Origin of the sequence: Dermacoccus abyssi, from assembly GCF_003515945.1 — a bacterium.
GTDB classification, from domain to species: domain Bacteria; phylum Actinomycetota; class Actinomycetes; order Actinomycetales; family Dermatophilaceae; genus Dermacoccus; species Dermacoccus abyssi.
In genome coordinates this window covers 171,886-229,556 of the sequence record NZ_QWLM01000002.1, presented here as the reverse complement: position 1 = coordinate 229,556, position 57,671 = coordinate 171,886, and the positions used below count along the sequence as shown (strand labels likewise).

Below are 57,671 nucleotides of genomic sequence, written 5' to 3'. Positions count from 1 at the left end.
CGTCGTCGCGGATGCCCACGAGGGCGTTGTCGCCAGCACGACCACCTCTCGTGGACCCACCTGGCGGGCGACGACTCGTACCCGCTGGCTGTCGGCGAGTTCGCGGCCGACTCGCTCGCTCCCGTGCTCGGGATGCGCTCGGGCAGCGTTGCCTCCATGGCCGACGACGCCGCAACACTCCGGTCGCGTCACCCGTGGATGCTGGCCGAGTGCCTCGCCGGTCGAGCGCGCTTCGCGACGGCCACGGTCATCTCGGACGAACTCGACCACATCGTCGAACCGGAAGCCCTGGCCCGCGTCACTGACCTGGTGGAGGAGTCCGGTGCGCCCCGCATGGGCGGCAGTGCCGCGCGGCGGCACGGCGGAAGCTCCTGCGTGCACTGGGGCTCGCTCGGGAGGCTGACGAAGTGCTGGCCGACCGCGAGAAGGGTGTGTGGTTCGAACCGCACCTCGACGTCGACTCACTCACCGAGATGCGTGTCGTCCTCGACACGGGCGACGCGCTGGCGCTGCACGCCGTCATCGAGGCCCGCGCCGAACACCTGCGCGCCGGCTGGGGCGGAGGAGGGCTGCCGCCGTCGCGGGGTCGCTGTCGTGTCGATGCGCTGGTCGACCTGATGCTCGAGAGCAGTTCGGTGCATGCTGCTTTCACGCTGCAAGTGCCGTTGGCCGCTGACTCGCCGCCCACTCAGTCCCTCCGGCGCGAGCAGTGCTCCACCATGCGTTTCGTCAGAGCGCTGCGTTCCTCACCAGGGGAGAGCTCTGCCTTCGCTGACGTCGACGTGCCAGGAATGGGTGTCGTGACAGGTGAGGCGCTCGCTCGGCTAGCCGCATCGATCGGAACGACGTTCGCGGTTCGCCTCACCCGCGATCTGGCCAACGGTCGCGTCGTGACAACCGGCACGCTGTCGCAGACGTACCGACCGCACGCCACAATGGCGGCCCTCGTCACCGATCGCGACGAGGTGTGCCGCTTCCCGTACTGCACGCGGCCCGGGACATCTGCAGACCTCGACCACGTCATCCCGTTCGTCGAGGGCGGTGCAACGAGCGGGTCGAACCTCCAGAGCCTGTGCCGTCATCACCACCGCGCCAAGACGTTCGGCGGATACGCGGTGAGCATGGATGCCGAAGCCACATGCGAGTGGGAGTCGCCCTTCGGCCGCCGCTGGCTGACCCGCCCCGGCGGAGTCACGGTGCCGCTGGAACCGCGCGCGGGCCGCGTCGCCTGAGCGTCGCTGTGGCGCAGCTGACGCAGTTCGGTTCACCTGACGCGTTTTGCGCCTGCTCAGACTGCGTCACGTGAACTAAATCGCATCGTCTGCCCGCGTCGGCGCGGCGCCCTCACGCCCGCCCGGTGCCGCCAAGCACAGACGGGTTCTCGCTCCGGCGCGTGCGGTTGGCACAATGGCACCCATGACTTCGACGCCCCTGCCCACCGAGATCGCCCAGCGGCTCAAGCGCGACGACTCGGGTCTCGTGGCCGCCATCGTCCAGGATGAGGCGAGTGGCGAGGTGCTCATGCTGGGCTGGATGGACGACGAGGCGCTGCGGCGCACGCTGAACGACGGGCGCGTCACCTTCTGGTCGCGCAGCCGTGGTGAGTACTGGCGCAAGGGCGACACGTCGGGGCATGCGCAGTACGTGAAGTCCGTCGCGCTCGACTGCGACGGTGACGCACTCCTCGTCCGCGTGGAGCAGATCGGTGCCGCCTGCCACACCGGCGCGCGCACCTGCTTCTTCACCGATCTGGACGCCACCGTCGGAGCTCCGACACACGCCACTGGCCCCGCCGCGGATGCGATGTCGGAGATCGACCAGCACGACCTCAAGCCGACCCACGAGCAGCACCCAACGGAGGATCCCGCATGACGACGACGCCCAGCCTGGCCGCCGACCTCTCCTGGGGCGCCACGTGGCCGAGCGCCGACGTCTTCGCTCACCTCGCAACGGAACGCCGCGTCATTCCCGTCGTCCGACGCCTGCTCGCCGACGCCGAAACCCCGATCGGCGTCTACCGCAAGCTCGCGCGCGACGAGCCCGGCACGTTCCTCCTCGAATCCGCCGAGCACGGCGGCGTGTGGTCGCGCTACTCGTTCATCGGCGCCGCCAGCCGCGCCACACTCACCGAGCGTGACGGTGAAGTCGTCTGGCTCGGCGACGTGCCCACCGGCCTTCCGACGAGCGGCCTCGCCGTCGACGCCCTGCGCGAGAGCCTCGAACTGCTCCACACCGAACGCATCCCCGGCTTGCCGCCCCTGACGAGTGGCCTCGTGGGCGCCATCGGCTACGACGCCGTGCGCCGCTGGGAGAAAATCGGCGACGATGCCGAGGACGCGCTGGGCATCCCCGAGGTGACGATGCTGCTCGCCACCGACCTGGCCGTCATGGACCACCAGGACGGCTCGCTCCTGCTCATCGCCAACGCGGTCAACTTCGACGGCCTCGACACCGGCGTCGAGGGCGCCTACGCGGACGCCGTTGCGCGCCTCGACGCCATGCAGCAGCGCCTCGGCGACTCGGCACCCTCCACGGTCGCCGTGCCGCACACGCCCGAGCAGGACGTGCGCAGCACTCACACGCGCGAGCAGTTCCACGACATGGTCGAGGCCTGCAAGGAGGACATCCGCGCCGGCGAGGCGTTCCAGATCGTCGTCTCCCAGCGCTTCAGCGTCGACACCGACGCCGACGCACTCGACGTCTACCGCGCCCTGCGTGCGAGCAACCCCAGCCCGTACATGTACCTGCTGCGCCTGCCCCTGCCCGACGGCGGCGTCTACGACGTCGTCGGCTCATCGCCCGAGGCTCTCGTCAAGGTGACGGGCGAGCGGGTCATCACCCACCCCATCGCCGGCTCGCGCCCGCGCGGCAAGACGCCGGAACACGACCGGGAGCTGGGCGACGACCTGCTGAACGACCCGAAGGAACGCAGCGAGCACCTCATGCTCGTCGACCTCTCGCGCAACGACCTGCAACGCGTCTGCGGCGCCGGAACCGTGGAGACGGTCGAGTTCATGAACATCCGCAACTACAGCCACGTCATCCACCTCGAGTCCACCGTCGTCGGCACGAAGCGCGAGGACGCCAGCGCGTACGACGTGCTCGAGGCCACCTTCCCGGCCGGACGCTCTCGGGTGCCCCGAAGCCGCGCGCCATGCAGATCATCGAGTCGCGCGAAGGCTCACGCCGCGGCGTGTACGGGGGAGTGATCGGCTACTTCGACTTCGCCGGTGACGCGGACGCGGCCATCGCCATCCGCACGGCGGTGCTCAAGGACGGCGTGGCCCACGTTCAGGCGGGAGCCGGCGTCGTGGCCGACTCGGTGCCCGAGAGCGAATACCTAGAGACGATCAACAAGGCGGCGGCCGCCCTGCGAGCAGTTGCGACCGCCACCGGGATGGAGCCCATCCGATGAGGGACATCTCCTCGAAGCGCAGCGTCATCCTCCTGTCGCTCATCGCGGGCGTCCTCGCGCTCATCGCCTCCGGACGCGCGTGGATCAACGGCACCCTCAACGACGGCGTCCTCTCGACGAACGCGGTCGACGTGACGGGCAACCAGGCGATCCCGGGGTACTTCGGAATCGCCCTCGTCTCGTGCGCGGGCCTGCTGGCCGCCGCGACGGCCGGTCGCATTGCGCGCTGGCCCGCCGGCGTCATCTCCTTGCTCGGTTCGATTGCCATGGTCGCTCTGACGCTGCGGACACTGCTCGACCCTGCCTCGGCCGTGAAGAGCCGCATGTCCTCCGTCACCGGCCACACCGGTGAAGCGGTGGCCCGCGGCGAGTTCACCGTCTGGTTCTGGGTGGCCGTGTTCGCGGCGCTCCTCGCGCTGTTGTCCTCGGTGCTCGGCCTGCTCGGTCTGCGCCGCTGGCACGGTCTGTCGAGTCGTTACGAGGCGCCCGTCGACGGTGAGGCGCCCAAGCGCTCCGAGGAGAGCGACTGGGATCTCATGTCGCGCGGCGTCGACCCGACCGATCGCACCTGAGCGACACGCGCCACACCCCGGGCTCGCACGAGCCGTGTGAGCCTGACAGAATGACCTGGAACACCTCGCCGCGCCCGTCGGATCCGGTACGAATCGGAACGACTCAGCGCGCCCTCATCAAGGAGAAGCCTGACGATGTCCGGAGACAGCCCCTACCTCGACCACGGTCACAGCGTCGCCGCGTGGACGGGCGTCGCCATCTGCATGATCGCCTCGCTCATCATCGCAGCCGGTGTCTGGTTCGGTAACGACATGCTTGCCATCGTCGGTGGCATCGTCTTCATCGCCGGCGGCCTCGTCGGCTGGGCCATGGGCAAGGCGAACAAGGGCAAGAAGAAGGGCCAGGCGAGCCACGCCTGACTCGTCTTGTGGACAACCCGTGAGGCCGTGGGCCTCACGATGATTGGATAAGACAGTGACCACTGTTCTCGACTCGATCATCGCCGGGGTCCGCGAAGATCTCGCTGAGCGCGTCCGCGTCAGGTCCCTCGCCAGCGTCGAAGCCGACGCTCGTGCGCAGGCACCGGCACGTGACGCGCTCGCGGCTTTTCGCGCCTCCAGCGAGCAAGGCCGCATCGGCGTCATCTCCGAGGTGAAGCGCTCCAGCCCGAGCAAGGGCGCGCTCGCCGAGATCCCGGACCCGGCGCACCTCGCGAGCGCGTACGCCGACGGTGGCGCGACGGCCATCTCCGTTCTCACCGAGCAGCGGCGCTTCGGTGGGAGCCTCGCCGACCTCGACGCCGTTCGTGCGGCGGTCGACATCCCGGTTCTGCGCAAGGACTTCATGGTCGAGCCGTACCAGTTCTTCGAGGCCCGGGCGCACGGTGCCGACCTCGTCCTGCTCATCGTCGCCGCGCTCGACGACGCCCAGCTGCGCGACTTCCACGACATCACGCGCGAGCTCGGCATGACCGCCCTCGTCGAGGTCCACGACCCCGACGAGGCCGAGCGAGCTCTCGCGCTCGACGCGAAGCTCATCGGCGTCAACGCGCGCAACCTCAAGACGCTGGAGGTCCACCCCGAGGTCTTCGGCCCCATCGCGAAGACGCTGCCGTCGGACGTCGTCAAGGTCGCCGAATCCGGCATCTCCGGCCCGGACGACGCCCGCCGCTATGCCGAGGAGGGCGCCCAGGCGCTCCTCATCGGCGAGGCGCTCGTCAAGAACGGCGCCCCACGCGAGGGGCTGGCCGACATCATCCGCGCCTGCGAAGGAGCCCCGGCATGAGCGAGAAGCAGGTTCGCCCTTCGGGCGAAGGCCTGGCCCCGGCCGGGCTTGGTCGTTTCGGCGCCTACGGCGGCCGCTACGTTCCCGAAGCGCTCGTCGCCGCGCTCGAGGAACTCGACGAGCACCGCCTCGCCGCGATGGAGGATGAGGCGTTCACCACCGAACTCGCCGAGTTGCAGCGCAGCTACACGGGCCGTCCGAGCATCCTCACCGAGGTGCCGCGGTTCGCCGAGCACTGTGGCGGTGCGCGGATCTTCCTCAAGCGTGAGGACCTCAACCACACGGGTTCGCACAAGATCAACAACGTCCTCGGTCAGACGCTGCTCGCCAGGCGCATGGGCAAGACGCGCGTCATCGCCGAGACGGGGGCGGGCCAGCACGGCGTCGCGACCGCTACGGCCGCGGCTCTCATGGGGCTCGAGTGCGTCGTCTACATGGGCAAGGTCGACACGGAGCGCCAGGCGCTCAACGTCGCGCGCATGCAGTTGCTCGGCGCCAAGGTCGTGCCTGTCGAACACGGCAGTCAGACGCTCAAGGACGCCGTCAACGAGGCGTTCCGCGACTGGGTGGCGAACGTCGAGCACACCCACTACGTGCTCGGTACGGTGACGGGCCCGTACCCGTTCCCCGAGATGGTGCGTGACTTCCACAAGGTCATCGGCGAGGAAGCCCGTGAGCAGATCCTCGCGGAGACCGGACGCCTGCCCGACGCCATCTGCGCGTGCGTCGGCGGCGGCTCGAACGCCATGGGCATCTTCCACCGCTTCATCGGCGACGAGGACGTGCGCCTCATCGGCCTCGAGGGCGGCGGCGAGGGCGTCGAGACGGGCAAGCACGCCTCGCGTTTCACCGGCGAGGGGTCGCCCGGCGTGCTCCACGGCGCCTACACCTACGTCATCCAGGACGACGAGGGTCAGACCGTCGAGACGCACTCGGTCTCGGCCGGTCTCGACTACCCGAGCGTCGGCCCGGAGCACAGCTACCTCAAGGATTCCGGCCGGGCGGAGTACCACCCCATCACCGACGCCGAGGCGATGGAGGCCTTCAAGCTCCTGTCGCAGACCGAGGGCATCCTCCCGGCCATCGAGTCGGCGCACGCCCTCGCCGGCGCGATGAAGGTCGGTCGCGAACTCGGCCCGGACGGGCTCGTGCTCGTCAGCCTGTCCGGGCGCGGTGACAAGGACGTCCACACCGCCGGACGCTGGTTCGGCCTCATCGACGAGGACGAGGTCGTCGTCGCGGGCGACGAAGAGGAGACGCAGGTATGACGAAGCTGGACGAGGTCCTCGCGGCGACGCGCAGCGAGGGCCGTGCGGCCCTCGTGGGGTACTTGCCCGTAGGATTCCCGTCGCGCGAGGGCTGCCTGCGGGCCGTGCGCACGATGGTCGAGGCGGGCTGCGACATCGTCGAGGTCGGCCTTCCCTACACCGACCCGCTCATGGACGGTCCGGTCATCCAGACGGCTGCCACGCAAGCGCTCGAGCAGGGCGTGCACGTGTCCGACGTCTTCGCCGCGGTGCGCGAGGTCTCGGACGCCGGGGGAGCGGCCGTCGTCATGACGTACTGGAACCCCGTGCTGCGTCACGGCGTGCGCGAGTTCGCCCAGGACCTCGCCGCCGCAGGCGGTAGCGGTCTCATCACGCCCGACCTCGTGCCCGACGAGGGCGCCGACTGGATCGAGGTCGCCGACGAACTCGGCCTGGCCAAGATCTTCCTCGTGGCGCCGAGTTCGACGCCCGCTCGCATCGCAGCGACGACGAACGTCACCTCCGGCTTCGTGTACGCCGCGTCCGTCATGGGTGTGACAGGTGCTCGCACGTCGGTGGGCGAGGCCGCCAAGGGCCTCGTCGAGAAGGTGCGCGCCACCACCGATCTGCCCGTGTGCGTCGGCCTCGGTGTCGCCAGCGGCGAGCAGGCCCGCGAGATCGGCCAGTACGCGGACGGCGTCATCGTCGGCTCGGCCCTCGTCAAGTGCCTGCTCGACGTCGACCTCGACGAAGGTCTCGAGCGACTTGCGGAGAAAACGCGCGAACTCGCGGCGGGCGTCCGCGGATGACGGACAGGGCGCGTCTCGAGGGCACCCGCATGCCGTGGGTGTCGCTCGTGCTCCGCCTCGCACTGGCCGCGGTGTTCCTCTTCGCCGGTGTGCCGAAGCTGACGAACTTCCCCGCATCGCGCCGTTCGGTGCGCGCCTACGAACTGTTCTCCTACGACGTGTCGAACCTCATCGGCACCCTGTTGCCCATGGTCGAGGTCGCCCTCGGCGTGCTCCTGCTCATGGGGCTCTTCACCCGCTTCTCGGCGCTTTGCGCAGCGCTTCTTCTCGTCGTCTTCATCGCCGGAATCGCCTCCGCGTGGGCCCGGGGGCTCTCCATCGACTGCGGCTGCTTCAGCGAAGGCGGAGCAGTCTCCGAGAACGCCACGAAGTATCCGCTCGAGATCGCCCGCGACCTCGTTTTCCTCGTCATGGCGGGGGCACTCAGCCTGCGCCCACGCAGCCGGTTTAGTGTGGACCAGGCCCTCTGGGGCTGAACGACACACTAGGGTCTTCTTCGAAAGGTTCGTGCGCATGCGTCCCGACGCTTCCGACAAGTTGGCCTCCGTCGGCCCCAGGAAGGGGCCGAGCAAGGCCGTCATCGCGACGGTGGTGGGGCTCGTGGCCGTCCTCGCGATCGGCCTCGTCGCCTTCATGAGCCTTCGCAAGGACGAGACGCCCCAGGCGACAAGTGCCAAGTCGCTGCCACAGGGCGCCATGGCGGGCGGCAAGGGCATGCCGGTCTTCGCCGACAAGGCCAAGGACAGCGCGAAGACCGTGGACGTCTACCTCGACTTCCAGTGCCCGTTCTGCGGGAAGTTCGAAACGGCGCAGGGGGAGAAGCTCACCGAACTGGCCAAGTCCGGTGACATCAAGCTGAACTACCACGTCAAGACGTTCCTCGACGAGAACATCCCGGGTGACAACTCGGCCCGCGCCGCCAACGCCGCGTTCTGCTCGGCCAACGCCGGCAAGTTCGCCGAGTTCACGCGCGAGACGTTCGAGAACCAGCCGGAAGAGGGCAAGGGCTACACGCAGGACGACCTGCTCGTGTTCGGCAAGAACGTGGGCATCAGCGACGGTGCCGAGTCCGCCTTCGCCTCCTGCGTGAAGAACAACACGTACGGCTCCTACGTCGAGCAGACCGAGGAGCAGACGAACAAGGACGGCGTGAACTCCACCCCTGTCGTCAAGATCAACGGCAAGGACGTCGAGAACGCCGACATGGCCGGAATGATGAACATCGAGGGTTCCACCCCCACGACGATCGACAAGGTTCTGGCGAAGTCCTGATGCTCGCAACGATCCCTTCGCCCACCGAGGGCGTCCTGTGGCTGGGGCCGATCCCGCTGCGCGGTTACGCCCTGTGCATCCTCGCGGGCGTCGTTGTGGCCACGATCATCGCCGGTCGTCGCCTCGAGGCCCGCGGGTACGCGCGTGACGCCGCCGTAGGCGTCGTGCTGTGGATCGTTCCGTTCGGCATCGTCGGCGGCAGGCTGTATCACGTCATCACGACGCCGCAGCCGTACTTCGGCGAGAACGGCAACCCCGTAGACGCACTCAAGGTGTGGCAGGGCGGCCTCGGTATTTGGGGCGCGGTCGCCCTCGGTGCTCTGGGCGCCTGGATCGGCGCACGCCGTGAGGGCGTGCCCTTCGCCGTTCTGGCCGATGCCATCGCCCCCGGCCTGCCGCTCGCCCAGGCCATCGGCCGCTTCGGCAATTACTTCAACAACGAGCTCTACGGCCGCCGCACCGACGTGCCGTGGGCCTTGGAGATCCACCAGTGGGACAGTGGAGCCGGCAAGGCCGTCGTCGATTCCACGGGTCAGCCGGTCGTGCTCGGCACGTTCCACCCGACGTTCCTCTACGAGGCGCTGTGGTGCCTGCTCATCGCGTTCGTCATCTGGCGTATCTCGGACAGCGGATGTCTGCGTCGCGGACAGGCCTTTGGCCTCTACGTCATGCTCTACCCGATGGGCCGCATCATCGTGGAGCTCATGCGAAGCGACTTCGCCAACCGCATCCTCGGGCTGCGGGTGAACGTCTGGGTCTCGATCCTCGTCTTCCTCCTGGGCCTGGGAGTCTTCCTGGCGCGCAGGAAGGCCGATCCGGATGTGCGGCTGGCACGGGCTGACGACGACAGCGACCGGGGCGCCGACGACGGCGTGTCCACTGCGTCGTCGGACACGTCCGAGACCGCCACCTCCGACGAGGCGACCTCCACGACGAAGGACTCCACGGACTGAGACGCCGTTCGCACGATGACGCCCTCATTTCATTCAGTGAGATGAGGGTGTCCGCTTTCTGAGCGAAAACGCCCGTCAGGCGATAGTCTTCTCGGGCCCGCAGGCCAACGCCGTCCCGCGGTTTGTTCCGAACACTGCTCGACGCACGTGCCGTCTCACGACGATGCGTGCGTCCCGACGACGAACAGGACGGTGAGCCATGTCAGCGCATGCTTTCTCCGCCCACCCATCCGCCCAGGGGCTGTACGACCCCACCTTCGAGCACGACGCTTGCGGTGTCGCTCTCGTCGCGACGATGCGCGGCCACGGCGGCCACGACATCGTCGATGCGGCCCTTCTGGCCCTGACGAACCTCGATCACCGCGGCGCCACCGGCGCCGACCCGCTCGTCGGTGACGGCGCCGGCATCCTCACCCAGATTCCCGACGAGTTCCTGCGCGCCGTCGTCGACTTCGACCTGCCGGCCAAGGGCGAGTACGCCGTCGGTATCGCGTTCCTGCCGCAGGATGCGGACGGTCAGTGGGCCGTCGGCGAGAAGTTCGACGCCATCGCCGAGGAGGAGGGCCTCACGGTTCTCGGCTGGCGCGACGTTCCGGTCGACCCGAGCGTCGTCGGTGAGTCGGCCCGCGAGACGATGCCCGTCTTCCGCCAGGTCTTCCTCGCGGCTGCCGACGGGAGCCTCAGCGGCCTCGAACTCGATCGTCGTGCCTTCTGCGCCCGCAAGCGTGCCGAGCACGACCTCGACGTGTACTTCGCGTCCCTGTCGGCGCGCACCGTGGTCTACAAGGGCATGCTCACCACCGCGCAGCTGGAGCAGTTCTACCCGGACCTGTCCGACGAGCGTTTCGCGACGGCCCTCGCCCTCGTGCACAGCCGCTTCTCGACGAACACATTCCCGAGCTGGCCGCTGGCGCACCCGTTCCGCTTCATCGCGCACAACGGTGAGATCAACACCGTCCGCGGTAACCGCAACTGGATGAGCGCGCGTGAGTCGCAGCTCGAGAGCGACGTCCTGCCGGGCGACATCTCGCGTCTGCTGCCGATCTGCACGCCGGACGCCTCCGACTCGGCCACGTTCGACGAGACGCTCGAACTGCTCCACCTGTCGGGCCGCAGCCTGCCGCACGCCGTGCTCATGATGATCCCCGAGGCGTGGGAGAACCACGCCGAGATGGACGCCGCTCGCCGCGCGTTCTACGAGTATCACGGAGCGTTCATGGAGCCGTGGGACGGCCCTGCGTGTGTCACGTTCACCGACGGCAGCCTCATCGGTGCCGTTCTCGACCGCAACGGCCTTCGCCCCGGCCGCTACTCGGTGACCAAGGACGGCCTCGTCGTCCTCGCCTCCGAGGCCGGCGTGCTCGACCTGCCGCCCGAGGACGTCGTCGAACGCGGCCGCTTGCAGCCGGGCCGCATGTTCCTCATCGACACCGAGGCCGGGCGCATCATCCCGGACGAGGAGATCAAGGGCGAACTCGCCACGTCGAAGCCGTATCAGGAGTGGCTCGACTCGGGCATCGTCAAGGTCGGCGACCTGCCGGATCGTGAGCACATCACCCACTCGCTCAGCTCGGTCACGCGCCGTCAGCAGACGTTCGGCTACACGAACGAGGAGCTGAAGATCCTGCTGACGCCGATGGCGTCGACGGGCGCCGAGGCGCTCGGTTCGATGGGCACCGACACGCCCGTCGCCGTCCTCAGCTCGCGCCCGCGCCTGCTGTTCGACTACTTCACGCAGCTGTTCGCGCAGGTGACGAACCCGCCGCTCGACGCGATCCGCGAGGAGCTCGTCACGAGCCTCGGCACGACGATGGGTCCGGAGGGCAACCTGCTCACCGACGGCCCCGAGCACGTCAAGCAGGTCGAGTTCGGCTTCCCCGTCATCGACAACGACGAGCTCGCGAAGATCGTCCACATCAACGCCGACGGCGACCGCGCCGGCTTCGCGGCGTACGTCATCCGCGGCACGTACCGCGTCGACGGTGGTGCGAGCGCGCTCAAGGCGCGCCTGCAGGGCATCTTCGCCGAGGTCGACCAGGCGATCGCCGACGGCCACCGCTTCGTCGTCCTGTCCGATCGTGACTCGAACGCCGAGTTCGCGCCGATCCCGTCGCTGCTGCTGACGGCGGCGGTGCACCACCACCTCATCCGTCAGAAGACGCGTCTGCAGGTCGGGCTCGTCGTCGAGGCCGGCGATGTGCGCGAGGTCCACCACGTCGCGCTGCTCGTCGGCTACGGCGCGGCGCTCGTCAACCCGTACCTCGCGATGGAGTCCGTCGAGCAGCTCGCCCATGAGGGTGCGCTCGGTGACACGACGCCCGAGCAGGCCGTCAAGAACCTCATCAAGGCGCTCGGCAAGGGCCTGCTCAAGGTCATGTCGAAGATGGGCATCTCGACCGTCGCCTCCTACCGCGGCGCGCAGGTGTTCGAGGCGCTCGGCCTCAGCCAGGAGGTCGTCGACGAGTACTTCACCGCGACGACGTCGCGTCTCGGCGGCATCGGTCTCGACGTCATCGCGGCCGAGGTCGCGGCGCGTCACGCGAAGGCCTACCCGAGCGACGGTCAGGGCCCCGCGCACCGCGAGCTCGAGGTCGGTGGCGAGTACAAGTGGCGCCGCGAGGGTGCACCGCACCTGTTCAACCCGACGACGGTGTTCCGCCTGCAGCACTCGACGCGCGCGCGTCGTTACGACATCTTCAAGCAGTACACGCAGGCCGTCGACGACCAGTCGGCAGAGCTCATGACTCTGCGCGGGCTGTTCAAGTTCGCCTCCGACCGTCCGTCGATCTCGATCGACGAGGTGGAGCCGGCGAGCGCCATCGTCAAGCGCTTCTCGACGGGTGCGATGTCGTACGGCTCGATCTCGAAGGAGGCACACGAGACGCTCGCGATCGCGATGAACCGTCTCGGCGCGAAGTCGAACACCGGAGAGGGCGGCGAGGACGTCGATCGCCTGCTCGACCCGAAGCGTCGTTCGGCGATCAAGCAGGTCGCCTCGGGTCGCTTCGGCGTGACGTCGCTGTACCTCACGGAGGCCGACGACATCCAGATCAAGATGGCGCAGGGCGCGAAGCCCGGCGAGGGCGGTCAGCTGCCCGGGCCGAAGGTGTACCCGTGGGTGGCGCGCACGCGTCACGCGACGCCCGGCGTGGGTCTCATCTCGCCGCCGCCGCACCACGACATCTACTCGATCGAGGATCTCGCGCAGCTCATCCACGACCTGAAGAACGCGAACCCGAGCGCGCGCATCCACGTCAAGCTCGTCTCCGAGGTCGGCGTCGGCACCGTCGCCGCGGGTGTCTCGAAGGCCCACGCGGACGTCGTGCTCATCTCCGGCCACGACGGCGGCACGGGAGCCTCACCGCTGACCTCGCTCAAGCACGCCGGTGGGCCGTGGGAGCTCGGCCTCGCCGAAGCGCAGCAGACGCTGTTGCTCAACGGCCTGCGCGACCGCATCGTCGTGCAGACCGACGGCCAGCTCAAGACGGGCCGTGACGTCGTCATCGCCGCGCTGCTCGGCGCGGAGGAGTTCGGTTTCGCAACCGCGCCCCTCGTCGTCAGCGGCTGCATCATGATGCGCGTGTGTCACCTCGACACCTGCCCGGTCGGCATCGCGACGCAGAACCCGGAGCTGCGCGAGCGTTTCAGCGGCAAGCCGGAGTTCGTCGAGACGTTCTTCGAGTACATCGCCGAGGAGGTGCGCGAGATCCTCGCCGAGCTCGGTTTCCGCTCGATCGAGGAGGCCGTGGGTCACGTCGAGGCGCTCGACACCGACGAGGCCGTCGAGCACTGGAAGGCCAGTGGTCTCGACCTCGCGCCGATCTTCGCGAAGGCGGAGATGCCGTTCGGTGGCGACCTGTTCAACTCCCAGGGCCAGGACCACCACCTCGACGCAGCACTCGACAACGAGCTCATCGAAAAGGCGAAGGCCGCGATCGAGCAGAAGGAAGCGGTCGCGTTCGAGACGAAGGTCCGCAACGTCAACCGCACCGTCGGCACGATGCTCGGCCACACGCTGACGAAGCGTTACCGCGACGAGCAGCTGCCCGACAACCTCGTCGACATCACGCTGCGCGGTGCCGCGGGGCAGAGCTTCGGCGCCTTCGTGCCGAAGGGGCTCACGCTGCGCCTCGTCGGTGAGGGCAACGACTACGTCGGCAAGGGCCTGTCGGGCGGACGCATCATCGTGCACCCCGACACCGACACGGCCCTCGTCGCGGAGGAGAACGCCATCGCCGGCAACGTCATCGCTTACGGCGCGACGAGCGGCGAACTGTTCCTGCGCGGCAAGGTCGGCGAACGCTTCTGCGTGCGCAACTCCGGTGCCACCGCCGTCGTCGAAGGCGTCGGTGACCACGGGTGCGAGTACATGACGGGCGGTCGCGTCCTCATCCTCGGCCCGACGGGACGCAACTTCGCGGCCGGCATGTCCGGCGGCGAGGCCTACGTCCTCGACCTGCGCGAGGAACTCGTCAACGCCGAACTCGTCGACATCACCGGCCTGCGGGAGAGCGACGAGGAGATCGTCAAGGAACTGCTCACCCAGCACGCCGAGGAGACCGGTTCGGCCGTCGCCACGTCACTGCTCGAGGACTGGCCCGCCAGCCTCGTGCGCTTCTCGCTCGTCACGCCGCGTGAGTACCAGCGCGTGCTGAGCATCCGAAAGGACGCCGAAGGCATGGGCGTCGACCCCGACAGTGCCCAGGTGTGGGACCAGATCATGGAGGTGTCGTCTCGTGGCTGACCCCCGCGGATTCCTCAAGACCCGTGAGCGCGAGCTCCCGGCCCGTCGCCCCGTTCCCGTTCGTATCCGTGACTGGAAGGAGGTGTACGAGGAGCAGCAGCTCGGCACCCTGCAGCGTCAGGCCGGCCGATGCATGGACTGCGGCATCCCGTTCTGTCACTCGGGCTGCCCCCTCGGAAACCTCATTCCGGAGTGGAACGACCTCGCGTGGAAGGGGGAGTGGGAGGAGGCCATCGAGCGCCTTCACGCCACGAACAACTTCCCCGAGTTCACCGGGCGCCTGTGCCCGGCGCCGTGCGAGACGGCGTGCGTGCTCGGCATCAGCCAGCCCGCCGTCACGATCAAGCAGGTCGAGAAGACGATCGTCGAGGAGGGCTTCGAGCGTGGTTACGTCACGCCGCAGGTGCCGACGCGCCTGACGGGCAAGACTGTCGCCGTCGTCGGTTCGGGGCCCGCGGGCCTCGCCGCCGCACAGCAGCTGACGCGCGCCGGGCACACCGTCGCCGTGTTCGAGCGCGACGACGCCCCCGGTGGCCTGATGCGCTACGGCATCCCCGAGTTCAAGATGGAGAAGGGCATCCTCGATCGTCGCATCGAGCAGATGAAGGCCGAGGGCACCCGTTTCCGCTGCAACACCGAGATCGGCGTGACGCTGACGGCGGAGCAGCTGCGCTCGCGCTACGACGCCGTCGTCCTCGCGATGGGCGCGACGGTGCGTCGCGACCTGCCGGTGCCGGGGCGTGAGCACACGGGCACGTACCAGGCGATGGAGTACCTGCCCCAGGCCAACCGCGTCGCGCTCGGCGGCGAGGTCGAGGGTCAGATCCTCGCGACCGGCAAGGACGTCGTCGTCATCGGTGGTGGCGACACCGGAGCCGACTGCATCGGTACGGCGCTGCGTCAGGGCGCGAAGTCGGTGACGAGCCTCGAGATCATGCCGCAGCCCGGCGAGGAGCGTCCGGCCAACCAGCCGTGGCCGACGTACCCGATGATCTTCCGCGTCGCCTCGGCGCACGAGGAGGGTGGCGAGCGCGTCTACTCCGCCTCGACGAAGGAGATCCTCGCGGACGACGACGGCAACGTCAGCGGTCTGAAGATCGTCGAGGTGAAGTTCGTCGACGGCAAGTTCGAGGAGGTCGAAGGCTCGGAGCGAGTCATCCCGGCGCAGCTCGTGCTGCTCGCGATGGGCTTCCTCGGCCCGCAGGGCGAGGGTCTGCTCGAGCAGCTCGGCGTCGACACCGACGAGCGCAGCAACGTGCAGCGCGATGCGAACTACATGTCGAGCGTGACCGGCGTGTTCGTCGCCGGTGACTGTGGGCGCGGCCAGTCGCTCATCGTGTGGGCGATAGCCGAGGGCCGCAGCGCGGCGCGCGGCGTCGACACGTGGCTCATGGGCGATTCGACGCTCCCAGCGCCGATCGCGCCCACGGATCGTCCGCTGACGGTCTGATCGCAACCTCGAAGGCCCTCGTTCGCAGCACGCGGACGGGGGCCTTCGGCGTCCCCGAGCGGGTACTCACCAGTAGGGCAATTCCGGGGTCTCAGCGCGCGATACCGCGAGATGTGTGGCTTCGACGGGGGCTAGGGTTGAGGCATGCGTCGCGCAAAGATCGTAGGAACTCTAGGTCCCGCATCCGAAACCCCCGAACGTATCCGTGAACTCGTCGAGGCCGGCCTCGACGTGGCCCGCTTCAACCTTTCGCACGGCTCGTACGACGAGCACCAGACGCGACTCGACAACGTCCGCGCTGCCGCCGAGGCAACAGGTCGCGCTGTCGGCGTCCTGGCCGACCTGCAGGGCCCGAAGATCCGCACGGCTCGTTTCTCGGGTGGCCCGGTCGAACTCGCCAAGGGCGACCGCTTCACCATCACGATCGAGGACGTCGACGGCAACGCCGAGCGCGTCAGTACGACGTACAAGGGCCTGCCGGGTGACGTGAAGGTCGGCGACGACCTGCTCATAGACGACGGCAAGGTCGCCCTGCGTGCCGTCGAGGTGACCGACACCGACGTCATCACCGAGGTCGTCGTCCCAGGCACGGTGTCGAACAACAAGGGCATCAACCTGCCCGGTGTTGCCGTCAGCGTGCCGGCCCTGTCCGAGAAGGACGAGGCCGACCTGCGCTGGGCGCTCAAGGCCGGTGCGGACCTCATCGCCCTGTCGTTCGTTCGTGACGCCGCCGACATCGTGCGCTGCCACGAGATCATGGACGAGGAGGGTATCCGCCGCCCCGTCATCGCCAAGGTCGAGAAGCCGCAGGCCGTCGACAACCTCGAGGAGATCGTCGAGGCCTTCGACGGCATCATGGTGGCCCGCGGTGACCTCGGTGTGGAGCTCCCGCTCGAAGACGTCCCGCTCGTGCAGAAGCGGGCCGTCGAGCTCGCCCGCCGCGCGGCGAAGCCCGTCATCGTCGCCACGCAGGTGCTCGAGTCGATGATCGAGAACCCGCGTCCGACGCGAGCCGAGGCCTCCGACTGCGCCAACGCGGTGCTCGACGGCGCGGACGCCGTCATGCTCTCGGGCGAGACCTCGGTCGGCGCCTGGCCGGTCGAGACGGTGCGCACGATGGCGCGCATCATCGCCTCCACCGAGAACCACGGTCTCGACCGCGTTCCGGTGCTCGGCACGAAGCCGCACACGAAGGGCGGCGTCGTGACGAAGGCCGCTGTCGTCGTGGCCACCGAGCTCGACTGCAAGTACCTCATCAACTTCACGACCACCGGTGACTCCGCGCAGCGCATGTCGCGGCTGCGCCCGAGCACGCCGATCGTCGCGTTCACGCCCGACCCTGTCGTGCGCGCCCAGTTGGCGCTCGTGTGGGGCATCGAGACGATCTGCCGCCCGAAGGTGCGTCACACCGACGAGATGGCGCAGCAGGTCGACGAGATCTTCCTCGGCGACGGTCGCGTGTCCGAGGGCGACCTCGTCGTCATCGTGGCTGGTTCCCCACCCGGAATCCCCGGCTCCACGAACGCGCTTCGCGTCCACAAGATGGGCGACGCCAAGAACAAGGTGGCCCCGGCCTACAACGCCGTCGGCACCGAGGCCTGATCGGCCGACCGGTCTCGAAACACCCCTGACAAGCCCACGTTTCCGTGCGCTGTCGGGGGTGTTTCGCGTCTGTGGCCATGGGCTGTCCCGATGACGGCGACGGGCCCGGCGTCGGCTAGCATGTCCGGGTCACGCGCCGACGTGGTGGAACGGCAGACACGGAGCACTCAAAATGCTTTGCCTTCGGGCGTGGGGGTTCGAATCCCCCCGTCGGCACACCGGGGTTCGTCAGGAATGTCGGACCCGCAAGGCCCTCGTCCGGCACCGGACGAGGGCCTTCGTCCTCTCACTGGAGGCATGAATGACCGAGATCGACTCGCACCTCCGTTTCGAGGACGCACCGCGCGAGCTGGAGGCGATCTCGTTCGCCCTCGACTCCTCCGGGTGGATGGACTGCACGTTCGCGGCGAGCGACGGGGTCCCACTCACGGTTCGGGCGAGCTACGTCTCGGACGTTCTGACCGACTTCCTCGATGCCGCGTGGACCCTGGCGACGGAGTCGTCGCGCGCTGCGAGCTTCGTTCTTCACCGCGAACCTGACGCGACGATCGTCGGATGCCTCGCTACCGAGAACCACATCCTGCTGTTGATCACCTCGAGCGACGACCGTCGTGCGTATCGCTTCACGTCAACGCCCGAGAGCTTGGCGCGGTTGATCTATGACGGCGTCGCAGCCGTCGATCGGGGCGCGTACCTCGACACCTGGCCGACGCATCCGTTCCCGGAAGAGCGGCTCAGCAACCTCGGTGAGCTCTTGGGCGCTTAGCAGGGTGTGTCGCCCAGTGGGCCGCGTACCCGTAGAGCGCCGGGGTGAAGCCCTCGCGGCGCCTCAGTAGGGTTGGGCCATGCTCTCGAAGGACACCCAGCTGTGCATCTCGATGTCGGGCAACCCGAGCAACATCGGCACGCGCTTCCACAACCGCCTCTACGACGAACTCGGGCTCGACTACGTCTACAAGGCGTTCTCGCCCCCCGACCTCGAGCAGGCCGTGGCAGGCATCAGGGGGCTGCCGATCCGTGGCGCCGCGGTGAGCATGCCGTTCAAGGAGCAGGTCATTCCCATGCTCGACCGGCTCGACGAGTCGGCGAAGGCCATCGATTCGGTCAACACGATCGTCAACGACGACGGTGTCCTCACCGGGTACAACACCGACTACTCGGCTGTCGCCTCGCTCCTCGCGAGCCACGGCGTACCGACCGATCTGACGATCGCCGTGCGGGGGAGTGGCGGCATGGGCAAGGCCGTCGTCGCTGCCTGCCGGGACACGGGATTCACCCGTGGCACCGTCGTCGCGCGCAACGTGGACACGGGCCGTGCCCTCGCCGAACAGTACGGCTGGGAGCACTCGCGCGAGGTGCCGGAGGGAACTCGCGTCCTCGTCAACGTCACGCCGCTCGGCATGGCCGGGGGCGACAGGGAGGGCCAACTCAGCTTCACCGAAGCGGAGATCGACGCTGCGGACTGGATCGTCGACGTCGTCGCCAAGCCGAGCGAGACCCCACTCATCGCGGCGGCGCGTGAGCGCGGCAAGAGCGTCATCACCGGGGCCGAGGTCATCGCACTCCAGGCCGCCGAGCAGTTCGTCCTCTACACGGGCGTGCGTCCCACCGACGAGCAGACTCGCGCGGCGTCGGAGTTCTCCCGCTCCAAAGCATGATTGGCTGCCTGATCGAGTCGTGTTCGACGCGGGCTTAGGATGCTCCGGGTGACGACGAACAGCGCTGAACCGACGAACACCCTTCCCCGCGTCGTGGTGGCCGAGGACGAGGCCCTCATCCGCCTCGACCTCGTCGAGATGCTCGAGGCGGGCGGCTACGACGTCGTCGCGGCGGTTTCCGACGGCGAGGCAGCACTCGCCGCCGTTCGCGAGCACCGCCCCGACCTGGCCGTCTTCGACGTCAAGATGCCGGCCAAGGACGGCATCAGCGCCGCAGAGGAGATCGGCCGCGAGCACCTCGCGCCCGTCGTGCTGCTCACCGCGTTCAGCGACAAGCACCTCGTCGACCGTGCCGGCGACGCGGGCGTCATGGGCTACGTCGTCAAGCCGTTCACCTGGAACGACCTCGGCCCGGCGCTCACCGTCGCGCTGCGTCGCTGGAGTGACACCCGGTCGCTCAGCGACGAACTCGAGGAGATGAAGACGCGCTTCGAGGCGCGCAAGTCGCTCGACCGTGCCAAGGGGCTGCTCACGACGAAGCTCGGCCTCGACGAGCAGGCCGCCTTCCGGTGGATCCAGAAGACGGCCATGGATCGGCGCCTGTCGATGCAGCAGGTCTGCGACGGTGTCATCGCCGAGTTCGGCGACTGACTCTGCGCTCAGTTCACTGGTCGCGCAGCATGCACGTGATGCGTGCCGTGCAGGTGCGTCGCCCCTGGTCGTCGGTGATGACGACGTCGTAGGCCGCGAGCGTGCGACCGAGCGACAAGGCGGTCGCCGTCGCCGTCACGATGCCCGAACGCGCCGAGCGGTGGTGCGTGGCGTTGATGTCGAGGCCGACCGCGTAGCGGCCCGGGCCCGCGGCGATTGCCGCACCGATCGAACCCACGCTTTCGGCGATGACGACGTTCGCGCCGCCGTGGAGGAGACCGTAGGGCTGGGTGTTTCCCTCCACCGGCATCGTCGCGACGACGCGCTCGGCGCTGGCCTCGACGATCTCGATGCCCATGCGCTCGTCGAGCGTTCCCTTGCTCATCTCGCGCAGCATCGCGAGTTCCTCGTCGGTGGCGGGGCGGTTGTCCGCGGCGGAGGAGGGGCGGGAAGCGTCGGTCATGTCGGTCGCCTTTCGGGTTGTCAGTGTCGGGACATAGGCTGCCATGTGTGAAGCGCTTGTTGTTGCTGGACGGTCATTCCCTCGCCTACCGGGCGTTCTTCGCGCTGCCCGCGGAGAACTTCTCCACCTCCACGGGGCAGCACACGAACGCCGTGTACGGCTTCACCTCGATGCTCATCAACGTCCTGCGCGACACCGAACCCACCCACCTCGGTGTGGCCTTCGACGTGTCGCGTCAGACGTTCCGCACCGAGGAGTACGCCGAGTACAAGGCGGGGCGCGCCACGACGCCGAACGAGTTCAAGGGGCAGGTCAGCCTCGTCAAGGAGGTGCTCGACGCCATGGGCGTCGCGCACATCGAACTCGACGGCTACGAGGCCGACGACATCCTCGCCACGCTGACCACGCAGGCCGTCGATCAGGGCTTCGACGAGGTGCTCCTGTGCTCCGGTGACCGTGACGCCCTGCAGCTCGTGGGGGACAAGGTCACCGTCCTGTACCCGGTCAAGGGCGTCTCCGAGCTGGCGCGCATGACGCCGGCCGCCGTCGAGGAGAAGTACGGCGTTCCGCCCGAGCGCTACAGCGACCTCGCGGCCCTCGTCGGTGAGAAGTCCGACAACCTGCCCGGCGTGCCCGGTGTCGGCCCCAAGACGGCGGCGAAGTGGCTCACGACCTACGGCGACCTCACCGGTCTCGTCGCCTCCATCGACCAGATCAAGGGCAAGGCCGGCGAGTCCGTGCGTGCCCATCTCGACGGTGTGCTGCGCAACCGCCGCCTCAACCAGCTGCTCACCGACGTCCCGCTCGAGCTCGGACCGGACGACCTCGTGCGAGCGGACTGGAACCGTGACGAGGTGCACCGCGTCTTCGACGGTCTCGAGTTCAAGGTGCTGCGCGACCGCCTCTTCGCCACGCTCGGTACGAGCGAGCCGGAGGCCGAGGGCAACGTCGACGTCGACGGCGAGGTCGTTGCCGAGGGCGGCGCCGAGAAGGCCCTGGCCTCACTCACCGGACGGACCGGTGTCCACGTCCTCGGCACCTGGGCTCGCGGCACCGGTGACGCTGCCGGCATCGGTCTCGCAGGTGACGACGGTCGCGCGCTCTACATCGACCTCACCGCGCTCACACCGGACGACGAGAAGCCCCTCGCCGCCTGGCTCGCCGACGAGTCCAAGCCGAAGGCAATGCACGACGCCAAGGGCCCGATGCACGCCCTCGACGCGCGCGGCCTCACGCTGCGCGGCCTGACGAGCGACACCGCGATCGCCGCCTACATCGTGCGACCCGACCAGCGCTCGTACGGCTTCGACGACCTCCTGTTGCGCTACTGCCACATCGAGCTCCCGCAGGCGGGTGACGCTGCCTCCGGTCAGGGCATGCTCGACCTCGGCGGCACCGCCACGGCCGAGACCGACGACGTCATGGCACGCGCAGCGGCCGTCGCCAAGCTCGCCACGGCGCTCGACGAGGCCGTCGCCGAGGTCGGGGGCACCGAGCTCATGGCCGACCTCGAAATGCCCGTCGTCGACGTCCTCGCCGGCATGGAGAAGGCGGGTATCGCCGTGGATCTCGACGAGCTGCAGAGCCTCGAGAGCGACTACGACGCTCTCGTCGTCCAGGCTCAGCACGACGCGTGGGACGCGATCGGCGGCGAGCAGGTCAACCTCGGTTCGCCCAAGCAGCTGCAGACAGTGCTCTTCGAGACGCTCGGTATGCCGAAGACGAAGAAGACGAAGACCGGCTACACGACGGACGCCGAGGCTCTCGCCGACCTCTACGAGAAGGAGCCACACCCCTTTCTCGAGGCGCTCCTGCGTCATCGCGACTCCTCGAAGCTGCGTTCCACCGTTGCCGGTCTCATCAAGTCGGTCGCGGACGACGGGCGCATCCACACCACGTACCAGCAGACGATCGCGGCCACGGGGCGACTGAGCTCCACGGACCCGAACCTGCAGAACATCCCGATCCGTACCGAGTCGGGCCGGCGCATCCGCCGCGTGTTCGTCGTGGGTGAGGGCTACGAGTGCCTCATGTCGGCCGACTACTCGCAGATCGAGATGCGCGTCATGGCGCACCTGTCCGGCGACGAGGGCCTCATCCACGCGTTCAACGAGGGCGAAGACCTGCACCGCTTCGTCGGCTCCCGCGTTTTCGGCGTCGAGCCCGACGGCGTCACGCCCGAGATGCGCGCCAAGGTCAAGGCCATGTCGTACGGCCTGGCCTACGGCCTCTCGGCCTTCGGCCTGAGCAAGCAGCTACGCATCTCCACCGCCGAGGCCCAGCGCCTCATGGACGGCTACTTCGAGCGCTTCGGCGGGGTGCGTGACTACCTGCGTCATGTCGTCGACGACGCGCGCGCCGTCGGTTACACCGAGACGATGATGGGCCGCCGCCGTTATCTGCCCGACCTCGCGAGCGACAACCGTCAGCGCCGCGACATGGCCGAGCGCATGGCGCTCAACGCGCCCATCCAGGGCAGCGCGGCCGACATCATGAAGAAGGCGATGCTCGGCGTCGACGAGGCATTGCGCGACGGCGAGTACGCCTCGCGCGTCCTGCTCCAGGTGCACGACGAACTCATCCTCGAGATCGCCGAGGGTGAACGCGAGGCCGTCGAGAAGCTCGTGCGTGAACAGATGGGATCGGCCGCCGATCTCGACGTTCCGCTCGACGTCAACGTCGGCACCGGCGCGAGCTGGCAGGACGCCGAGCACTGATATCGGGTCGCCCGGCTGAGTGAGACTCGTTCAGCGGCGCTCGTCGACCTCCAGTACGGCGTCGGCGAGTCGCAGCCCGGGGCTCACCCGAGCCCCGTCGCCCAGAACACAACCCTTGAGGTGCGCGCCGTCACCGATGACGCAGCCCGGCCCGAGCACGCTGTCGGTGAGCACCGCATCGGCGCCGATCTGGGCACCCGGCATGGCGAGGCAGCGCTCGACGCGAGCCGTGGGGGCGACCTGGGCGCCGAGCAGAACACTCGTGGCGTTCGGGCGGTCGCTCGGGACGTGATCCCGGGCCCACGCCAGGTTCGCCGCGAGCAGCGCGGCGGGTGTTCCGATGTCGGCGAAGCGCGCGTCTTCGCGGTAGACCCGCACACCCTCGTCGAGCGCCACGGCTCGGGGGAACACGTCCCGCTCGAGCGAGACCACCTCGCCGGCCGGGATGAGATCGAGCAATGACGGGCTGACGACGTACGTGCCGGCGTTGACGAAACCGGCAGGTGCGCCGGCGGGCTTCTCTTCGAACCGGGTGATGCGGTCACCGTCGAGATGGAGCAGGCCGAAGGCACTCGCGTCATCGACCGGTCGCGCGTGGATCGTCGCCACGGGTGCGCCGGCGTGGACATGCGCGCGCACGTGCGCGGCGAGGTCGTGGTCGCTCACGAGGTCGCCGTTGATGACGACGAGCGCGTCGTCCGGGTGAAGCGTGAGCCCGGCGCACGCGTGTTTCAGCGCGCCACCGGTGCCCCGCGGTTCGGGCTCACGGGTGTAGCGCAGGTGGAGCCCGAAGCGCTCACCGTGGCCGAGCGCCGGCAGGAAGGCCTCGGCGTGGTGGGCGGTCGCCAACGTCACGGAGTCCACTCCCGCGGCGGCGAGGCGACGAAGCTGGTGAGCGATGACGGGCTCGTCACCGATCGGGAGAAGATGCTTCGGCGTGCGTGTCGTCAGCGGCATCATCCGTGAGCCGTAGCCGCCCGCGAGGATGACGGCGTGAAGGCTCACTTCGCGGTGTCCTTGCGGATCTGCGGTGCGATCCACGACCACATGATGGGTCCGGAGACGGATGTGTAGTGCAGGGCGTCCTCGTAGAGCTCCTGGCCGTTGAGTTTGCCGTGGTACGTGCCGCCGGGGCACAGCCGGTCGAACTGCGACAGGAACTGCACCTTGTTCTGCGCAGCCCAATGCTTGGCGACCCCGTTGAGGTGACGCACCTTCGCGGTGTCGTTGAGGGACGGCGGATTCTGGCCGAACGTCGGCATCTCGTGGCAGGCGAGGTCGAGCAGCACCGGGCGCTTCACCCGGGATTCCTTGGACTTGGCGAGCATCGAGTCGAGCGAGGAACGGATGAAGGCGTCGTGCTCGGCGCTGCCCGCCTTCAGCCGTCGGCCGTCGACCTCGTAGTCGTCGAGCAGGTTCTGCGGCAGGAAGTACAGCATCGTGTCTGCCTCGAAGAGCCCGAGGTGCCAGTTCTTCCAGAACGTGCGGCAGGCCGCGGGGATGGGGGCAGGTTTGCCGTTGAGGATCTGCTGACCGGGGAAGGTGGTGCAGCCGAAGCTCGTCGACTCCGAGACGTCGAGGTCGGTGAACCGTGTGGACGGGAAGCTCACCATGAGGCTGTGCGGAATGGAGTTACCCACGACGACGACGCGCTGCGAGGCGCCCGGCTGGTACGACGGCACCGCGTACGTGAGTTCGCCGCCTCCCGCACCGGTCTCCTCGGTCGGGTTACCGCTGGTGACCCTCGGGAGCGCAACCGTACCCACGGCGACGGCAGCACAGGCCGTCACCGCGACCAGGCGGGAGATCCTGGGCGAGCGGGGCACCAGACCGCGCAGTCCACCCGCCCGGATCGGCGCCTCGAGGTAGCGGTAGGTCAGCGTCGCGAAGACGATCGACAGCACGGCCTGCACGAGCGCGGCGGCAGCGGTGCCCATGCGCAGACGCTCAGGCGAGAGGAAGACGTGTACGGGCCAGTGCCACAGGTACAACGCGTAACTGATGAGGCCGACCTGCCGCAGTGGCTCGAACGAGAACGCCCGCTGAAAGGCGTTCGCGTGCGGTGACGCCGCGGCGAGGATCGCGGGCAGCGTCAGAAGACAGACGACGACGAGGCCGCCGCGGAAGACGAGCGGCGAGTCCTCGGAGAGGGCGACGAACGCAACGAGCAGCGCCGCGAGGCTCGGCCAGGCGAGCTTCGAGATGATCTCGACCCAGCGCGACGGGCGTTCGTGCCCCCATTGGCTCGGACCGACCCACGCGCCGATCGCAGCGCCGATGAGCAGTTCGAAGGCGCGGGTGTCGGTGCCGTAGTAGACGCGCGTCGGGTCGACGTCCGGCACGTAGAGGTAGGCCATCCAGGCAGCACTGGCGGCGGCAGCGACGGCGAAGACGAGCGCGAGCGTCCAGCGGCGGTGGACATACCGCGCGAGGAAGAGGAACAGCAGCGGGAAGAGGAGGTAGTACTGCTCCTCGATGGCCAGCGACCAGGCGTGGCGCAGCGGAGAGGGAACGCCGTTGGCGTCGAAGTAGGCCTCGTTGCTCGCGAGGAGGCGCCAGTTCTGGACGTAGAAGAGCGTCGCGAGAGTGTCGAGCGCCACCGAGCTGCGTCGTCCCGGGGGTGTCCAGAAAGCTGCCGCCGCCAGCACCGCGATGAGCACGGTGATGAGGCTGGGCAGCAGGCGTCGGGCGCGGGCAGTCCAGAAGCGGCGCAGGTCGATGCGGCCCGAACGGGCGTACTCGCGCACGAGCAGACTCGTGATGAGGTAACCCGACAGGACGAAGAAGAGGTCGACACCGAGCCAGCCGCCCTGAACCCCCGCCGGCCAGAGGTGAAAAACGAGAACGGCGAGGACGGCGACGCCACGAAGTCCGTCGAGCGCCGGGCGGTAACCCGACGAAGTGGGTGCGCGACGTGGCACGGGGTGGGCCTCTCGACGGGAACAGGACAACGGGCGCGAGTCTATTTGCCCAATGGCCGGGCCGCAGGCGGTTCCACTTCGCTAGCATGCGGGCATGTCGAACCAGTCAGACACTCGTACAGTGACGTCGCTGCGCCCCGGAACGAAGGTCGCGCTCATCGTCGCCACCGGATTCCTCGCGGTGGCCGCGTACTTCTTCCTCACGCCGACCAGCTTCATGGGCAAGGACGGCGGCCTCTTCCGTTGCGGTAGCCCGATGTCACCTAACACGAACGGTCTGGCCAAGGGCCAGTGCGGCATCATCGAGGACGTCGCACGCAACCAGAGCCTCCTCTTCCTCGCCCTCGCCATCATCACCGCCGCCCTCGGCTTCCTCCTCTTCGGCTCGGAGTCGGCAGCGCAGACGCGCGGCGCCCGCACCCGCCTCGAGGACGAGGCCGTGGAGGACGACGACGTCGACGACGCCGACTCCGATCGCCGCCCGGGCCTCCTCGCCGGTCGCACGGAGCGCCAGAGCGAGCGCACCACGGAGCCGCGCCGTCGTTCCCGTTTGGGTGACGAGGACGACGCCCCTCGCAAGGTCCGCCGCACGCGCCTGGTCGACGACGAGGACGACGACGATGTGCGTCCGGCCCGCCGTCGCACGCGCTTCGACGACGACGAGCCCGACACGGTTCGCGACTGACTGCCGCTGACGGCAACGGGCTCACCCGCTCCGATTCGTCGGTGGGTGAGCCCGTCGCCGTGAGCGGAAGCTCGCACGCGTTCGATCGGAGAGGAACTCATGGCCGCACGGCTCTTCGCCCACCGTCCTGGCCTGGACGGCATCCGCGGCTACGGCATGGTCGTCTTCATGCTGTGGCACGTGGGGGCACTCACGGTTCTGCCGGGGCTGTGGGTGTTCATGAACGTCTTCTTCATACTCTCCGCCTTCCTCATCACGCGTCTGCTCCTCGCCGAGCGGCGTAGCTACGGCGACATCAGCGTTCACGATTTCTACGTCCGACGGGTGCGGCGCCTCGGCCCGGCACTGCTCGTCATGCTCGGCGCGGTGACGCTCGATGGGCTGTTCTTGGCCCCCGATGAGGAGAAGGCGTACCTCAAGGGCGACATCCTCGCCACCCTCACCTACGTCATGAACTGGCGTCTTGTGGCCCGTGACGATCAGTACTTCGAGGCTTTCAGCCACCCGAGCATCACGCGGCACGCGTGGAGTCTGTCAGTCGAGGAGCAGTTCTATCTCGTCGTGCCGTGGCTCGTCGTGGCCGTACTGGCCCTGGGGCGTACGCGCCTGGCGAGGACCCTTCCGTTCGTGCTGCTCGCCGGACTCAGTGCCCTGTGGGCCACGCGGTTGGACCTCGTCGGGCTGGGTGGTCAGTCACACGCCTACTACGGCACGGACATCCGCGTTCAGGCCTTGGCGCTCGGCGTCGCGGCGGGCGTGTGGAGTGGGCACCGGGGGAGCGGCGGGGCGCTGCTCAAACCTCGCGACCCGCGTGATCCCCTCGACGGCGGCCGCCCGTGGATCGAGATCGTCGGGTGGCTCGGGCTGGCGGCCACGCTCGTCGCGTTCGTCACGATCGAGCCGCTCGCACCGTGGATGTTCTCGCGCGGCGGGATGCTGCTGACCTCCATCGCGGCGACGGCGTGGATCATCGGCTGTGCGCAGAGGCGCGCCACACCCCTCGTTCGCGTGTTCTCCCTGCCACCCGCGGTCTACACGGGCAAGATCTCGTACGGCCTCTACCTGTACCACTGGCCGATCTTCATCTGGCTCTCGCGCTACCTCACCGGCGTCAACGTCTGGGTTCTCGCGGTGCTGACGCTCGCCCTGTCCTACGCGGCGGCCGCCGTGAGCTACCGCTTCCTCGAACAGCCGATCATGAAGCACGGACTCGGCGCGTTCGGTCGCCGTCGGACGGGGGCCGCAGGCTTCGCAGGGCTGGCCGCGGTCGTCGTCGGCGCGCTCTTCGTCTCGGGAGGTACGGCGCAGGCCACCGCACCCGTGCGCGACGAGAGCGTCCCGCAGAAGGTGGCGAACATCCCCCAGCTCGTCGAGGGGCAGCCGACGTTCACGGCGCCGAAGCCGCCGACGAAGGTCGCGCTGTTCGGTGACTCGGTGCCGTTCCACCTCGTCTCCCGTTTCCCCAGCGGCAACTTCCCGGGCCTTGAGGTCGTCAACCTCGGCACACCCGGTTGCGACATCGTCGACGCCCCTGTGCAGTGGACACCGACGGTGGCGCTCGGCGCCGACGCCGCGTGCCGGCAGAACAAGGCGACCTACGAGGAGAAGGTGCGTACCTCGGGCGCCGAGACGTTCGTCATCATGCCCAGTCTCCAGCTCGCGCTGCGCCACCAACTCAGAGGGCGCACGGTGTGGCTCGACGACCCGGCGTACGTTGCTGCCGTGCGCTCGAAGCTCTCCGAACTCACGACGAAAGCCGAGGCGGCCGGGGCTCGTTCGGTGCAGATCACCACCGTTCCGTGCCGACGGATGAGCGAACTCAACCTTCCGCCCCAGTACCGTACGGAGCTGAGCCGCTCCCCCGAACTCGTGGCCGAGGCCCAGAACCCCAAGCGCCTCAACGCCCTCATCAGTACCTGGGCGAAGGAGGAGAACGTGCCTGTCGTCGACCTCGCCTCCGCCGTGTGCGGTGACGGTTACCAGCCGACGCTGCACGGCAAGAAGGTCTACGAGGACGGCATTCACTTCTCGCCCGAGGCAACCCCGATGATATGGGGCTGGCTCGCCCCGCAGGTTCTGAGCAAGGCAGGTGGACGTCCGTGACGGGCAGCACGCGCGCACAGCGACGCAACGGCAAGGGCGTGCGCACGCCGTCGCGCTATGCGGCGCTCGACGGTTACCGCGGCCTGTTCGTCGTTCTCGTCATCGCCTACCACTTGGGCGTGACGGCGCTCGTCGGTGGCTGGGTCGGCATCAACCACTTCTTCGTCTTCTCCGGCTTCCTCATCACTCGCCTGCTCCTCAAGGAGCGCCAGAAGACGGGGCGCATCGACGTCCGCCGCTTCTACGCCCGGCGGGCCCGCCGCGTTCTCCCCGCGATGTTCGTGCTCGTCGCCGCGGTGCTCGTTCACACGGCCTTCTTTGCCGACGCGGAGCAGCGCAAGGAGTACGCCGGCGACGCTTTCGCGACGCTCGGATTCTTCCTCAACTGGCGACTCATCAGCCGTGGCGACGCCTACTTCGACCAGTTCGTCGACCCGTCGCCGCTGCGTCACGCGTGGACGCTCTCGGTCGAGGAACAGTTCTACGTCATCGTCCCCTTCCTCGTGCTCGCCCTCGTCGCCCTCGCCCGTCGCCGGGGCGCGAAGGCCGGCATCGCTCTCGCTCTTGCGGCGGTGAGCGCCTGCTGGACGGCGCAGCTCGGCTTCGAGACGCCGCAGGACCAGACGCGCCTCTACTACGGCACCGACACCCGCGTGCAGGCTCTGCTCGTCGGTGTCGCGCTGGGCTGTCTGCTTGGACTCGGCAACGACAAACGGGGCCCGGTGCTCCCTCCACGCGCCGTGACGCAGGCGCTCGGCGTCATCGGCTTCGGCGTCTCGGTCTCGGCGGTCTTCCTCCTCGACCCGAGCACCACGTGGGTCTACGACCGCGGTGGCATCCTGCTCTTCGCCGTCGGCGCCGCCCTCATGGGGTGGTCGAGCGTCGACCCGCGCAACCTGCTCATCAACCGCATCTTCGGGTGGGAGCCCCTGGCGTTCCTGGGCCGCATCTCGTACGGGCTCTACCTCTACCACTGGCCCATCAACCTGTGGGTCGACGTGCCGGGCCTCCCCGACATCGCCGAGGCCGTGCTCAAGGGTGCGCTCACGTTCGCCGCTGCGTACCTCAGCTTCCGCTACATCGAAGTGCCCGTCCTGCAGAACGGCGTCAAGGGTCTGCTGCCGAAATCCACTTCCGGCACGCGGCAGTTCGTCGCCGTCGGTTCGGCACTGGCCCTCGTCCTCGGTTCAGGCCTCATGTGGACGATGACCCGAGTCAGCGGCCCGCCGCAGTACGTGGCGAACGTTCCCGACCTCGTGCCGGGGCAGAAGGCCTACCCCATGACCTCGAGCCGGACCACGGTGGCCATGGTGGGCGACTCGGTGCCCCTCAAGCTCGTCGAGAACTACCCGTCGCTCAACTTCCCGGGGCTCCACCCCGTGGCCCTGGCTGTGCCGGGCTGCGACATGCTCGACATCCCGATCGTCGATTCCAAGAGCAAGATCGTGCCCAACCCGAAGGACTGTGCCTCCCTCAAGCGCGACCTGACGTCGAAGGTTCGCGGCTCGGGTGCGGAGGCCGCCGTCCTCATGCCCGGCGTGCACCTCGCCTCGCGGCACATGCTCGACGGCCGAAAGGTGTGGATCGACGACGCCGCCTACCGCGACCTCGCGAAGAAGCGTCTCACCGAGACCGTCGGGAAGATCCGCGCCGGGGGAGCGCAGCGTGTCTACGTGACGACGGTGCCGTGCCGTCAGGCCGATCTGTCCGTCCTCCCGCCCGAGGACGCCGCCGCGATGCGCGCCGACGGCCCTGCGCTCGCCGAGTCGCAGCGACCCGACCAGGTCAACGCCCTGATCCGGGAGTGGGCGTCCGAGGAGCACGTGCCGCTGCTCGACCTCGCGAGGACGGTGTGCAGCAATCCCTTCCAGCCCGAGGTGAGCGGTAAGCGGCTGTACACCGACAGCGTCCACTTCTCCGAGGAGGCCACACCGATGATCTGGAAGTGGCTGGCGCCCCAGGTTCTGGCGACTGCCCAGCGCTGAGGCGCATGAGGTGGCATTCTTGTGCCGCCCGAGTTCGCCGACACCGTCCGTGGTCCGCCGTGTGCGTTCGGGCCTCACCCACGTAAGGAACCCATGAAAACGTCTGCCTTCTTCGAAGCCCTTCCGGCGCTGTTCACCCCCGACGTCCAAAGTGGCGACCCGGTCGACGGCTCGTGGAAGGGCCTCGCGTCCCAGGTGGCCGGCTACACGGCGGTCAACGAACTCGCGGTGCTCAACGAGGCCGCGCGTCACCTGCCCGAGGGCGAGGCCTACCTCGAGGTCGGCACGTTCAAGGGCCGCTCGATCTGCGCTGCGGTGCGGGGCAACGCCGGCAAGAAGTTCGTCGTCATGGAGAACTTCATGGAGTTCGGCATGGCCGGCGAGATGGCGCGCGAGGAGCTCATGACGAACCTCGCCGAGCACGCGAGTGACGCCGACGTCGAACTGCTCGAGGGCGACTGCTTCAAGCTCATGGTCGAGCCAGGCGCGCTCGATCGGCCGGTCGGCGTCTACTTCTACGACGGCGAGCACACCCTGCTGTCGCACTACCTCGCCCTGGCTGTCGTCGAGCCATTGCTCGCGAACGAGGCGCTCGTGCTCATCGACGACGCGTCGTGGCCGGTCGTGCAGAAGGCCCACAAGCTCTTCCTCCAGCGGCACAAGGGCTGGGAGATCGTCGAGACGTGGGACGCGGCGCACGCCGACGACCCGCGCTGGGCCAACGGCCTGCACGCCCTCACATTCCGCCGTGTGCCCGGTACAGCCCGCAAACTCTCGGGCACGGACGAGGCCCTGCGCCGCTACCAGGTGACGGTGCAGGACCGCGTCAACGCCGTGATGTGGAAGGCCGTGGGCATCGTGCCCGGCCCGATCACCGCCGTGGCGAAGGTGCTGCTCGGACGCTCGCGCAAGATCGGTGACGACGACAGCGCGAAGTGACCCACCGTTGCCTCGGGCCGAGCTGACCACGTGTGTCGGCTCGGCCCGATGCGTGTCACGTGCGGTCGGTGACGAGGAGGTCCTCCTCGGACTGGAGCTGCGTCACGGCGTGACGGCGGGTGCGAACCACGCCGACGAGGACGACGAGCGCCGCGCAGCCGGTGGCGAGTCCGATGACCTGCTCGGCACTGTCGTGCCACCACAGCCACCCGACAACAAGTTCGACGGTGACGGCCACCCAGGCCACCTTGCCGAGAGTCGTGTCGTCGTCGGCCATCTGGGAGAAGAGCCACAGCTGCGCCAGGGCCCACAGCGTGCCGAGCGCGATGCAGGCCAGGACGAGCGTTCCGAAACCGTCGAAGGCCGTGCCGCCGATGAGCCGCACGAGGGCGTCGGCGTCAATCGCGACAACCGCGGCCGCGATCGCGCCGATTCCGACGACGAGCGCCGCCGCCCGCCAGATCATCGACGACCCCTGACGCGACAGGCGCGGCACGACGAGCAGCGCGATGAACTGGGTGCCCCAGCACATCGCCCGCCCGAAGGTCGACGCGAGCCCGTAGCCGCCGGAGGTGTGCTCGTCGAGGAAGTGGCGCACGAGGAGCACGTCGACGTTCGTCAGGGCGGTGAAGGCCGCGAGCGTCGAGTTGGATCGCGCCATCTCGGCCAGGAGCGAGGGGGAGTGGCGCCAGGTGGTGGCGGCCAGATCGCGACAGGCCCACCAGCCGTACGCCGCGGTGAGCCAGGCCGCGATCGCCATGGCGACGAAGACCTGCGTGACGTTCGAGTCGATCGCAAGGCACACGAACGCGCCGAGCAGACGGGTGGCCGCGGTGAGGACGTAGAGCGTCGACAGGCGCCCGAGGCGTTCGTCCCCCAGCAACATGCCCTGAAACGCTCCCGTGAGCGTCATCGGAAGGAGCATGAGCGACATCGCGACGGTGGCGGCCACACCGTCGAGGTGGAAGGTATCGCCGATCGGTGCGGCGAGCAGGCACGTGAGCCCGGTGAGAGCGATGCCCGTCCCGGCCGCGGCGACGAGCCCGGACGTGCGTGCTTCCTCGTCCGCCCAGCGCCGCGCGATGATGACCTGGAAGGCGCCGGCCGGGATGACGAGCACGATGCCGAGCGTGATGAGCGCCGAGTAGGCGCCGAACCCCGCGGTACCGAGGGCGCGCGTCAGCACGAGAACGAAGACGTAGCTCAGGGCGTTGCCGACGCCCATGGCGACTCCGAGGAGGGCGCCCGAACCGATGCCCGCCGTGAGCTCGGTCCGGTTGCCAGGAGCCTCGGACGGTTCGTCGGCGGAGTCAGCGGAGACGTCGGTGCGTCCAGCGTTCAACGTCTCCACCTTCTCGGGTTGGTCCTCTTGGGGGTTACTTCCCAGTTATATTAGGCAGTCACCGCCGGGGCGCCGACGGAAAGCGCGCTCGGCGCGCGGTGCAGTGACGAAGTCGACGATCCGGAGGCCAACGACGTGAGACGCTTCGCCGCGCGGGTCAGCCCGTACGCGCTCACGGCCGGCGGGCTCGTTCTCTTCCTCGCGATCATCGTCTTCGGCAACTCGCTCGGTCACTTCCACACCGACATCAAGCCAGAGGTCTACCTCGCGCCGTGGACAATGGTCGAGCGCTACCTCTCGTCGTGGACGAGCTCTCCCTACCTCGGGTCGGCCAACTTCAACGTCGGCCTCGTCCCCGTGCTGCTCCTGCTGTCGGCGCTGCGCGGGCTCGGTCTGTCACCGGAGTGGACCTTCAAGGTCTTCCACTTCGCTCTCTGGCTCGTCGCTGCGTGGGGAGCGAACCGTCTCGTGCGGGCAGCCACCGTCCGCGCGACGAAGTGGGTCGGCCTGTTCGCGGGCGTCTTCTACCTCGCCAACCCCTACACGATAGCCGCCGGAAACACGCTCGCAATCGCCCTGCCGATGGCGTTGTTGCCCTGGATGCTCCTGGCCCACTCGAGGGGTCTGCAGCAGCCGCACAGCTGGGCCTGGCCGGCCGCGTTCGGCCTTGCGTTCTTCGCGATGAGCGGCATGAACGTGGCCGTCGTGCCGCTGTACCAGCTGCTCGCGCTCGTGCCGATCGCCGCCGTCGCGCTGTGGCACCGCCGCGCCACGTGGCGTCAGGTGCTCGCCGTGACAGCCAAGTGCGGCCTCTTCGTCGTCGCCGTCTCGGTCTACTGGCTCGTGCCCGCCATCGCAGCGCTTGGCACAGGCGCGCAGATCGTCGACATGTCCGAGACGCTCACCGGTATTCACAAGGTGTCGTCCTTCACCGAGGTGCTGCGCGGCCTCGGTCTGTGGCCGCTCTACGGCCACAGTGACACGGGTCCGTGGGTGCCTCAGAACGCCACCTACATCACGAGCCCGGTCGTCATCGTCCTCACCGCGCTGTGGCCGACGCTTGCGCTCGTCTCCCTCGCCTTTGCGCGAACTGCTCTTCGCCGCACTCTCGTGTTGCTCGCCGCCCTGGCTGCCGTCGTCATGGTCGGGCTGTTCCCGGGTGAGGGACGCGCCCAGAGCCCCGTCGGGTGGGTGCTGGAGAAGGTGCTCGGCCTCGGCCCGCTCGCCGCGTTCCGCACGACGAACAAGATCGGAGCGCTTCTCGCGCTGGCCTTCGCGCTGGCGCTGGCTTTCGGCGCGGTGCAACTCGTGCGCCTCGTCCAACGACGCAGCGCGCTCGCCCCCGTGGCCGGTTCGTTGGCCACGGTTCTCGTGGCCGGTTGGATCCTGCCGGCCCTGTCCAACGGGCTCTACATCTCCGAGATGGACGTGCCGAACTACTGGCGCGAGGCGGCCAAGACGGCCGACGGGGGAGACCCGAACGCGCGTACTCTCATGCTTCCCGGCCAGACCAGGCCGACCTATCGCTGGACCGTTCAACGGCCGGACGACCTCACGAACTCGCTTCTCAAGCGCGAGGCCGTGCTGCCCGAGACGACGCCGAACGCGAGTGCACCCGGCGCCAACCTCCTCGCGGCCATGGACGACACGGTGCAGTCGGATCGCTCGAACGGCGACATCGCCTCGACGTTCGCGCGTTACCTCGGGGCCGACAACGTGCTCGTGCGTCACGACACCGTCTGGGAGAACGACGGCGGTGCGCGGCCAGCTGCCATGTCGCGCCTCATCGACGGCGACAGTGGTCTGTACGGCGTCGCGAACTTCGGCCGTCCCGGTCAGAACGTCCTGTCGCCCACGAACCAGCCCGAGAGCATGGACGAGGCCCTGCTCACGCCGGTGCAGCTCTACGGGGTCAAGGACTCCCGACGTGCGGTCCGGGCCCAGAGCCTCGCGGGTCAGATGATCGTCGCCGGCGACGGCTGGGCGTTCCCCCAGCTCGCCGCCGCCGGCCTGCTTCGCTCGAGCCCCACCGTGCGCTACGCGCAGGACCTCGACGAGACGAGCCTCAAAGCCGCGCTCAAGGACGGCGCACGACTCGCGCAAACCGACACGAACGCCCGTCGCAACACCATCCCTCAGCGCCTCACCGCCGGCCAGGGCTCGCTCCTTGCCGCGAACGAGGCACTGAAGAACAGCCGCACACTGGGCACCGATCCGAAGAACCAGACCGTCCTGGAACGTTCCGGGGCGCACGTCACCGCGAGCTCGGCCGGTGGAACGTTCTTCGACCTGCCCTTCGCCGCCGCCGAGAACGCTTTCGACGGTGACGATGCGACGTCGTGGCGGTTCGGTGACTTCCAGCGAGCCGCAGGCCAGAGCCTGAACGTGAAGCTCGACAAGCCCGCCCGCCTCGGTGACGTGTCGGTCGCTCAGGCCGATCTCGGTCCCGTCAAGATCGATCGCGCCACCCTCATCGCAGGCGGCAAGTCTGTCTCCGTGCGCGTGCCAGACACCGGCCGTGCCACGTTCCGCATGGGTGGCGTGAACGCCGAGTCCGTCCGCCTGCGGATCGACTCGACCCGCGGCGACGGCTACAACCTCGTCGGTGTTTCCGAAGTGGGGCTACCCGGGGCGAAGGCAGAGCGTGCGGCGCGCACGCCGTCGACTCTGAAGGACCTGTACGACAGCCTCGACGCCGAGGGCCGCACGGCCTTCGAGAAGGCACCGCTCGACATCCTCTTCCAGCGCGTGCAGAACTCGTCCTCCCCGAACGACGACTCCGAGACCTCGCTCAACCGCATCTTCACGATGCCCGACGCCCGTCGCTACGACGCCTCCGCCACGGTGCGCCTCGCGAAGGCCGACCAGGAGCGCTTCTACGACCGCAGCGCGGGCTACAGCGATGCCGTCACGGCGTCGTCGTCGGAGTTCTGGTTCGACCGCCCCGAATACCGTGCGTCCCAGGCCGCCGACGACAACGACAAGACGGCCTGGGTTCCCGGTGGCGCAAGCCCGCAGGGTGCCTGGTGGCAGATGCGCGGGCCCGAGCGCGAGATCAGCTCTGTCTCCGTCACCCAGGCCCCCGGTGAGGGCGGTGAATCACGCACCCAGTGGGCGACGCGGGCCACGGTCAGCGTCGACGGCCGCGTCGTCGGCTCCGGAGTTCTCAAGCCGAACGGCACGGCGTCGATCGACATCGCGGCGACGCGGGGCAAGGTCGTGCGGGTGCAGCTCGACGCCTCGAGCGGGCCGCGTAACGGCGCCCCGGCGAAGTTCACGTCGATCGATACGAAACAAGTGCTGCGCAAGGCTCCTCTCGGTGCGTTCGACGAGCCTGGTAAGAACCGGTGCTTCGCAGTCTCGACGATCAACGGTACGGCGCTGCCGATGCGTCTGTCGGGCGACCGTGTGGCCGGGCCCAAGGACGCCGGCACCCGCTGGACGGCGTGCAACCCGGTTGTCCTCAAGGCCCGCGAACAGCACGTCGAGCCGGTGCGCGACTTCGTCGTCGACTCGCTCGTGCTGCGCGACACCGTGTCGGAGAAGGCGGGGGCCGGCGTCTCGCCTGCCCCGGTCGACTTCGCCGTGACGAAGAACTCGCCGAGCGTGAAGTCCGTGCGCGTGGCGAAGAGCTCCACGCCGAAGGCCGTCGTGCTGGGTCAGAGCTATGACGAGCGCTGGAGCGCCACGCTGGGCGACAAGGATCTGGGACGCCCCGTCCTGCTCGACGGCTACTCCTCCGGGTGGGTTCTGCCGGCCGGCGCCGAGGGCACCGTCGAGATGCGCTTCACGCCTCAGCGTTACGCCAACTGGGCCATCCTCTTCTCGCTTGCGGCACTGTTGCTCGCGGCAGCGCTCGTGGTGCGTGCGTGGCTGACGGGTGCGCTTGTCGGTGGTCGAGACGAGAGCGCCGACGAGGACCTGCCGGCTCATCGCGCGCACCGGTCCGCGCCACAGGAGCGGATGACCGGTGGCGGCGGGTCCCCGGGTCGCTCGGATCGTCAGGTCCTGCTCCAAGCCGGCTTCGTCGTGGCCGCCGCGCTCGCTGTGGGGCTTCCGGGACTCGTGGCGGGTCTCGCCGTCGTGGCGGGCCTGCGCTGGGGACGCGTGACATCACGGGCACTCGTCGTCACCGGCGCTGCCCTGGTGTTCGTGGCGATTCTCCTGTTCCTCGTCCTCAGTCCCGACCTCGGCGAGGTGAGCGCGGATGCGATCTCGGCGAGCCTGTGGCCGCATCGCGTTGCCGGCGCCGGTTTCGTCGTCGCCATCGCAGGCCTCCTGCGCCGTGAAGGCCTGGCCGGGGGATCCCGCGGTGCCGCAACGGCCGAGCCGGCCGCTGACGCCACCGACTCCGCCGACCGCACCGAGGACGAGGGACGCACGCGCGACAGCGACAGCGACGGAGGATCCGAGGATGATTGACAGCCACGTGAGCGCCGGGACGCCTGCCGGGCGCGATGTGGAGGGCGGTGTTGCGCGCGCGGTGAGCGTCATCGTGCCGACGCGCAACAACGAGCGCACGATCGAGGCGACGCTCGCGTCCGTCGTTGTGCAGACCGAGCCGAACGTGACGCTCATCGTCGTCGACAACGCGAGTAACGACGCGACGCCCGAGATCGCCCAGCGGTACGCCGACGTCTACCTCGAGGCGGGCCCCGAGCGTTCCGCCCAGCGCAACCGCGGCATTCAGGCTGCCGAGACGCCGTGGATCGTGTGGCTCGACAGCGACATGATCCTGCCGCCGCGTGCTCTCGAAGTCGCCCTCGACACGGCCGAGCAAACAGGCGCGGCCGGCGTCGCCCTGCCCGAGCGCACGATCGGCACGGGGTTCTGGACAGCCTGCCGTGCCCTCGAGCGTGAGTGCTACCTCGACCAACCGTGGCTGCACAACCCACGCCTGCTGCGCCGTGAGTTCATGGTCGGCGACGGCGAGTTCCACCTCGCGATGTCCGGACCGGAGGACGCCGACCTTCGCATGAAAATGCGCCGTGCGGGACACCGCATCGAACTCGCTCCCATCGTCATCGACCACGACGAGGGTCACCTCACCCTGCGCGACGTCTTCGACAAGCGGCGCTACTACGGCCGAAGCATCCCGGCCCTCGAAGCCGAGCACGACGGTGCCGTCAGCGACCAAGGGCGTGCGGTGCTCGGCGCGTACTGGAGCCACCGCGGCGACCTGGCCCGACGCCCCCTGCACGCCGCCGGCATGGTCGCGATGCGTGCCATGGAGGCGGTCGGCTACGGCTACGGCGCCTGGAGCGCGCGCCGTGAGGCGGCCTCCGGAGGAAAGACGCCGTGACCCACGGTGACGCGTCGCGCCGGCGTGAGCTCCTGTGGCTCTCGCTGCCCGATCAGCGTCCCCGCCGTGAGCTCTACTGGATGTCGCGCATGCCCGACACCCACGTCACAGCGCTGGCCGCCGACGAGCCGGTGGGGGAGATGAGCTGGGTCCCGACGACCTACCGCCGCCCGGTGAAGCGCTTCATCGAGGCCGGCGCTTTCGCTTGGGCCGAGAACCTCGACGACGAACTCGCGCGCGTTCGCCCCGACTGGGCGGTCAGCCTCGAGCTGTGTTCGCTCGTCACCGGGCAACTTTCCCGGCGCCGCCGATCCGGAGGCTTCAAGCAGGCCGTCGTGACGTGGGAGAACATGCCGCGTCAGCCCCTGTACGCCCTGCCGCCGTACCGCCAGGCCGTCGAATCCGCACGCAGCGCCGACCTCGTGCTCTGCATGGTCGACGCCGCCCTCGATCACCTCGACCTCAACGGCTTCGACCTCGAGCGGGCGCGCGTCGTCAAGCCCGGTGTCGACACGGAACTGTTCTCCCCGGCAGCCGAACTCACCGACCGCCCGCGCGTTGTCTTCACTTCGCCGCTGGCACCGAACAAGGGCATCGACACCGTGCTCGACGCGATGGCTCACGTGCGCCGACACCTGCCGGAGGCGCAGCTCGTCGTGGCCGGACGCGGCCCGTTGCTTCCGCTCGTCGAGGAAGCCGCCCGTCGCATGCCGGATTCGGTCGTCCTCGCGGGCTCGCTCGATGCGTCGGGGGTGGCCGATCTCCTGCGCTCGGCTCGGGTGTTCACGACGGCACCCCGCCCGACGTGGAAGTGGACCGAGCAACTCGGTCTTGCCTACCTCGAGGCGCAGGCGTGCGGCCTTCCCGTCGTCACGACAGCCTGTGGTACGAACGACGAGGCGGTGCGGCCGCCGAACCTCGTCGTCGAGGACGACGCCGCAGCACTGGCCGACGGGCTCCTGCACTTCCTCGAGGACGACAACGCTGCCCGCGAGACGGGCCGAGCCAACCGCGAACGGATGGTCGCGGAGCACGACATCGTCACGCAGACCCGTCGCCTCGGCGAGGCGTTCGCCGAGTTCGAGTGAGGCCCGCGTGAGCGTCAGGGGCGAGGGGGAGCGGTCGAGCGCTGTCTCATGGCCCACACGGCATGCAGGCCTGTTGACGGCGACTGCCGTCGCGCTCGTCGTGCTGTCCCCGGCGCTGTGGCGTCCCGGCTTCCTGCTCCACTACGACATGGTGTTCGTGCCCGACCTCCCGCTTTCGGCGGGCACGCTCGGGATGGACGGCGGGGTTCCCCGCGCCGTGCCGAACGACACCGTCGTCGCACTGCTCGACCTCGTGCTGCCCGGCTGGATCACGCAACGGCTCGTCCTCGTCGGGGCGTTCTTCGCCATCGGCGCCGGTCTCGACCGCTGGCGACGCGGCGTCGTCACCACCGTTGTCGCAACCGTCGCCGCGACGTGGAGCCCGTGGATGGCCGAGCGTCTCGCCATCGGTCACTGGGGCTACCTCTGGGGGTACGCAGCGCTCGTGTGGGCCGTCGTCGGTGCACTCGAACTGCGCGCAGCGCGGAGCGACGGCGATGACACGCGCCATCACCGGGCCGTGACGAGCACCGCGGTGGGCCTGGGCATGAGCGCTCTGTCGGGCTCGACGGGCGCCGTGCTCGTCGCCATCGCGTTGGTCGTCATCCTCCTTGCGCCCGGCGCGGGTCGGCCCCGCGCGGGAAGCATCGCCGTCGGAGCAGCCGCGTGGCTCCTGCTCAACGCCGCGTGGTGGTTCCCCTTCCTCACGAGCTCGTCATCGTCCGCGGCCGACGCCACCGGCGTTCGGGCCTTTGCCGCCGGAGCCGACACGCCGCTGGGCGTTCTCGGGTCACTCCTCGGGGGCGGCGGAATCTGGCACGAGCCGTCGTGGTTCCCCGAGCGCCACGCCGTGGTCTTCGCTTTTCTCGCCGCTGCCCTCGTCGTCGTCGGCTTCGTGACGCTCCTGAGGCATCTGCCGGCGCTGCGCTGGGGGATCGGGGCGCTCGGAATCCTCGCGCTCGTCCTGTCGAGCCTCGGAAGCTTCGCCGTCACGGCGCCACTGCTTGTGTGGTTCGTCGAGACCGTTCCCGGCGGCGGGCTGCTGCGCGACGGACAGAAGTTCGTCGCGTTGCTCGTCGTGCCCGCAGCGCTCGGGTGGGGCGTGCTCGCGGCACGTGTCGTGTCACGCGCCCGAGGAACCGCGCTCGCCCCTGTCGCGCTCGTCACGGCCGCCGTGCTGCCGGTCGTTCTTCTGCCGGGGCTTGCGTTCGCCCGCGGTGGCCAATGGGTCTCGTCGAGCTATCCGAACGAGTACGGAGCCGTCGCGCAGCGGTTGTCGGCGTCGTCGGACGCGGCCGCCGTCCTGCCGTGGCGCCTGTACCGGCAGTACGGCTGGAACGGCGACCTCACCGTGCTCGACGCGTGGCAGCGCCTGTCGTCCTCTCCTGTGCTCGTCAACGACGACCTGCCACTGCGTGACAGCACGGTACGGGGTGAGAGTGCGGCTGCCGACCGGGTGTCGAGGGCCCTCGCGAGCGGGGACGCGGCGCAGGTCAAGGCTGCGCTGAGTAGGGCCGGCGTGCGCTACGTCGTCGTCGAGAAGTCCCAACCCGGGGCCGACGACGACATTCGGACGCTCAACCCGATCGGCTCCGTCGTGCACTCGGGACGAGACCTGACGCTCTACGACATCGGCCGTCCCAGCGGCCACGACGGCCCGCAGAGCCTAGGGAACGCGCCCTGGTGGGGCGCGACGGGCCTGGCTCTCGCCGGGGTCACCCTGGCTGCGGGTACGGCGTGGCTCGTGCGGCGCAGGCAGTTCGAACGCGGCGCGCAAGGACACGCTTCGGGTACCAGACAGTAGTTCGCCTGCGCAGAACGTCACATTCGGGCTACACTCGATGAAAATGCGTCGTACGGGCGACGCGTCTCACCGGCGAAGTGAGAGCTGGACACAGCGAAAGGCGGTTCACCATGAGCGCGTCCACGAACAAGGCGGCGTACAACGTCGGCGGTGCCATCGTCGGCATCCTTCTCGCCCTTCTGGCGATCTTCGGTCTCATCCAGACCCAGGGCAACCAGGAGCAGTCGCAGAAGTACCAGTCCAAGATCAGCTACGACGGCTGATCCGTTCGGCCGCACGGCCGAACATGCGCGAGGGCGAGGCATCGAAATGCCTCGCCCTCGCGCTGTTGTGTGTGTGTGGCCCGCACCGGCTGCCGTCGACGACCGGGGCACCGTGTGCCTGAGATCAGGAGACGCTGACGACGTGTGGCCGCTCGTCCGAAGCGAACGCGTCGCGCTCGACGAGGGCACGCAGGCGCTCGACGTGCAGGGGAGTGTCCGGCGGCTGGGGCGCACGCGTCGCGCGCCCGAGGACGTTCTCGAGCGTGTGGTGCAAGTTCCGGCCGGCGCTGCTCCAGCTGAACGAGCGGGCGTAGCGGCGCGCATTGCGTCCGAGTTCCTCCCGGACATCCGCTCGTTCGAGGAGGACGCGCACGTCGTCGATGAGTTCGTCGGTCGTCGAGGCCAGAGCGCCGGTGCTCGCGTGCTGGATGGACTCACTGGGGCCACCGGCCTGGATGAACGCCAGCGAGGGGGTGCCGTGCAGCCCGGCCTCCACGATCGTCAAGCCCCAGCCCTCCTTGTACGAGGGCATCATGACGAGCCACGACGAGGCGAGCAGCGTGTGCTTGGTCTCCTCGTCGACGAATCCGTGGAAACGGACGGCGTCCTCTACTCCGAGATCGCGGGCGTGCTGGGCGATGTTCTCCTGCCAGTACCCGGAACCGACGACGTTGAGCACGAGCCCGGGGAACTGGGGGCGCAGGCGTGCCACGGTGTCCACGGCGATCTCCACCTGTTTGTGCGGCACGAGGCGGCCCAGCACGGTGATGGACGGCTCGGACGTGCGAGGCACGTCCGCGTAGGAGTCGAGATCGCGCGGGTGGTCGTTGCCGCTGTAGACGAGGTCGATGCGTTCGGCGTCGACGCCGAGTTCCACGAGTTCGGCCCGCGTTGCCTTCGAGACGGTGACGTAGCGGCTCTTGCGGTAGACGAACGGCGCGGCCTTCGACTCGAGGAACCAGCCGAACCTCGCGAGGCGCTCACCGAAGATGCTCGACCATTGGTCGCGGTGCACGTGGTGGACGACGGCGACGACGGGGACGCGGGAGACGATGGGTGACCAGAACGGCACACCGTTCTGCACGTCGATGACGACGTCGTAATCGCGGGAGTGGCGCAGCAGGTGCCACAGCCCCGCCGCGTAGCAGGTGAAGCGGTTGCCGGCACGCAGGACGCGGACGTCGCCGTGCATCGTGCGTCGGGCTGCGCCCGGGAAGCGGGCGGTGTGAATCGTCACCTCGTCCCCGAGAGCGCTCATCACCTCGCTCGTGCGCTCGACGAACACCTCGGAGCCGCCGGCTTCGGGGTTCTCGCGGTCGCGCCACGACAGGTACAGCACCCGCATCGGGGCACCTGCGTGCTCGCCGTTCATCCCTGCTCGTCTCCTCGTGCCATTCGTCCGCGACCGTTTCGGGTCGCCCGTTAGAGTAACCGGGAGCCGAACAGGAGGTGTCCCGATTCCCAGGTCTCGATGCGAGGTGTGCGGCCATGCCGTGCAGCCTTGGACGCTCGGCTCATCCGTGCTCGGGCGGTGCACTCACTGCGGGCACCTCGTGCGCTCCCTCCACGACGCGCCCGCGCGTCACCGTGAGCACGCTTACGGCGGTGACCCGACGCTCGACTCGGCGCGTCTCGCCCTGACCTACCGCACGCTCATCGCGGACGGCGTACCCGAGTCGGTGTTCGAGATCGGCTTCGGCACCGGTGCTCTGCTGCGTCGCTTCCTCGACGGCGGAGCCAGCGTCGCGGGAGCCGATCCCGACCAGCTCGAACTCGCCGTCGATGGCCGTGTGGCCCGCGAGGGATCGCTGCACGCCTGCGGCATCGAGAACGTCACGCCCGACGCCCTGCCCGCCGGCGCCGTCGACATGGCCTACGGCATCCACGTGCTCGAGCACGTCGTCGATCCAGCCCTGACGTTGCAGCGCACCCGCGACCTGTTGCGCCCCGGCGGCAGCGCGCACTTCCTCACGCCGGCCGGTGACTGGGCGGGTCTCGGCCTCGTCAAGGACGGCTGGTGGATGCTCGAGGATCCGACACACATCCGCTTCTTCACGGCGAAGTCTCTGAGCACGATGGCGCGGGACGCCGGCTTCGACTCGGTGGAGATCCGCCGCCCCGTCCTCGACTCGCTCGTCCACGGCGCCGCGAGCACGGTTCGCGCCGTGCGCCCGACCGATCGCCCGCGTGGCGTGCTCGCGCAACGCTCGACGATGGCGCTGGCCGCACTCGGTCTGCCCGGGACACTTGCAGCGCGCGCCGCTGTGCCGCGCCTGCGTCCCACGCTCCACCTCGTGGCCAGGGTTGCCTCATGAGCCGCGGCCTTCGCCGCAGCGTTCACCTGTTCCGCGCCTTCCTCGTGGAACAGAGCGACCCGGCGCACTTCTACGGTGAGCTGGCTCGAGACTCCGTCGCAGGCATCGCCGAGCACCTCGACCTGGACGGGGCTCACGTCCTCGACGTCGGCGCCGGACCGGCGGAGTTCGCCGAGGCCTTCCACGAGTTCGGTGCCACCTACGTTCCCCTCGACGCCGACCCCGACGTCGACTCGGTTCGCCACGGTGGCGTCGTCGGGGACGCGGGGCACCTGCCGTTCGCGGACGGCTCGTTCGACGTCGTCTTCAGCTCGAACCTGTGGGAACACGTGCGCACACCGGAGGCCGTCGCCGACGAGATGCTGCGCGTCGTCGCACCCGGCGGGTTGCTCTACATCGCATACACGAACTGGCTCAGCCCGTGGGGAGGCCACGAGACGTCGCCCTGGCACTGGCTCGGCGGAGAACGTGCCGCTCGGCGGTACGAGCGCAAGCACGGACACCGGCCCAAGAACCTCATCGACGACAGCCTGTTCCGGGTGAGCGTCCGGCAGGGACTCGACTGGGCCGAGGCCGCCCGTGAATCCCGCCGGGCCGATGTTCTCGCCCTGCGTCCGCGCTACTGGCCCGATTGGGCCCGCCCGATCCTGCGGGTGCCGGGCCTTCGGGAGATCGTGACGTGGAACCTGCTCGTCCTCGTGCGCAAGCGGTGAGCGACTCCGCCGTCACGCCCGCCCGGGGAGGACGCCTGCGCCGTTTCCTCGCCGACCCGCTGACGAGCGTCATCGCGGCACTCGGAGTGTTGCCGTGGTTGGTGCAGCCCGGCGTCATCCAACCGGACACGAAGATCGACCTCGTTGCCGCACCGGCCCGCTACCTCGCCCGCTCGCTCGACGCCTGGTCCGGGCATTCGGGGTTCGGCGAACTCCAGAACCAGGCGTACGGCTACCTGTTTCCCATGGGGGCGTTCTTCGCCCTCGCGGACGCGGTGAGCCTGCCCGGGTGGGCTGCGCAACGAGCCTGGTGGACGCTCATGCTCATCGTCGGTGCCTCCGGGGCCGCCCTCTTCGCGCGTCGCGTGCTGGGTGTCGGGACGGCGGCCGCGGCCCTCGCAGGAGTGATGTACGCCCTGAGTCCGCGGGTACTCAGCCTTCTCGCTCAACTGTCCGTCGAGACGTGGCCCGGCATGGTGATGCCTTGGCTGCTGCTTGCCGTTCACGCCCGCCGTCGTTCCGGCGGACTCTCGTGGCGGCGCTACGTCGGTGCCGTCGGGGTGCTGTGCGCCGTTATTGGCGGGGTCAACGCGACGGCGTCGCTCGTCGCCGTGCTCGGTGGGTTCGTGTTCGCCCTGGTCGTGGGTGGGGAGCGGTTGCGTGAGGATCGGAGCGTCGGTCGTCGCGATCTCGTCGGCGGACTCGCCCTGGGCGCCTTTCTCGGCTGCGCCTGGTGGCTCGGCCCGCTCGTCGTGCTCGGCCGCTACGCCTACCCGTTCCTCGATTACATCGAGACCTCTCGCATCACGACGGCCGTGACGTCCGTGCCGGGCATCCTGCGCGGCGCTTCGGACTGGGTGGCCTACATCATCGACGCCGAAGGCCACCCGGTCTGGCAGAGCGGCTGGGTCGTGGCGCAGGGCACCGCGTCGATCGTCGCGGGCTGCCTGCTCGCCGGGGTCGGCCTTGCAGGGTTGCTCACGGCACGCACCGGAGCGGGTACTCACCGACCGGTCGTGCCCCGAGGTCTCGGTGCCATGGTGCTCGTCGGTGTCGTCGGCATGGGGGTTGCCTACGTCGGCGCCGTGCGCGGCCCGTTCGCGGCCACGGCGCGCGACCTCCTCGACGGTCCACTCGCCGCTGCACGCAACGTGCACAAGCTCGACCCTCTCGTGCGACTGCCGCTCGTCATGGGCATCGCCGTCGTGGCCGAGCGGCTGCTCGCGCGCCTGCGGGACCGGGGGGCCTCCGTCACCGACAGTGTCGGGGGAGCCGCGCTGCCGACGCCCGCGGTTTGTTGGGGCGCCACAGCCCTCGCGGTGGCCGTGCTCGCCTCGATGGCACCGTTCTGGCAGGGACGTCTCGGGCACGAACCCGGCGTCACGGCATGGCCGGCCTCGCTGCGCGCCGCGGCGAAGGACATCGACGCCGCGGCCGCGCGCGACGGCGGGTCGACGCTCGTCCTGCCGAGCGCGCGCGCCGCGACCTACGCGTGGGGCACGAGTTCCGACGAACCGCTCGTCGCATTCGCTCAGAGTCCGGTGGCTGTGCGTGCCTCCGCACCGCTCGTTCACCCCGGTGCCCAACGGCTCATGGACGCCGTCGATACTCGTGTGGCGTCGGGCGACACGGCCGGCGTCGCGAAGGCCCTGCGGCGTGCTGGCGTTGCGCGGATCGTCGTGCGCCACGGCGTCACGCCGGCGCAGCAAACAACCTCGGCGGCCCGATACGTCACGGCCCTGCAGGGATCGCCGGACTTCACCGGCCACCGGGTTCACGGATCGGGGGAAACTCGCTTCGATGTGTTCGACATCGACGCGTCAACCTCGAGCGAGCGGGGCACAAAGGCCATCTCCGTCCTCGGTGGCCCCGAGTCGACTCTCTCGTTGGCCGCCGCGGGTGTCCTGCCCTCGTCGCCGCTCGTGACGGGACGCAGGGGTGGGTGGATCACGGACGACGTCCGCAAGCGCGTTTACAACAACGGTCGCCCGCCGGCGCTCGCCTTCGGGCCGACGTTGACGGCCGGCTCGACGAGAGACGCGCGTCTCGGCAGCAGAGACCTCGACTTCGAGGGGCGAACGGCTGCCCTCACGACGTTGGCTCTCGACGGCGTCACCGCCGTTGCGTCCGAAGGTGACGCCTCCGACCCGTTCGGAGACGTGTACCTCGGCCCGGGCACAGGGCCCGCATCAGCACTCGATGCCTCGGACGCCACGGCATGGCTCACGCCCGCCCACGAGGCGACACCGCTCGTTCTGCGGTGGGCGCGCGGCGCCTCCGGCGGCACCGTCACCGTGCACGGCACGAGTACCGGCAAGGCCACACTGCGCGGCTTCGAGGTCGTTGCGAACGGCCGCGCCGTCGAAGCCCGGGCGGCGGGCGAACGGGCCTGGAACGTCACCGTGCCGCGCGGCACGACACAACTCGAACTGCGCCCTAAGGCGTCGGCGCGCGACGAGTCATCGGCCGTCGGCATCAGTTCCATCGATTCCGGAGGAGCAGGGTGGCGGGCCGTCCAGGCTCTGCCGGGGCAGGTCGACACGGAGCGCAACGGCGTCCTTCTCACACGTACCCAGCCCTTCGCCGAAGGGAGAGCTCTGCGCTCCGAAGATGACGGCCAGTGGACCCGTCGGCTCACCGTGGCACGTGCTGGAACCATGGGGGTCAACCTGACCTTGCGTGATGGCGGCCATCGCGACGCCGGGAATGTCCTCTCCGTGCGTCAGCGCGACGGCAGTTGGAAGGCCGCCTCGCTCAACGGTTCGTCGGGCTCATTAGCCCTGCCGAAGGGGAAGGTCGACCTCAAGCTTTCACCTGACGTCGAGAGTCTGCGCCTGACGCCCACCGGCGGCGACGCGCGCGCGGCGCTCGGGCTGAGGGACACCGGCGGCAGCAGCACGACTCCGCCCGCGACGACGCACGAGTCCTCCGTGGTGACTCTCGCCTCGACCCAGGGCGCGAACGCGGGATGGAGCTGCGTGGGCGAGGGGACGAGCCCCGTGACCCTCGACGGCTGGCGTCAGGGGTGTGCGGTGTCGTCGACGCCGTCCGCTGCGCAGGTGCCCGAGCTCGCGTTCGCCCCTCAGATGTGGCACCGCGGTGCCCTCCTCGTCGGGGGTTTGGGTGTCCTGATTGCGGCCGTGCTCGCCGGCTGGCCGCGCCGCAACCGTCCCGCTCCTGAGAACACCCAACCGGACGCCGCTGCGATGACCACCGCGGCGGGAGGCCGTACTCGCCTCGGGGCTGTGGCCGGTTGTCTCGTCGTCGGAGCGCTCGCCGTGGCTCTCGCGGGTTGGTGGGCCGTGCCCGCTCTCCTTCTGGCCTTCGGTCTGCCCCGCAGGTGGCGGCCGACGACCGTCGTCGTCGCGCTCGCGTTGACAGGGCCGGTCATGGCGACCCTCGGCGTCGTCGACCGCGCGTCGTCCGGAGCGCTCGTCGGTCAGGTGCTCGGTGTGACAGCGCTCAGCGTGTTCGCCGCGGAGCTCCTCGGTGCCCCCAGCGGATGGCGGGCCGTTCGACGAAGCGGCGACTCGCGTCAGCAAGGAACCACGTGACGACGAGCGTCACCGTGAGGACGAGGACGAACGGGGCGTGGAAGATCCGCAGGCCCAGCGAGGCGAAGAGCACCTGGAGCACGACGAGGTGCCAGAGGAAGACGCCGTAGCTCGTCTCGCCGGACGCGAGTGCGAGGCCGGTTGACGAGCGGCGCTGCACCTCGCGAGGCGCGTTCGTCGCCGCCACGAGCAAGGCGCCGGCGACAATCCCGTACAGAATCTCCTTGGCCGCCGCCGCGAGAACCGTCGGTGTCTCCAGACCGATCGGCCCACCGAGCGGGGTGGCGGCCACCAAGTAGGCCAGCACGGCGACGAGCAGCGCGTGGCCTGCGGTGAGGCGCGAGGCAATCCCTGGTCGCTGTTCGAGCATCCAAGCCCACCCGATGCCGACGCAGAACCACGCAGCGTGGCCGAGGGCGCTCGTGCCGAGCCACCCCCACGTCGGCGAGCCCTGCGAACTGGCGAACGCCTGGACGAGGACCCCGAAGGCCGCCACGAGCACCAACACGACAGGGACGGTGCGCCCTGCAGCGCGACGACGCAGGAGCCACGCGCCGATCACCGGAACGAGGACGTAGAAGGTGACCTCGGTCGTCAGGCTCCACGTCTGGGTGAACGCGCGGTAGCTCTCGTGGGTGAAACCCTGGAGCAGGAACACGTGCGTGAGCACCTGACGAAGCGAGCCGACGGTCCCGTCGATCATGACGGCAGCGCCGAGAACGGCCACCAGGGCGAGCCAGTACGCGGGCATGATGCGCGCGACGCGGCGCCGGGCGTAGTCCGGGGGAGTCGCACGTCCGGCGCAGTAACCGCGGGTGAGCAGGAAGGCGGAGATCGCGAAGAACACGGCGACACCGCTGTCGCCTCGCGCCAGCAGGCGCCCAGCACCGTCCACGTTCGCCGCGCCGGTCCAGAAGGCGACGTGGGAGAGCAGGACGAGCAGCGCCGCGACGGCCCGCAGTGGGCCGATGGCGGGAATGCGGCGCATGTCGATCTCCCTCGCACTTACCATCGGGTAACGTGCGGCGCGCACGCATCGGTCGAATGGAGGCTAGCCGCAGATGAAGGCTCATGAGGGGGCAACCCCCACAGGCGACGCCGCACCGGCCGGTCGTGACTATCTCGATTACCGCAAACCCGTTCTGCGAGCGCGTGCTCCGCTGCGGGTGAGTTTCGCCGGCGGCGGCACGGACGTGGCACCGTTCCCCGAACGTGAGGGCGGCTGCGTTCTGTCGGGCACCATCAGCCAGTTCGCCTATTCGACACTGCGCCCGCGCACAGACGGTCGCATCACCGTGCAGTCCCTCGACTTCGGGTACTCGATCGGGTTCGGCGTCGACGACCCCGTGGAGTACAACGGACAGCTCGACCTTCCCAAGGCCGCCATCGCGCGCATCCGGACGATTCCGGGCGCGCACGCCGTCACGGGCTTCGACCTGTTCCTCCACACCGCAGCGCCGCCCGGGTCGGGCCTCGGCAGCTCGAGCGCCGTCATGGTCTCCGTCATCGGTCTCGTCGCGCAGCACTGCGGCCTCGATCTCACCGAGTACGAGATCGCCGAACTCGCCTACCGCCTCGAACGTGAGGACCTCGGCATCCCCGGTGGTTCGCAGGACCAGTACGCCGCAGCGTTCGGCGGCTTCAACTTCATCGAGTTCACCGGTGACCAGGTTGTCGTCAATCCGTTGCGCGTGCGCGAATCGACGGTGCACGAGCTCGAGCACAACATGCTGCTCGCCTTCACGGGTCAGACGCGCGTGAGCGACCACATCATCGAGGACCAGCGCAGCCGGTACGAGACGGGCAACGCGACCGCGCTCGAAGGCCTGCGGGCCCAGAAGGAACTCGCGGCCCAGATGAAGATCGCTCTCGTGCGCGGCGAGGTCGACACGATCGGGCACCTCCTCGGTGAAGCGTGGCGCGAGAAGCAGAAGATGTCGGAGCGCATCACGACGCCGCTCATCGACGAGGCGATGAAGCGTGCCCTCGCGAGCGGTGCCCTCGGAGGCAAGGTCACCGGCGCCGGGGGAGGCGGCCACATGGTCTTCGTCTGCGAGTTCGAGCGTCGCCACCTCGTGGCGCAGGAACTCATCGACCTCGGCCTCACCGTCTCCGAGCCGATCTTCAGCCGCGACGGCGTCACGACCTGGAGAGGACAGAACTGATGGCTCACCCGATCGAGGACGTCACGCCCGACGCCATCGGCGCCGCGACGACCGCGCAGCTCGATGCAGGCATCGACGCCTGGCTGCACCTCGCCGAGGCGCTGCGGGAACCCGAACTCTTGGCCCAAGTGCGTGCCGCCGGCGAGGCCCTCGTCAGTTCGCTCGCCGCAGGCGGCAAGGTGCTCGTCGCCGGCAACGGAGGGTCTGCAGCGATCGCGTCCCACGTCGCGGCCGAGTTCATCGGCAAGTGCATCCACGACCGGGCACCGCTTCCGGCGGTGAACCTGGCCGAGAGTCTGTCGTCGATCACTGCCATCGGCAACGACTACGGCTACGAGCACGTCTTCGACCGCGGTGTTCGCGCCCTCGCGCGCCCCGGTGACGTCTACGTCGCGATGTCGACGAGCGGTCGCAGCGCCAACATCGTGCAGTCCGTCGCGACGGCGCGGGAGATGGGCGTGACGACGATCGCGATGACCGGGCTCGGCGGTGAGCACCTGCGGGACGCCGTCGACCACCTCCTCGTCGTGCCGAGCGTGCAGACGCCACGCATCCAGGAGGTCCACATGCTGTGGGCCCACGCCTGGTGCGAGGCTGTCGACGTCCTCAGCCTGCGCTCCTGACCGTGACGCCGACGCGGGAGTGGCTCTGCGGCCTCGCCCACGAGCCGTTGCCTCCACCACCCGTCACCGGGGGTCTCGACGCCGTGCTGCTCGACCGTGACGGCACGCTCAACGTTCTGGGGCCCGGCTATCGCACACTCGGCGACTTCGAGTTGCTACCCGGCGCTGCCGAATCCGTGGCACGGCTCAACGCCCTCGGGGTGCCGGTGGTCCTCGTGACGAACCAGCGCGGGATCTCGACAGGCGCGCTCACCTGGGACGCCCTGGCAACCGTCCACGCGCACCTCGTCGAGCAGTTGGCAGCCGAGGGCGCCCACCTCGACGACATCCGCCTGTGCCCGCATGCCTCAGGGGAGTGCACCTGCCGTAAACCGTCGCCCGGCCTCATCGACGCCGTGGTGGCCGAGAACCGCTGGATCGGGCGGAAGCGAACCCTCTTCGTCGGCGATGCGGAGTCCGACGAAATGGCTGCGAGAGCCGCCGGTGTCCACTTTCTCGGCGTGGCGAGTGACCTAGGTCTCATCGACGTGGTGGACTCTGTTCTGGCGCTGTGGGAACGTCCGAGGTCATCTACTTCGTGAATCGGGTCACACGAGGGGCTTCGAAGGTGTTACCGTCGCGTAAGTTTTTTCGTTCCCCTAGGAGGATCCAGTGCGCAAGGCTGCTGTGATGATCGGATTCGGGGCGTTCTTCCTCACGATGGCGCTCCTCATGCGGTTCCACGCCTACCCCAAACTCGCGGTCGTTCCGCTCAACCAGAACACGCAGCAGACCGTGGCTGACGACAACGCGAAGTACTTCGACGCCGACAAGGTGAAGGGCGGCAGCGGCAAGATCCTCACCAAGGCAACCGTCGTGGCCGACAAGGCCGCGAGCGAGAAGGTCTCGGAGGAGCTCGGTCGCGACGTCGTCGTCATCGACCAGTGGCAGTCCACCGACAACTTCGACGACAAGGGCCAGATGAAGGCCCCGCCGATGAGTGCCACGACGCAGCGGGTCGCCATCGACCGCTCCACGGGCGAGGCCGTCAAGTGGGACGGTAACGAGCTCAACGGCAAGCCGGTCGACATCAAGGGTCACACGATCAAGTTCCCCTTCCAGGTCGACAAGGACGCCAAGTACGAGTATTGGGACACAACGCTTGCCAAGGCCATCCCCGTGAAGTTCGCGGGCGAGGACAAGATCAACGGCATGAAGACGTACAAGTTCACGCAGTCGGTCCCGAAGACGGCGTTCACCAAGATGGACGTCCCCGGTGAGATCTTCGGTCTCGACAAGGGCAAGCAGACGGCCGACCGCACGTACGCCAACGAGCGCACCATCTGGGTCGACCCGGTGACCGGCGTCATGATGAAGCTTCAGGAGAAGCAGAAGCAGACGCTCGAGCTGGAGGGCCAGGAGCCCGTCAACGCGATGGACACGACCTCCACGATGACGCCGGAGACGGTGGCCAAGAACGTCGACGAGTACAAGTCGAAGGGCAGCCAGCTCAACATTCTGCGTAACTGGGCGCCGCTCGTGCTCGGCCTGCTGGGTCTGCTCGCCCTGGTCCTGGGTCTCATCGTGTCGATGCGTTCGCGCCGCACGGTCGGTGCCCACGCCGAGGAGCGTCGCGACGACTACCGCGATGACTACCGTGACGGCAACGGGAACGACAACGCCAACATGGTGTTCGGTGACCGCCGCGACGACGGGGTTCAGTACTGACCATGCGCGTCGTCATCACCGGCGGGGCAGGGTTTCTCGGCTCACACTTGGGCGAGACCCTGCTCCGTGGGGGTCATTCAGTGGTGGCCGTCGACAACTTCGTCACCGGCCGCGCCACCAACGTCGCCCACCTCGTGGGTGATCGCTTCACTCTCGTCGAGCACGACGTGACGGAACCGTTCGACATCGACGGCGACGTCGACGGCGTCCTGCACTTCGCCTCGCCCGCCTCTCCGGTCGACTATCTCAAGATGCCGATCGAGACGCTGCGCGTCGGGTCGATGGGTACGCAGAACGCGCTCGAGCTGGCTCAACGAAAGGGCGCGAGGCTCGTCCTGGCGTCGACGTCCGAGGTCTACGGTGACCCGCAGGTTCACCCGCAGCCCGAGACGTACTGGGGGCACGTCAACCCGGTGGGTCCGCGCGGCGTCTACGACGAGGCAAAGCGCTACGCCGAGGCTCTCGTTCTCGCTTATCGCGACAACCGTGGGGTCGATGCGTCAATCGTTCGCATCTTCAACACGTTCGGTCCGCGCATGCGCCCCAACGACGGTCGAGCCATCCCGAACTTCGTGCGTCAGGCGCTGGCCGGTGAACCGGTGACGGTGAGCGGCGACGGTAGCCAGACCCGTTCGATCTGCTACGTGGACGACCTCGTCGACGGCATCCTCGCGATGCTGCTCGAGACGCACGACCCGGGCCCGGTCAACATCGGCAACCCGCACGAGATCTCGATGCGTGACCTCGCGCAGTGGATCATCGACCTCACGGGTACCTCGTCCGAGATTCAGTACATCGCGCGCCCGACGGACGACCCGACCGTGCGCCGTCCGGACACGACGAAGGCGCAGGCGCTTCTCGGCTGGTCGCCGAAGGTGAGCGTCGAGACGGGTCTGGAGCGCACCATCGCTTGGTTCCGCGAGCACCCCGAGGCCGACGAAGGGCACGTCCTCCCGGCGGGGGAGACCGAGCACATCCTCAACCGCTGAGAACACGAACGAGAGGGCCGATCACGTGACCACGTGGTCGGCCCTCTCGTTATCCGTCGGCCTTGCGGACGTCTCCAGGTGCCTGTGGCCGCCGTTGTTCATGGCGAGCATCTTCAGGTTCGGGGCTTTCGCCCGGTGAGGACGAGCGTGCCCGGCACGAGATTTCCTCGAAGGGGACTCCAGCCGCCCCACGTCTGGTTGTTCGACTCCTTCCATGGCAACTCGCGCAGCTGTTCGAGGACGAGCCCGGCGCCGAGCAGCTCCGCCACGCGGGCTTCGAGGGTGCGGTGGTGCTCGGCGTACAGCACTCGCTCACCGCGCGCCTCGGCGTAGGGCGTCGTGTCGAAGTAGGAGTACGTGACGAGAAGGCCGCTCTCGTCGGGCACGTCGGGAAGCGTCCAGCGAAGAGGGTGCGTCGTGGAGAAGGCGACGAGGCCGCCGGGCTTCGTCACGCGGGCGAGTTCGCGCATGAGGGCAGCCGTGTCGGCGATGAACGGAACGGCGCCGAAGGCGGAGAACACGACGTCGAACGCGTTGTCGGCGAAGGGCAGGCGCGACGCGTCACACTGCGCGAGAGCTGGCCCGGTGTGGTTCGGCACGGTCGCCGCTCGCCGGGTGTCATCGATGTGTGCGCCCTGGCGCAGCATGCCCAGGGACAGGTCGGTGGCGACGACCCGCGCTCCCTGGCCGGCGCACCAACGTCCGGCCTGTGCTGCTCCCGAGCCGAACTCGAGCACGTCACGCCCGTCGAGGCAGCCCTCCGGGCCCAGAATGCGCAATTCCGCCTCGGTCCAGCCCTCCGGACCCCAGACGAGCTCGGCGTCACCGAGGAAGGCGCCGTGCTCGGCCATGTACTCGTCGGCCTCGCCGTCCCACCAGGCGCGATTGGCCCGGGTGCTCTCTGGCCCCGATACGGTGAAGCGACCGGCGCGGTCGGGCGTCTCGTTCATGGCCCCGACGCTACGGGAGGGGGAGGCCGTCCGTCGTCGCGGCCCCGCGGAATGACGCGGCGACGAGCGTCCAGCGCGTTCCCAGGCCCGGTTTGGGTGACGGTGCGCCGTTCGATAGGATGAAGGCGCGTATCGCTGTGGTTTCGTGCCCGATCACGTCGGATCCGACCCGAACTGCGCTCACAAGGCTGTCACAGGCCGAAGGACCGCGCAGTGGGAACGACCAGGTGACCGAAGGCGAGACGTTCGAGAATCACAACGCGCGGACGCTTCTTACGGCCGTGCACCGTGAGTTTCGAGTGCGATACCTAGCTTGTTCTGTCCGCTCAGGGCGTGCGCCTTCCGGCTGTGCGTCCTCCCGAATTGCCCACCGAAAGTTACTTCTTACACATGACTTCCACTACGACCTCCCAGATCGCTGTCAACGACATCGGTTCGGAGGAAGAGCTGCTCGCCGCCATCGACGCGACGATCAAGCACTTCAACGACGGTGACATCGTCGAAGGTGTCATCGTCAAGGTTGACCGCGACGAGGTTCTCCTCGACATCGGTTACAAGACCGAGGGTGTCATCCCCTCGCGCGAGCTCTCGATCAAGCACGACGTCGACCCCGGTGAGGTCGTCAACGTCGGTGACGAGGTCGAAGCCCTCGTTCTCCAGAAGGAGGACAAGGAAGGCCGCCTCATCCTGTCCAAGAAGCGTGCGCAGTACGAGCGCGCCTGGGGCACGATCGAGAAGATCAAGGAAGACGACGGCGTCGTCACCGGTACGGTCATCGAGGTCGTCAAGGGTGGTCTCATCCTCGACATCGGCCTGCGCGGCTTCCTCCCGGCTTCGCTCGTGGAGATGCGTCGCGTCCGCGACCTCCAGCCGTACGTCGGCAAGGAGATCGAGGCCAAGATCATCGAGCTCGACAAGAACCGCAACAACGTCGTTCTGTCGCGTCGCGCGTGGCTCGAGCAGACCCAGTCCGAGGTCCGCACCACGTTCCTCAAGGAGCTGCAGAAGGGCCAGGTGCGTTCCGGCGTCGTCTCGTCCATCGTCAACTTCGGTGCGTTCGTCGACCTCGGTGGCGTCGACGGTCTCGTTCACGTCTCCGAGCTGTCCTGGAAGCACATTGACCACCCGTCCGAGGTCGTCGAGGTCGGTCAGGAAGTCACCGTCGAGGTTCTCGACGTCGACATGGACCGCGAGCGCGTCTCCCTCTCGCTCAAGGCGACGCAGGAAGACCCGTGGCAGCACTTCGCTCGCACGCACGCCATCGGCCAGGTCGTGCCGGGCAAGGTCACGAAGCTCGTTCCGTTCGGTGCGTTCGTTCGCGTCGAGGACGGCATCGAGGGCCTCGTCCACATCTCCGAGCTCGCTGAGCGTCACGTGGAGCTGCCGGAGCAGGTCGTCACGGTCGGTTCCGACATCTTCGTCAAGGTGATCGACATCGACCTCGAGCGTCGTCGCATCTCGCTGTCCCTCAAGCAGGCCAACGAGGACGGCGCCGCGGCTGCCGAGTTCGACCCGACGCTGTACGGCATGGCTGCCGAGTACGACGAGCAGGGTAACTACAAGTACCCCGAGGGGTTCGACCCGGAGACCAACGAGTGGCTCGAGGGCTACGAGGCTCAGCGCGAGAAGTGGGAGAAGCAGTACGCGGACGCCCACGCTCGCTGGGAGGCTCACCAGGCTCAGATCGAGCAGGCGCGCAAGGACGACGCCGAGGCTGCTGCCTCCGGCGAGACGGCCCCGACGTCCTACAGCTCGAGCGCTTCCTCCTCGTCCTCGACGTCTTCGTCGTCCTCCTCGTCCAGCTCGTCCTCGAGCTCGACGCCGGCCGAGGGCACGCTGGCTTCCGACGAGGCTCTCGCCGCTCTGCGCGAGAAGCTCACGGGCAACTGATCCCACCGGTGACGCAGTCGCGTCACCACGGATCCTGCGAGAAAGCCCCGTTCGACCTCACGGTCGGGCGGGGCCTTCCGCATGCCCGTGGGGTCGTTAGGGTTGCGGGGTGAACGAACCGAAGGTGCTCGTGCTCGGGGGCACGGCCGAAGCGCGTGACCTGGCTTCCTCGCTCACCGAGGCAGGTGTGGGCGTGCTCTCCTCGCTGGCTGGCCGCGTGTCACGGCCACGGTTGCCCGTGGGCCCGGTGCGGATCGGCGGTTTCGGCGGAGCTGACGGGCTGGCGGCCTTCCTGCGCGACGGCAGGTTCACCCACCTGGTCGTGGCCACACATCCGTTCGCAACACGGATGGCGGAGAACGCTCGCGAGGCTGCCGCTTCGGTCGCGGTGCCCGTTGTCAGGCTCGCCCGACCGGGATGGGAGGGGCACCCTGATGCCGGCACGTGGACGTGGGCGAGCGACTACGCCGCCGCCCGCACCGCGGCAGAAGGCTTGGGCGAACGTCCGTTCCTCACGACGGGGCGTCAGACGCTCACTCACTTCGCGCCATGGGCGAATCGCGACGTCCTCGTGCGGGTCGTCGAACCGCTCGCAGCGCCCTCGCCCCGGTGGACGGTCGTGCTCGACCGTGGGCCGTACGACGTCGAGGGCGAACGCGTGCTCCTGCGCGAGCACGGCATCGACGTCCTGTTGACCAAGGATTCGGGTGGCAGGTACACCGAGGCCAAGCTCACGGCCGCGCGGGAGCTGGGCGTTCGGGTCGTCGTCGTCAGGCGACCCCCATCACCGGCCGGGATGGGCGAACTCGACGACGCAGCAGCGGTCGTGCGGTGGGTGGACGACCAGGGCTAGCTTGCTCGTGCCCGAGGGTCTACCGGCGTCGAAGCCGTCCACCCATGGCGGTCGCGGTCACTGCGGCCCCGAGGACGACGAGGCCGACCTGTCGCGTCAGCGTTACCGCGTGCCGGATGTCACCGACGGACACGGGACGACCGTCGCCCAGCTGACCGCGGTCTTCCACCTGGCCGCCATAGGTGGTGAGCCCCCCGAGCTGCACACCGAGGGCGTACGCCGCAGCCGCTTCCACAGGACCGGCGTTGGGGCTGGGGTGCCGCGCGCCGTCGCGGGACGCGCCGGTGAGCACGCGCCGCGCCGCACTCGTGCCGTCGGTCGCACCTGCGACGGCAGCCGTTGCGAGCAAGCTGACCCGCGCCGGCAGCCAGTTGAGGACGTCGTCGAGGCGGGCGGCGGCCCAGCCGAAGTCCGCGTAGCGCTCGGACCGGTGTCCGACCATCGCGTCGAGTGTGTTGACGCAGCGGTGGAGCACGATTCCAGGAGCGCCCGCGAGAGCACCCCAGACGAGCGTGGCTGCCACGGCGTCCGACTGGTTCTCGGCGAGCGATTCGACGACGGCTCGGGCGAGAGCGTCAGCCTCCAGCGCGCTGGTGTCCCGGCCCACGAGTGACCGGATCCGCCGGCGGGCCCCCTCGAGATCGCCCTCGAAGAGCAACTCGTGCACCGCGAGCGCCTCGCGTTCGAGACTGCGGCCTCCGA

General features: G+C 68.9%; 44 protein-coding genes, 1 tRNA gene and 1 pseudogene (1 of these 46 running past the window's edge). 38 read left to right on the top strand and 8 right to left on the bottom strand.

Annotated features, from left to right (window positions below; translation table 11 throughout):
* Positions 1-407 precede the first annotated feature (407 nt).
* The 18 genes and pseudogenes from D1832_RS02635 (at position 408) to D1832_RS02550 (ending at position 19,598) form a co-directional block, all read left to right on the top strand.
* Positions 408-1,232: an HNH endonuclease signature motif containing protein gene (locus D1832_RS02635; RefSeq protein WP_118912495.1), complete on the top strand. Its 825-nt coding sequence runs from the start codon at positions 408-410 to the stop codon at positions 1,230-1,232.
* 175 nt (positions 1,233-1,407) lie between these two features.
* Positions 1,408-1,872 carry a phosphoribosyl-AMP cyclohydrolase gene (gene hisI / locus D1832_RS02630; protein ID WP_118912494.1) on the top strand — a complete coding sequence of 155 codons (465 nt, stop codon included), beginning with the start codon at positions 1,408-1,410 and terminating at the stop codon, positions 1,870-1,872.
* Positions 1,869-3,415, top strand: a pseudogene (locus tag D1832_RS02625) (anthranilate synthase component I). Before hisI ends, D1832_RS02625 begins: the two are co-directional and overlap by 4 nt.
* Positions 3,412-3,987: a Trp biosynthesis-associated membrane protein gene (locus D1832_RS02620; RefSeq protein WP_118912493.1), complete on the top strand. Its 576-nt coding sequence runs from the start codon at positions 3,412-3,414 to the stop codon at positions 3,985-3,987. The pseudogene D1832_RS02625 and the gene D1832_RS02620 overlap by 4 nt, the downstream one beginning before the upstream one ends.
* 135 nt (positions 3,988-4,122) lie before the next feature.
* The gene (locus tag D1832_RS02615) at positions 4,123-4,347 is read left to right on the top strand and encodes an HGxxPAAW family protein (protein ID WP_118912492.1); all 225 of its coding nucleotides are present in this window, start codon (positions 4,123-4,125) and stop codon (positions 4,345-4,347) included.
* 55 nt (positions 4,348-4,402) lie between these two features.
* Positions 4,403-5,212, top strand: a complete 810-nt coding sequence (trpC, locus tag D1832_RS02610) for an indole-3-glycerol phosphate synthase TrpC (protein ID WP_118912491.1) — start codon at positions 4,403-4,405, stop codon at positions 5,210-5,212.
* Positions 5,209-6,480 carry a tryptophan synthase subunit beta gene (gene trpB / locus D1832_RS02605; RefSeq protein WP_118912490.1) on the top strand — a complete coding sequence of 424 codons (1,272 nt, stop codon included), beginning with the start codon at positions 5,209-5,211 and terminating at the stop codon, positions 6,478-6,480. The genes trpC and trpB overlap by 4 nt, the downstream gene beginning before the upstream one ends.
* Positions 6,477-7,268 (top strand): tryptophan synthase subunit alpha, encoded by a 792-nt coding sequence (gene trpA, locus D1832_RS02600; protein ID WP_118912489.1) that lies wholly within the window; start codon positions 6,477-6,479, stop codon positions 7,266-7,268. The genes trpB and trpA overlap by 4 nt, the downstream gene beginning before the upstream one ends.
* On the top strand, positions 7,265-7,744 hold the full coding sequence (locus D1832_RS02595) for a DoxX family protein (protein WP_118912488.1): 480 nt from the start codon (positions 7,265-7,267) through the stop codon (positions 7,742-7,744). The genes trpA and D1832_RS02595 overlap by 4 nt, the downstream gene beginning before the upstream one ends.
* A 37-nt stretch (positions 7,745-7,781) precedes the next feature.
* A complete protein-coding gene (locus D1832_RS02590; RefSeq protein WP_147362595.1) occupies positions 7,782-8,540 on the top strand; it encodes a DsbA family protein in 759 nt (252 codons plus the stop codon).
* Positions 8,540-9,493 (top strand): prolipoprotein diacylglyceryl transferase, encoded by a 954-nt coding sequence (gene lgt, locus D1832_RS02585; RefSeq protein WP_118912486.1) that lies wholly within the window; start codon positions 8,540-8,542, stop codon positions 9,491-9,493. The genes D1832_RS02590 and lgt overlap by 1 nt, the downstream gene beginning before the upstream one ends.
* A 199-nt stretch (positions 9,494-9,692) precedes the next feature.
* Positions 9,693-14,237, top strand: coding sequence for a glutamate synthase large subunit (gene gltB, locus D1832_RS02580; protein ID WP_118912485.1), 4,545 nt, complete (start codon positions 9,693-9,695; stop codon positions 14,235-14,237).
* Positions 14,230-15,687 carry a glutamate synthase subunit beta gene (locus tag D1832_RS02575; protein WP_118912484.1) on the top strand — a complete coding sequence of 486 codons (1,458 nt, stop codon included), beginning with the start codon at positions 14,230-14,232 and terminating at the stop codon, positions 15,685-15,687. The genes gltB and D1832_RS02575 overlap by 8 nt, the downstream gene beginning before the upstream one ends.
* Before the next feature lie 144 nt (positions 15,688-15,831).
* The gene (pyk, locus tag D1832_RS02570) at positions 15,832-17,289 is read left to right on the top strand and encodes a pyruvate kinase (RefSeq protein WP_118912483.1); all 1,458 of its coding nucleotides are present in this window, start codon (positions 15,832-15,834) and stop codon (positions 17,287-17,289) included.
* 135 nt (positions 17,290-17,424) lie between these two features.
* Positions 17,425-17,505, top strand: a tRNA-Leu gene (locus tag D1832_RS02565).
* Between the two features lie 85 nt (positions 17,506-17,590).
* A complete protein-coding gene (locus D1832_RS02560) occupies positions 17,591-18,055 on the top strand; it encodes a hypothetical protein (protein ID WP_118912482.1) in 465 nt (154 codons plus the stop codon).
* Positions 18,056-18,134: 79 nt separating this feature from the next.
* Positions 18,135-18,947 (top strand): shikimate 5-dehydrogenase, encoded by an 813-nt coding sequence (locus D1832_RS02555; protein WP_118912481.1) that lies wholly within the window; start codon positions 18,135-18,137, stop codon positions 18,945-18,947.
* Positions 18,948-18,995: 48 nt separating this feature from the next.
* A complete protein-coding gene (locus tag D1832_RS02550) occupies positions 18,996-19,598 on the top strand; it encodes an ANTAR domain-containing response regulator (RefSeq protein WP_369798815.1) in 603 nt (200 codons plus the stop codon).
* Positions 19,599-19,611: 13 nt separating this feature from the next.
* On the opposite strand, the gene D1832_RS02545 is transcribed toward D1832_RS02550, so the two are convergent.
* Positions 19,612-20,061 carry a PaaI family thioesterase gene (locus D1832_RS02545; RefSeq protein WP_118912480.1) on the bottom strand — a complete coding sequence of 150 codons (450 nt, stop codon included), beginning with the start codon at positions 20,059-20,061 and terminating at the stop codon, positions 19,612-19,614.
* 47 nt (positions 20,062-20,108) lie between these two features.
* Here D1832_RS02545 and polA point away from each other — a divergent pair, with 47 nt between their 5' ends.
* Positions 20,109-22,778, top strand: coding sequence for a DNA polymerase I (gene polA / locus D1832_RS02540; RefSeq protein WP_118912479.1), 2,670 nt, complete (start codon positions 20,109-20,111; stop codon positions 22,776-22,778).
* A gap of 30 nt (positions 22,779-22,808) precedes the next feature.
* Here the strand turns inward: polA and D1832_RS02535 are convergent, their stop codons facing one another.
* Entirely contained in the window at positions 22,809-23,783 is a 975-nt protein-coding gene (locus tag D1832_RS02535; protein WP_118912478.1) for a nucleotidyltransferase family protein, read from the bottom strand.
* A complete protein-coding gene (locus D1832_RS02530; RefSeq protein WP_182434628.1) occupies positions 23,780-25,699 on the bottom strand; it encodes an acyltransferase family protein in 1,920 nt (639 codons plus the stop codon). The genes D1832_RS02535 and D1832_RS02530 overlap by 4 nt, the downstream gene beginning before the upstream one ends.
* Positions 25,700-25,793: 94 nt before the next feature.
* Between D1832_RS02530 and D1832_RS02525 the strand changes: the two genes are divergently transcribed.
* The 4 genes from D1832_RS02525 to D1832_RS02510 all read left to right on the top strand — a co-directional run bounded on the left by D1832_RS02525 (position 25,794) and on the right by D1832_RS02510 (position 31,411).
* The gene (locus D1832_RS02525) at positions 25,794-26,384 is read left to right on the top strand and encodes a hypothetical protein (protein ID WP_147362594.1); all 591 of its coding nucleotides are present in this window, start codon (positions 25,794-25,796) and stop codon (positions 26,382-26,384) included.
* A 99-nt stretch (positions 26,385-26,483) separates the two neighbouring features.
* Complete coding sequence (locus tag D1832_RS02520) at positions 26,484-28,487, top strand: acyltransferase family protein (protein WP_118912475.1); 2,004 nt, start codon at positions 26,484-26,486, stop codon at positions 28,485-28,487.
* Positions 28,484-30,472 (top strand): acyltransferase family protein, encoded by a 1,989-nt coding sequence (locus tag D1832_RS02515; RefSeq protein ID WP_182434627.1) that lies wholly within the window; start codon positions 28,484-28,486, stop codon positions 30,470-30,472. The genes D1832_RS02520 and D1832_RS02515 overlap by 4 nt, the downstream gene beginning before the upstream one ends.
* 93 nt (positions 30,473-30,565) lie before the next feature.
* On the top strand, positions 30,566-31,411 hold the full coding sequence (locus D1832_RS02510; protein WP_118912473.1) for a class I SAM-dependent methyltransferase: 846 nt from the start codon (positions 30,566-30,568) through the stop codon (positions 31,409-31,411).
* A 55-nt stretch (positions 31,412-31,466) separates the two neighbouring features.
* Here D1832_RS02510 and D1832_RS02505 read toward each other — a convergent pair whose 3' ends face one another.
* Positions 31,467-32,753, bottom strand: coding sequence for a lipopolysaccharide biosynthesis protein (locus D1832_RS02505; RefSeq protein WP_147362593.1), 1,287 nt, complete (start codon positions 32,751-32,753; stop codon positions 31,467-31,469).
* 135 nt (positions 32,754-32,888) lie between these two features.
* Between D1832_RS02505 and D1832_RS02500 the strand changes: the two genes are divergently transcribed.
* From D1832_RS02500 to D1832_RS15240, 5 genes are all read left to right on the top strand, one after another.
* Positions 32,889-37,175: an alpha-(1->3)-arabinofuranosyltransferase domain-containing protein gene (locus D1832_RS02500; RefSeq protein ID WP_118912471.1), complete on the top strand. Its 4,287-nt coding sequence runs from the start codon at positions 32,889-32,891 to the stop codon at positions 37,173-37,175.
* Entirely contained in the window at positions 37,168-38,055 is an 888-nt protein-coding gene (locus D1832_RS02495) for a glycosyltransferase family 2 protein (protein ID WP_118912470.1), read from the top strand. Before D1832_RS02500 ends, D1832_RS02495 begins: the two co-directional genes overlap by 8 nt.
* The gene (locus D1832_RS02490; RefSeq protein WP_241510824.1) at positions 38,052-39,143 is read left to right on the top strand and encodes a glycosyltransferase family 4 protein; all 1,092 of its coding nucleotides are present in this window, start codon (positions 38,052-38,054) and stop codon (positions 39,141-39,143) included. The genes D1832_RS02495 and D1832_RS02490 overlap by 4 nt, the downstream gene beginning before the upstream one ends.
* A 73-nt stretch (positions 39,144-39,216) precedes the next feature.
* Complete coding sequence (locus D1832_RS02485) at positions 39,217-40,947, top strand: MmpA family trehalose lipid delivery protein (protein WP_118912469.1); 1,731 nt, start codon at positions 39,217-39,219, stop codon at positions 40,945-40,947.
* A gap of 110 nt (positions 40,948-41,057) precedes the next feature.
* A complete protein-coding gene (locus D1832_RS15240; protein ID WP_165357853.1) occupies positions 41,058-41,210 on the top strand; it encodes a hypothetical protein in 153 nt (50 codons plus the stop codon).
* Positions 41,211-41,334: 124 nt separating this feature from the next.
* On the opposite strand, the gene D1832_RS02480 is transcribed toward D1832_RS15240, so the two are convergent.
* Positions 41,335-42,582 (bottom strand): glycosyltransferase family 4 protein, encoded by a 1,248-nt coding sequence (locus D1832_RS02480; protein ID WP_241510823.1) that lies wholly within the window; start codon positions 42,580-42,582, stop codon positions 41,335-41,337.
* Between the two features lie 121 nt (positions 42,583-42,703).
* Between D1832_RS02480 and D1832_RS02475 the strand changes: the two genes are divergently transcribed.
* The 3 genes from D1832_RS02475 to D1832_RS02465 are packed head-to-tail and all read left to right on the top strand — an operon-like array spanning position 42,704 to position 47,792.
* Positions 42,704-43,525 (top strand): class I SAM-dependent methyltransferase, encoded by an 822-nt coding sequence (locus D1832_RS02475; protein ID WP_241510822.1) that lies wholly within the window; start codon positions 42,704-42,706, stop codon positions 43,523-43,525.
* Positions 43,522-44,238 carry a class I SAM-dependent methyltransferase gene (locus tag D1832_RS02470; protein ID WP_118912467.1) on the top strand — a complete coding sequence of 239 codons (717 nt, stop codon included), beginning with the start codon at positions 43,522-43,524 and terminating at the stop codon, positions 44,236-44,238. Before D1832_RS02475 ends, D1832_RS02470 begins: the two co-directional genes overlap by 4 nt.
* Complete coding sequence (locus D1832_RS02465; RefSeq protein WP_147362592.1) at positions 44,235-47,792, top strand: alpha-(1->3)-arabinofuranosyltransferase domain-containing protein; 3,558 nt, start codon at positions 44,235-44,237, stop codon at positions 47,790-47,792. Before D1832_RS02470 ends, D1832_RS02465 begins: the two co-directional genes overlap by 4 nt.
* Here the strand turns inward: D1832_RS02465 and D1832_RS02460 are convergent.
* On the bottom strand, positions 47,701-48,780 hold the full coding sequence (locus tag D1832_RS02460) for an acyltransferase family protein (RefSeq protein ID WP_182434626.1): 1,080 nt from the start codon (positions 48,778-48,780) through the stop codon (positions 47,701-47,703). The genes D1832_RS02465 and D1832_RS02460 overlap by 92 nt on opposite strands.
* A 73-nt stretch (positions 48,781-48,853) precedes the next feature.
* Here D1832_RS02460 and D1832_RS02455 point away from each other — a divergent pair, with 73 nt between their 5' ends.
* The 5 genes from D1832_RS02455 to D1832_RS02435 all read left to right on the top strand — a co-directional run bounded on the left by D1832_RS02455 (position 48,854) and on the right by D1832_RS02435 (position 53,276).
* On the top strand, positions 48,854-49,957 hold the full coding sequence (locus tag D1832_RS02455; protein ID WP_182434625.1) for a GHMP family kinase ATP-binding protein: 1,104 nt from the start codon (positions 48,854-48,856) through the stop codon (positions 49,955-49,957).
* Positions 49,957-50,580 (top strand): D-sedoheptulose-7-phosphate isomerase, encoded by a 624-nt coding sequence (locus D1832_RS02450; RefSeq protein WP_118912464.1) that lies wholly within the window; start codon positions 49,957-49,959, stop codon positions 50,578-50,580. The genes D1832_RS02455 and D1832_RS02450 overlap by 1 nt, the downstream gene beginning before the upstream one ends.
* A 2-nt stretch (positions 50,581-50,582) precedes the next feature.
* Complete coding sequence (locus D1832_RS02445; protein ID WP_182434624.1) at positions 50,583-51,161, top strand: D-glycero-alpha-D-manno-heptose-1,7-bisphosphate 7-phosphatase; 579 nt, start codon at positions 50,583-50,585, stop codon at positions 51,159-51,161.
* Between the two features lie 88 nt (positions 51,162-51,249).
* The gene (gene pgfA / locus D1832_RS02440) at positions 51,250-52,287 is read left to right on the top strand and encodes a cell envelope lipid trafficking protein PgfA (protein ID WP_241510821.1); all 1,038 of its coding nucleotides are present in this window, start codon (positions 51,250-51,252) and stop codon (positions 52,285-52,287) included.
* Between the two features lie 2 nt (positions 52,288-52,289).
* Positions 52,290-53,276, top strand: coding sequence for a UDP-glucuronic acid decarboxylase family protein (locus D1832_RS02435; RefSeq protein ID WP_118912461.1), 987 nt, complete (start codon positions 52,290-52,292; stop codon positions 53,274-53,276).
* Positions 53,277-53,389: 113 nt separating this feature from the next.
* On the opposite strand, the gene D1832_RS02430 is transcribed toward D1832_RS02435, so the two are convergent.
* A complete protein-coding gene (locus D1832_RS02430) occupies positions 53,390-54,226 on the bottom strand; it encodes a class I SAM-dependent methyltransferase (RefSeq protein ID WP_118912460.1) in 837 nt (278 codons plus the stop codon).
* Positions 54,227-54,616: 390 nt separating this feature from the next.
* Between D1832_RS02430 and rpsA the strand changes: the two genes are divergently transcribed.
* A complete protein-coding gene (rpsA, locus tag D1832_RS02425; protein ID WP_047312744.1) occupies positions 54,617-56,116 on the top strand; it encodes a 30S ribosomal protein S1 in 1,500 nt (499 codons plus the stop codon).
* Positions 56,117-56,225: 109 nt separating this feature from the next.
* Positions 56,226-56,969, top strand: coding sequence for a cobalt-precorrin-6A reductase (locus D1832_RS02420; protein ID WP_118912459.1), 744 nt, complete (start codon positions 56,226-56,228; stop codon positions 56,967-56,969).
* A gap of 19 nt (positions 56,970-56,988) precedes the next feature.
* On the opposite strand, the gene cbiB is transcribed toward D1832_RS02420, so the two are convergent.
* Positions 56,989-57,671, bottom strand: the 3' portion of a protein-coding gene (cbiB, locus tag D1832_RS02415) for an adenosylcobinamide-phosphate synthase CbiB (protein ID WP_118912458.1). It continues 256 nt past the right edge of the window; only the last 683 of its 939 coding nucleotides appear in the window; the start codon falls outside the window, past its right edge — the gene reads right to left on this strand; its stop codon occupies positions 56,989-56,991.

Excerpts from the sequence above, each read along its gene's own strand:
- hisI (WP_118912494.1), top strand. The coding sequence starts at position 1,408 with ATGGCACCCATGACTTCGACGCCCCTGCCCACCGAGATCGCCCAGCGG.
- D1832_RS02620 (WP_118912493.1), top strand. The coding sequence starts at position 3,412 with ATGAGGGACATCTCCTCGAAGCGCAGCGTCATCCTCCTGTCGCTCATC.
- D1832_RS02615 (WP_118912492.1), top strand. The coding sequence starts at position 4,123 with ATGTCCGGAGACAGCCCCTACCTCGACCACGGTCACAGCGTCGCCGCG.
- trpB (WP_118912490.1), top strand. The coding sequence starts at position 5,209 with ATGAGCGAGAAGCAGGTTCGCCCTTCGGGCGAAGGCCTGGCCCCGGCC.
- trpA (WP_118912489.1), top strand. The coding sequence starts at position 6,477 with ATGACGAAGCTGGACGAGGTCCTCGCGGCGACGCGCAGCGAGGGCCGT.
- D1832_RS02595 (WP_118912488.1), top strand. The coding sequence starts at position 7,265 with ATGACGGACAGGGCGCGTCTCGAGGGCACCCGCATGCCGTGGGTGTCG.
- D1832_RS02590 (WP_147362595.1), top strand. The coding sequence starts at position 7,782 with ATGCGTCCCGACGCTTCCGACAAGTTGGCCTCCGTCGGCCCCAGGAAG.
- lgt (WP_118912486.1), top strand. The coding sequence starts at position 8,540 with ATGCTCGCAACGATCCCTTCGCCCACCGAGGGCGTCCTGTGGCTGGGG.
- gltB (WP_118912485.1), top strand. The coding sequence starts at position 9,693 with ATGTCAGCGCATGCTTTCTCCGCCCACCCATCCGCCCAGGGGCTGTAC.
- pyk (WP_118912483.1), top strand. The coding sequence starts at position 15,832 with ATGCGTCGCGCAAAGATCGTAGGAACTCTAGGTCCCGCATCCGAAACC.
- D1832_RS02560 (WP_118912482.1), top strand. The coding sequence starts at position 17,591 with ATGACCGAGATCGACTCGCACCTCCGTTTCGAGGACGCACCGCGCGAG.
- D1832_RS02555 (WP_118912481.1), top strand. The coding sequence starts at position 18,135 with ATGCTCTCGAAGGACACCCAGCTGTGCATCTCGATGTCGGGCAACCCG.
- D1832_RS02545 (WP_118912480.1), bottom strand. The coding sequence starts at position 20,061 with ATGACCGACGCTTCCCGCCCCTCCTCCGCCGCGGACAACCGCCCCGCC.
- D1832_RS02525 (WP_147362594.1), top strand. The coding sequence starts at position 25,794 with ATGTCGAACCAGTCAGACACTCGTACAGTGACGTCGCTGCGCCCCGGA.
- D1832_RS02520 (WP_118912475.1), top strand. The coding sequence starts at position 26,484 with ATGGCCGCACGGCTCTTCGCCCACCGTCCTGGCCTGGACGGCATCCGC.
- D1832_RS02510 (WP_118912473.1), top strand. The coding sequence starts at position 30,566 with ATGAAAACGTCTGCCTTCTTCGAAGCCCTTCCGGCGCTGTTCACCCCC.
- D1832_RS02495 (WP_118912470.1), top strand. The coding sequence starts at position 37,168 with ATGATTGACAGCCACGTGAGCGCCGGGACGCCTGCCGGGCGCGATGTG.
- D1832_RS15240 (WP_165357853.1), top strand. The coding sequence starts at position 41,058 with ATGAGCGCGTCCACGAACAAGGCGGCGTACAACGTCGGCGGTGCCATC.
- D1832_RS02480 (WP_241510823.1), bottom strand. The coding sequence starts at position 42,582 with ATGAACGGCGAGCACGCAGGTGCCCCGATGCGGGTGCTGTACCTGTCG.
- D1832_RS02470 (WP_118912467.1), top strand. The coding sequence starts at position 43,522 with ATGAGCCGCGGCCTTCGCCGCAGCGTTCACCTGTTCCGCGCCTTCCTC.
- D1832_RS02460 (WP_182434626.1), bottom strand. The coding sequence starts at position 48,780 with ATGCGCCGCATTCCCGCCATCGGCCCACTGCGGGCCGTCGCGGCGCTG.
- D1832_RS02455 (WP_182434625.1), top strand. The coding sequence starts at position 48,854 with ATGAAGGCTCATGAGGGGGCAACCCCCACAGGCGACGCCGCACCGGCC.
- D1832_RS02450 (WP_118912464.1), top strand. The coding sequence starts at position 49,957 with ATGGCTCACCCGATCGAGGACGTCACGCCCGACGCCATCGGCGCCGCG.
- pgfA (WP_241510821.1), top strand. The coding sequence starts at position 51,250 with ATGATCGGATTCGGGGCGTTCTTCCTCACGATGGCGCTCCTCATGCGG.
- D1832_RS02435 (WP_118912461.1), top strand. The coding sequence starts at position 52,290 with ATGCGCGTCGTCATCACCGGCGGGGCAGGGTTTCTCGGCTCACACTTG.
- D1832_RS02430 (WP_118912460.1), bottom strand. The coding sequence starts at position 54,226 with ATGAACGAGACGCCCGACCGCGCCGGTCGCTTCACCGTATCGGGGCCA.
- rpsA (WP_047312744.1), top strand. The coding sequence starts at position 54,617 with ATGACTTCCACTACGACCTCCCAGATCGCTGTCAACGACATCGGTTCG.